Below are 55,816 nucleotides of genomic sequence, written 5' to 3'. Positions count from 1 at the left end.
TGCCGGGCGGGGGACTGCGTCATGCGCCGGATCTCGCTCTCTGCCTCGCCGCGCTGGTCATGACACCAGTATGACCGGTCAGGGTGCGGCGCCGGGGCCGTGCGCCTCCGGCGGTCCGCAGGGCGCCCTGCGCGCGCTCACGGTGCCCGTCCCGTGCACCCGGCCGCTCCGTGGGCCGTTCACCGTACTCGGACGGTGCCGCGCGGGGCGGCCACGCCGACCAGCGCGATGTCGTCGTGGGGGCGGTCGGCGAGCCACTCGGTGGTGCGCATCTCCACATGCTCGACCAGGGACTCCACCGGCATGCCGACGCAGTCGGCCACGGTCGTCTTCAGCCGCTCGGAGCCGAAGAACTCACGGCCTGTCACCCCGCCGCGGGCCTCGGTGACCCCGTCCGAGTACAGCAGGCAGCTCTCGCCGGGCTGCAGCACCGTGGTGAAGGTCGTGGCCCGCACGTCGGGCACCGCGCCGATCAGGGTGCCGGAGGTGCCGGCCTCCTCCACATCGCCGGAGACCCGCAGGATGAGCGGGGCCGGATGGCCGCCCGTGGTCAGCCGCAGCCGCACCTGACCGCGGCCGAGCGGGGTGACGCCCGCCAGCACCATGGTGGCGAAGCGCGTGTGGGCGGTGTCGAGGAGCGCGTGGTTGAGCAGTGTCAGCAGCCGCACGTGGTCGGTCTCGACCAATCGCAGGGCGCTGAGGGTGTTGCGGATCTTGCCGGTGAGGACGGCGGCCTCCAGGCCCTTGCCGCACACGTCCCCCAGCACCACGGTGCTCTCGCCGTCGGAGTCCTTCGCCGGGTAGGTGTCGTAGAAGTCCCCGCCGACGCGCAGCGTCTCACGGGACGGCCGGTAGGAACCCGCCACCTCGGTGCCCCTGATGGGCCCCAGCCGCGGCGGCAGCAGGTCCTCCTGGAGCACGGCGGCGCTGCGCGCCTGCTCGGTGTAGCGGACGGAGGCGGAGATCGCGGCGCCGGCGCGGGCGGCGAAGACCCGGGCGAAGGCCTCCTCCTCGACCGTGAACGGCCCACCGGGGCGGCGCAGCAGGACGAGTGCGCCCGCCGGGACCGCGTCGCCCGGCAGCGGGGTGACCAGCAGCGACACCGGGGTGCCGAAACCCTCCGGAAGCAGCCAGTCCGGGGCCCGCACGGGATCCGTCCGGCGGGACGGCGGCGGGGGGAACCCGGTCAGCGCCTCGGCCAGCCCCGGCACCTCGGCGGGGTCGGCGGCCAGGGCGGACTCCTCCACGCCGGGGCGGCCGGTGACGGCCCGGGTCAGCCGCAACCCCTCCCGGTCGGGCGGGGAGACGACCACCGCGGCGTCGGCGAGCCGTGAGGCGGCCAGCTCCGCCGTGGCGGTCGCACACGTGCGCGGGTCGAGCGAGGAGAGCAGCCCGGCGGACGCCTCGGCCAGGAACTCCGCGCGGCCGTGGGCCAGCCGTAGTTCGCGGTCGGTGCTGCGGGCGTCCGTCACGTCGGTGAGGTACCAGGCGTGGTGGCCGCCCGGGAGCTCGGCGCGGCGTGCCGTCACCTGCCGGCTCCCCATGCCTCCGTGGGCGGTGGCGGTGCCCGAGGCGTCCGCCGCCGTCAGCCAGGCGGGGGCGGTCTCGGCGAGCACGCGGCCGGCCACCAGCCGCGGCGCCCAGGAGGTGATCACGGCGTTGACGGCACGGATCACCCCGGCGCGGTCGCTGACCACGACGGCGGTCTCGGTCAGGGACTCGACGAGCGCGCGCAGCACCCGCTGCCCGATCCGAGCGGAGGTGGCTGACCCCTGCTCTCGGGCCACTGGCGAGCGCGGAGGCGGGAGAGACGTCACGATGCGGTGGGAGCAAGGCCGGGGCCCTGTGGGACCGTCGGGATCGCTCCGGTCCTCTCGTACCTGGACGAAGGTTGGCCGGGCAGACAGTTGCCCTTCGGCAAGAGTCTTCCCCATCCCCCGTCACCGGGCAAGCTCCTCCCAGCGGTTCACAACCAGTCCAGGCACATCACCAGCGCGTCGTCCTCGGCCTCCGGCAGCACGCGGTGACCCGGCAGTTCGCCCAGGATCGCCCGCGGGACGTCCGCGGCCGGGAGCAGCCGGGTGGCCAGGACCGCACGGGCCAGCGCCCGTTCGCCGTACGTCTCGCCGCCGGGTGAGGCGGTCGCGTAGACGCCGTCGCTGACGATCAGGAGCCGGTCCCCGGAGCGCACCTCGAAGGGCTGCGGGACGTAGGGGGTGTCCTCGAACATGCCCAGGGGGGACTGGGCCTCGAAGTCGATCCGGTCCACCGCCGAGCCGCGCAGCCGGTACACGCGCGGCGATCCGGCCTCGACCACCTCGGCCGCGCCGGTCGCCAGGTCGAAGCGCATCAGCAGGACCGACACGTACTGTTCGCCGCGGTACCGGGCGTAGACGGCCTGGTCCGCGAGCATCGCCTGGTCGGCGAGGGGGACGCCGGCGCGCCGGGCGTTGCGCAGCGCGTTCACGGTGAGGCTGGTCAGCAGGGCGGCCTCGATGCCCTGTCCCATGCCGTTGGTGACGGTCAGCGTGAGGTCCCGCGCGGCGGCCGACCAGTCGAAGTTGTCGCCGTGGATGTCGTAGGCGGGCTCCAGCTGGGCGCCGAGGGCGTACTCGGGGCGGGCGCAGGCCCGTCCGGGCAGCAGCCCCCACTGCACCTCGGCGGCGAGGGTGAGCCGGTTCCGGCGGCGGGCGCGCAGGTAGCGGTCGGTGTCCCGGTCGGCGACGAGGAGGTGGTGGCCGAGCATCTCCGCGATCTCGGTGAGGTCGCGCACCTCCTCGGGCGCGGGTTCGCCGGGCAGCGCGACGCTGAGCACGCCGATGCGGTCACCGCGCACGCTCACCGGAAGGTGGAGGCGCACGCCCTCGTCTCCGGCCGCCTCGGCGAACGGTTCCTGGGCGCCGAAGGCCCGGCCCTCGGGTGTTCCCGCGAGGGGCACGGCGGCCTCCGTGGGCTCGGGCGCGGAGACCGGCTGGAGCACCGCCAGGCCGTAGTCGGCGAGCAGGATCTCCACGGAGCGGGCCGCGCAGTGGGTGCGCAGGACGTCCGTCAGGGCGGCGGGCAGGGCGTGCGGGGGCGCGGCGCGCAGGGCGCGTTCGGCGGCGAGGGGGGCGTGTCGGTTCACCGGGGTGCGACGGTCCTTCTGGGTGCGGGGGCGGGTCGGTTAGCGTGGTGGCGCGTCGTTTGGCGCGCCCTGTCCTGTCTTCGTCTACCCGCTCGCCGGCGGTATCCCTCCGGCGGCACGCCGTGAGGAGGTCCCCTTGCCCGCCACCACCGGATCGCAGCGGGACGCCGCCGTGGCCGCGGCGTCGTCCGTGGTCGAGGCACTCGAGGTGCTGTGGGGCCGCGGCCGGGACGCGGGGGACCCGCCCGTGCCGCCCTCGCAGTTGCGCGTGCTGTTCGCGCTGGAGGGCAACGAGGGGATCAACCTGCGGACGCTGTGCGACGTCCTGGGCGCCGGGCCGCCCGCGGTGAGCCGGCTCTGCGACCGGCTGCAGGCGGTGGGCTACCTCACCCGGGACACCAGCCCCACCTCACGCCGCGAGGTGTGCCTGTGGCTCACGCCGCGCGGTACCGCCTTCCTCGCCCAGCTGCGGGAACGCAGGGAGGAGGAACTGGCGACGGTCGTGTCGGCGATGCCCGAACGCGCCCGCCGCGCCCTGCTGGAGGGGCTGACCGCGTTCCGCTCCGCCGCAGAGGCGACGGGGCTGGGCGCCGTACGGCCGCTGCCCGGAGGCCGCAGCCACACCGCGTAGTCGTCCGGTCCCGGTCCCCGGGTGCGCCCGGCCGTGCGCCCCGCGCCGGGGGGTGCCCACCGGCGGGCCGAACTGCGGGCGATCGTTGTGTTCGACTACTGTTGCCAAACGGCAATGATCGAAGATGATCGGCACTGACCCAAAGGGCATCCGGCCAGGGTGCCGTTCGCGTACGATCCCATCGCCCCACCTGGGGCACCACAGGGGTGGGGAGACGATGTGGAAGGCAACACGCTGACGCCCCCCGAGGGCGTCATCCCCAGACAGGGCGACGGCCGGCGCAGCCGGCTCTCCGTCCTCCTCGTCGAGGACGACGCGGGGGACGCGCTGCTCGTCGAGGAACTGGTCGCCGACAGCGGGGTGCCCGTCGAACTGCGCTGGGTACGCACGCTGGCCGAGGCCGGCACCGAACTGGCCGCCCGCCCCGCCGACTGCGTCCTGCTCGACCTGCACCTGCCCGACGGCCAGGGCCTCGACGCCCTCGGCCGGGCACTGTCGCTCACCGACCGTGCCGCCGTCGTCGTGCTCACCGGTCTCGCCGAGGAGCGGACCGGCCTGGCCGCGCTCTCCGCCGGCGCCCAGGACTACCTGGTCAAGGGGCGGGTCGAGGGCGAACTCCTGGGGCGCGCGCTGCGCTACGCGGTCGAACGCAAACAGGCCGAACGGGCGGCCCTCGCCCTGCGGGCCAGCCAGATGCGGGCCCAGGAGAACGCGCGCCTGGAGCGCGGACTGCTCCCGCTGCCCATGCTGCGCACCAAGGACGTCACCGTCACACCCCGCTACCGTCCGGGCCGGGCCGACTCCCTGCTCGGCGGTGACTTCTACGACGTCGTGGAGACCACCGAGGGCGTCGTCCACACCCTCATCGGGGACGTCTCCGGGCACGGGCCCGACGAGGCCGCGCTCGGCGTCGGACTGCGCATCGCCTGGCGCACCCTGGTGCTGACCGGCGTCGAGGGCGCCCGGCAACTCGCCCTGCTGGAGCAGGTGCTGGTGGCCGAACGCGCCGCCCCCGAGATCTTCGCCACGGCCACCATCCTCACCCTCGCGCCCGACCGCCGCACGGCCCGGGTCTGGCGGGCGGGCCACCACGGACTGCTCAACCTCACCCCGGACGGCACCGTCGAGTACACCGAGCCGCCCCGCGGGCCCGCCCTGGGCGTGGTGCCCGGCATGGGGGAGTGGCCCGAGGGCCGGCTCGAACTGCGGCCCGGCCAGTCGCTGATGCTCTTCACGGACGGGCTGTTCGAGGGCCGCACCGACGAGGGACGGCTCGGCGAGGACGGCCTGCTCGCCCTGGCCAGGCAGCACGCCACGCTGCCCGCCTCGGAGTTCGTCGACACCCTGATCGCGCGCGCCGAGGCACTGGCCGCCGACCACGGCGGCCTGGACGACGACCTGGCGGTGGTCCACCTCACCTGGAGCGCCTCGCCGTGACCGCCACCCCCGCGCGGCTGACCGTCCAGGGCTGGATCGTGCTGGTCCTCGCCGCCCTGGGGGTGTTCATGACCGTGGCCGCGGGCGTCGGCTTCACCCAGCTGCGGCGCACGGCCGAGGTCTCGGACCACCTGATCGCCCGGGTCTCGCCCGCGCGGGTCGAGGCCTACCGGCTGCAGACCGCCCTCGTCGACCAGGAGACCGGGGTCCGCGGCTACGCCATCACCGGCGACCCGGACTTTTTGGAGCCCTACACCCGCGGCCGGGCCGTCGAGGAGGACGCCGCCCGTCGCATGCGCGGCCTCGTGGACGGCCTCCCGGAACTCGTACGCGACCTGGACGCGCTGCGGCAGGCCGCCGCCGACTGGCGCCGGCGGTACGCGCAGCAGGTCGTCGACCGCACCAAGGCCCTCGGCCGCGGCACCCCCGACGCGGCCACCACCCGCCGGGGCAAGGAGGCCTTCGACCGGGTCCGCGCCCTGTCCGGGACCCAGGCCCGCCGGCTGGACGCGGAACGCGCCGCCGGCACGCGGCAGCTGGCGGACGCCCGCACCCTGCGCGACCGGGTCTTCGGGCTCATGGTCGTGGCCTTCTTCCTCACCGCCGTCGCGCTCGCCGTCCTGGTGCGGGTGATGGTCGTCCGGCCGCTGAACCGGCTCCGCGAGGCCGTGCAGAACGTGTCGGGCGGCGAATACGACCGCCGTATCCCGTCCCACGGCCCCGCCGACCTGCACGCCGTCGGCGCCGCCGTGGAAGCGATGCGGCGGCGCATCGTCACCGACCTGGGGGAGTCGCGGCGCAAGGAGGAGCAACTGCGCCACGAGGGCGAACTGCGCGAGGCGCAGGCCGAGGAACTGCGCCGCTCCAACGCGGAGCTGGAGCAGTTCGCCTACGTCGCCTCGCACGACCTGCAGGAACCGCTGCGCAAGGTCGCGTCCTTCTGCCAACTGCTGGAGAAGCGGTACGGCGAGAGCCTCGACGAACGCGGCACGCAGTACATCGCCTTCGCCGTCGACGGCGCCAAGCGCATGCAGGTGCTCATCAACGACCTGCTGACCTTCTCCCGGGTCGGACGGCTGGGCGACGCCAGCGTGCCGGTCGCCCTGGACGAGCCGCTGGACCGCGCGCTGGGCAACCTGTCCGTGGCGATAGAGGAGTCGGGTGCCGTGATCGAGCGCCCGCCCGCGCTGCCCGGCACCGTGGGCGACCCGACCCTGCTGGCCATGCTCTGGCAGAACCTGGTCGGCAACGCCGTCAAGTTCCGTGCGGAGGACCGGCCGCCCCGGGTGACCATCACCCTGGACGAGCCGGGAGCGCCGCAGGACTCCGGGAGTCCTGACGGGGACGGCATGCTCCACTTCTCCGTCACCGACAACGGCATCGGCGTTCCGGCGGAGTTCGCCGACAAGATCTTCGTCATCTTCCAGCGCCTGCACAGCCGGGACGGATACGGCGGTACGGGCATCGGGCTCGCGCTGTGCAAGAAGATCGTCGAGTACCACGGCGGCCGGATCCGGCTCGACCCCGGCCGTCCGGAGGGCACCCGCATCCGCTTCACCCTGCCGGCGGCCGCCGAGCGGGCACCCGCACCGGACGAGGAGTCCGCTTGAACCTGCAGGAACCGGAACCGATCATCGTGCTGCTCGTCGAGGACGACCCCGGCGACGAGCTGATGACCCGCGAGGCGTTCCAGGAGAACAAGGTCCGCAACGTCCTGCACGTCGTACGGGACGGCGAGGAGGCCCTCGACTTCCTCCACCGGCGCGGCGCCCACGCCGGCGCGCCGCGCCCCGGGCTGATCCTCCTCGACCTCAACCTGCCCCGCTTCGACGGCCGCCAGGTGCTCGCCGCGATCAAGGCCGACGCCGACCTGTGCACCATCCCGGTCGTCGTCCTCACCACCTCCGAGGCCGAGGAGGACATTCTGCGCAGCTACAAGCTGCACGCCAACGCCTATGTGACCAAGCCGGTGGACTTCGAACGCTTCATCGACGTGGTCCGGCAGATCGACGACTTCTTCGTGACGGTGGTGAAGCTCCCGGGCCGCTGAACCGGGCGCCCGGCGCCGCTCAGACCTGCCGCCAGCGGGCCATCGCCCAGGAGAACACCCCGAACAGGGCCAGCCCCGCGGCGATCACCGCCAGCAGCCACGGCCCGGCGGGGGTGTCCCGGAACGTGCGCAGGGTGTCGTCCAGCCCCTTCGCCCGATCCGGGTCGAAACGGACCGCCGCGACGACGACGAAGCAGCCCGCGGCGGCGAAGACCACGCCGCGGCTGCTCCCTCCGGCGACCCCGAGGAAGTCGACCACCCGGCGCACCCGCCGTGACATCGCGCCGGTCCGCAGGTGTTTGCGGAAGCGCCGCAGCAGCGCCCGTACCGCGATCCACACCCCGGCTCCCGCGAGGGCCAGCCCCGCCGCCCCCACCAGCCAGCGGCCCATGGGCCAGCCCAGGGCGTGCGCGGTGACGTCCTTGGAGGTCTTGTCGCTCGAACCGCCGGCGGAGGAGCCGTCCACCGCGAAGGTCACCACCGAGTACGTCACGAAGGCGTAGAACACCGCGCGGGCCGCGGACATGAGCCGCTTGCCGGCCTTGCCGCCGTCAGGACCCGCCGCGCCGAACGCGGCCTCCGACAACCGCCACAGCGTCATCCCGGCGAACCCCACCGCCAGGGCCCAGACCAGGTACCCCCCGAAGGGCTGCGCCGCGAGCCGGGCGACCGCGCCGCCCCGGTCGGCCTGCTCCGAGGACCCGTCGAAGGCGACCCGCAGCGCGAGCACCCCGAGCAGCGCGTAGACGACCCCGCGCGCCGCGAGGCCCGCCCGCGCCCCGGCGCGGATCGTCTTCCTCCCCCGCGTCCCGGGCCGTACCGCGCCCGCACCCACCGTCGTGTCCACACCGGCCTCCCTGCCCCGACTGCCTTCGGTCCACCGGGTGCCCCGTCGCGGCCGGAACACACCCGGCGACACGGCGGCGCGCGGCTGCGTGGAGTGTCCGGCCCGGGGTATCCGCGTGGTGCGAACACACTTCCGGCCAGGGGCCGGACAAGGTTGGGGTTGAGGTGGAGATGGAGATCTCGAGCATCATCAGTGCCATCGTGATCGGTCTGATCATCGGTGTGCTGGGGCGTCTGGTGGCGCCGGGGCGACAGCCGATCGGAGTGCTGTGGACGATCGTCGTCGGCATCGTGGCCGCCTTCATCGGCAGCGCGATCGCCCAGGGGTTCGGCGTCGCCGACACCGACGGCGTCGACTGGGTCGAGTGGTTGATACAGATCGGCCTCGCGGCCGTCGGAGTGAGCCTGCTGTCGCGCAGCAAGTCGCGGCGGTGAGCACTGCGGTCCGGCCGCCCCCGCCGCGGGTGGGGGCGGCCGGACCGCGTACGAGGACGGCGACCGGACCGGTCGCCGTCCTCGTCATGCCCGGGCCACGCCGCGCGCGCCACGGGCAGCCGATGGTAAGTCAGCTATGACGTGCACGACCGAGCAGTGGGAGGGTGCCATGTCCAGGGGCGACGCGGACGGCCGGACCGGCCCGAGGGACGGGCGTGACGAGACTGAGGACGAGCGCGCCGACCGGAAGTGGGGCGAGCTCATCCAGGAGGTGCGGGTCGCCCAGACGGGCGTGCAGATCCTCTTCGGCTTTCTGCTGACCGTCGTCTTCACCCCGCACTACCAGCGGCTCGGGACGACCGACCACACGATCTACATCGTCACGGTGGTGCTCGGCGCCTGCGCGACCGGGGCGCTGATCGGCCCGGTCTCCTTCCACCGGGTCGTCTCCGGCCGCCGCATCAAGCCGCAGGCCGTGCGCTGGGCCTCTCGGCTCACCTTCGTTGGGCTCGTGCTGCTGCTGGCCACGATGACCTCGGCGCTGCTGCTGGTGCTGCGCGCCGCCACCCACGACGCCTATGTGCCCTGGCTCGTCGCCGCGGTCCTGGTCTGGTACCTCGTCTGCTGGTACGGGCTGCCGATCTGGGCCCGGTACCGCCACACGGGCGACTGATCCACGGCCGGGCGCACATGGACGCGGTGGCCGGAAACCCCAGGGTTTTCCGGCCACCGCGTTCATGTCGTTCGAGGCGTACGGTCCTCAGACGCGCAGGACGCGGTCGACGAGGTCGCGGTAGCCCCGCAGGGCCAGGCGCAGCCTCTCGGTGTCGCCGTTCTCGCTCTCGTTCCGTCCGCCGGCCCGCCAGCCCGAGCGCAGTTCGTCGCGTCGGCTGCGCAGTTCCTCCACCAGCCGCTCGGTGGCCTCGCCGAGGACCTCGTCGGCCTCCTCCACGGCGTGGCGCGGCTCGTCGACGAAGCCGCCGACGGCGTGCTGCAGCCGCTGCTGCAGCTTGTCCACCGCGCCGTCCACGCGCGGCGGAGCGCCCGGGGCGGGCACCCGCTCCTCCTGCCGCGCCGGGCTGCCGCCGGGCTTCTCCGCCGCCGCGGGGCCGGGGCCGCCGGCGGTCGCGGGCTTCGCGCTGTGCTCGGGCTTCGGGCCGTGCTCGGGCTTCGCGCCGTGCTCGGGCTTCGCGCCGTCCTCGGGCCGCGACCATCCGGTGGGCCGGCGCGCGGCAGGAGGCTCGTCCTTCGTGTCCGCGCTCTCCGGCGCGGCGGAGAACGTCGGCTTGCCGGGGGTCTGCCCGGAGGGGGCCGTGCGCCCCTCGCGTCCGGTGCCGGTGCCGGTGCCGGTGCCGGACGTCGTGGCGGCCCGGTCGCTCTCGTCGGTTCCGTCGGTTCCTTCGGTGTCGTGGTGCTCGTGCGTGGGGTTCATCGATTGCTCCAGGACGGCAGGTGGAAGCGGTGGGAGCCGTTGCGGCCGGAGTCCGCGTCACCCGCGCCGTCCTCGCGCGAGGTGGTGCGGGGCTCCTTGTCCACCGCGATGAGGTCGTCGAACAGCGCCCGCGCGCCGAGCAGCCGCGCGCGCAGTTCCTCGGTGTCCGCCGTGGTGCGGTCACCGTCCTTCCGGGATTCCGCGGCGCCGCGCAGGTCGCGGTAGGCCTGGAGGTGCCGGGGGCGGTGGACCGACAGCGCGTCGATCTGCTCGCCCGAGGTGTGCTCCGGGAAGCCGCGTTCGTGCGCCAGCCGGTCCAGCAGCCCCGACGCCTCCCGCACCGCCTGCGCGGGGGAGTCGACGAACCGCTCCTGCAGGGCGGCCCACCGGGCGCGGTACTCCTCGGTCCGACGTGCGCTCAGCGGCTCAGGGGCCAGACCGCCGTGCCGGTCGACGCGCCCCTGCAGCTCGCGGTGCGCCGCGTCCGTGTCGCCTTCGTGCCGGGCGACCGTGCGTTCGTACTCCGGTCCGAAGCGTCGCCTGAGCTGCCCCGTGCCGCCGCCGCGCCGCGTCGTGACGACCGCGGCGAGGGCGATCAGGACAACGACGACGACCGCCCCGATGATGATGCCCGTGGTCATGGTGTGCCTCCCGGGGGCCGTCGTCCGGCCCCGACGTTCGAACTGGCCGTGGTGCGGGTCTCGTTGCACCAGAAGTGCGTGTTACCGCGATCCGTTCGTCCACACGTACGACGTCGGGGCAGGGGAGCGTCAGCGCGGCAGGTGCACGTGGATGACCTTGCCGCCCGCGCGCAGCAGCGTCACCCGGATGTCCCGGGCCAGCCGGCGCACCAGGCGCAGGCCGTAGCCGCCGGGCAGGAAGCGCTCGGAGGGCGGGGGCGGGGCCGGCAGCCGGTCGTTGTGGTCCTGGACGGACACGCGGATCGCGTCCGGTACCGCCACCACGTCGAGGCCCGCCAGCCCGCCGCCGTACCGGAAGGCGTTGGTGACCAGTTCGGAGACGACCAGCAGGCAGTCCTCGACCCGCTCCGGATCGACTCCTCGCAGCCGCGCACGGGCAAAGTCACGCGCCTCGCCGATGGTGGTGGGCAGCGGCCGGTCCGCCGGCACGGGCCGCACGATCCCCGCGCCTTCCGCGTCTAGGTCAATGCTGTACACGCACGATCACCCCGTAGGCATCCTCGGTCCCTCACTGGTCTGCCCGGACTGGCCGGTCCTACGCTGCCCTTGGCGCGATTCACGTCCATCCGGGAATGGTGGGAATGCTTCGTGGAGGAGCGGGTACCCGAGGGGCAACGTACGGGAACATGACGTAGAGGTGCAGAGGTGCGAGGAGGAGCCGTGATCGCCGACGTGAGCGGGACGAGCACCGGGGTCGAGAGCCCCGAGGTCGACGTACTGCCGCAGATCGCCGACCCGAGCAGCGTGGCTCCCACGAGCGCGCGCCGCCTGTCGAAGCTCTTCCTCGAGCGCCTGACGGTGCTCGAGGAGGGCACCCAGGAGTACCAGTACGCCCGCAACACCCTCATCGAGATGAACATGTCGCTCGTGCGGTTCGCGGCCAGGCGCTTCCGCGACCGCAGCGACGAGATGGAGGACATCGTCCAGGTCGGGACGATCGGTCTGATCAAGGCCATCGACCGGTTCGACATCTCGCGCGAGGTGGAGTTCACCACCTTCGCGGTGCCGTACATCGTCGGTGAGATCAAGCGGTTCTTCCGCGACACGACCTGGGCCGTGCACGTGCCGCGCCGCCTCCAGGAGCGCCGGGTGGAGCTGGCCCGCGCCCGGGACGAGCTGTCCTCCCGGATGGGCCGCGCCCCGAAGGTGAGCGAGCTCGCGGCCCTCATGGACATCTCCGAGGCCGAGGTCGTCGAGGCCCAGGTGGCCTCCAACGGCTACACGGCCTCCTCCCTGGACGCGGCCATGAACGGCGACGACGGCGACGACGGCGAGACGGTGCTCGCCGACTTCATCGGCGCGGTCGACCCCGCCATGGAACTCGTCGAGGACCTCGGCTCGCTCGCACCGCTCGTCGTGGAGCTCGGTGAACGCGATCGTCAGCTGCTCCATCTGCGGTACGTGGAGGAACTGACGCAGGCCCAGATCGGCGAGATCATGGGCTGCACGCAGATGCACGTCTCGCGGCTGCTCTCGCGCACCCTGGCCCGGCTGCGGGCCGGGCTCCTCCAGGACGGCTGCGCCTGACCTCCACCCCGTCCCCCGCCACGTGCCCGCGCCCGGTCCCTTCGGGCGCGGGCACGTGTGCACCGCCTACGATGCGCGGATGACCGATCACGATCAGGCGGCGCCGGACCGCCGCTTCCGCCCGCTGGTCCGGATGACGGCCCGGGACCCGCACGAGCCGCACCGGGTCGCCACGCCGCTGGAGCTGTTCTTCGACCTCTGTTTCGTGGTGGCGGTGGCCCAGGCCGGAGTGCGGCTGGTGCACGCGGTCGCGGAGGGCCACGCCGGGCAGGGTGTCCTCGGCTACTGCCTGGTCTTCTTCGCGATCTGGCTGGCGTGGCTGAACTTCACCTGGTTCGCCTCGGCCTTCGACACCGACGACGTGCCCTACCGCATCGCCACCTTCGTCCAGATCGCCGGCGTCCTGGTGCTGGCGGCCGGGGTTCCCCGCGCGTTCGACGCCAACGACTTCTCGATCGCCGTCGCCGGCTACGTCATCATGCGCGTCGCACTGGCCTTCCAGTGGCTGCGCGCGGCACGCAACGCGGCCGGACCGGCACGGACCACGGCGCTGAGCTACGCCGCGGGTCTGGTCGTCGTCCAGGTGGGATGGGTCGTCCTGCTGCTCCAGCCCGTCGGCGGGCTGTGGTACTGGGGCTTCCTGATCCTGGCGGTCGCGGAACTGGCGGTGCCCATCTGGGCCGAGCGGGCGCAGCGCACCACCTGGCATCCGCACCACATCTCCGAGCGCTACGGCCTCTTCACCATCATCGTGCTCGGTGAGTCGGTGGCCGCCGCGACGGTGGCCGTGCAGTCCGCCGTCGACGAGTTCTCCGCGCTCGGCGAGCTGCTGCCCGTCGGCCTGGGAGGACTGCTCATCGTGTTCTCCGCCTACTGGCTCTACTTCGCCATCCCCATCCACCAGCACCTCACCAGCGGCGCGCGGGCGTTCCTGTGGGGCTACGGGCACTACCTCGTCTTCGGCTCGGCCGCCGCCATCGGCGCGGGCCTGGAGGTCGTGGTCGAGCAGGCCGTGGGCAAGGCGCACATCTCGCAGACGGCCGCCGCGGCCGCCGTCACGCTGCCGACCGCCGTCTTCCTGCTGACGGTCTGGCTGATCCACTCCCGCAGCGCCAAGCGCGGGTTCGCCGAGCACGCGGTACTGCCCGGCTGCGCCCTGGCGGTCCTGGCGAGCACCTTCTGCGGGGACGCGGCGGTGCCGGTGGCGGGGCTCGCCATGGCGGCCGCGGTCGCCGTGGGCGAGGTGCTGCACTCCCGCCACTCCCGCCGCCGGCCGGCCGCCTGAGGACGGCGGACGGGGTGCCCCGCCGGAGGACGGGGCACCCCTGCTCTGAGCCGTCAGGGGAACGAGACCACCGTGGACGGCGTGGTCGAGGTGCCGGAGGTGGCGGCACCGGTGCCGTTGACGACGTGGTCGTACTGGCCCATGCCGCCCAGGGAGACCACCAGTACGTCGTGCATCTTGATCCCGGACTTCACCGGGACCTCGAAGCCGTGGTCCATGCGGATCGTCGGATCGGTGGTGAAGTTGCAGTAGCTGCCCAGGCCCCAGGCCTCGTGGGTGTTCACCGAGTCGTCCACCTTGTAGGCGGCCCAGCCCTTCGTGGCGCCGTTCTGGATGGCGGCCTGGTTGGGCGCGTCGTAGGCGATCTCGTTCTGGAAGAAGATCGTCCTGCCCCGCTCGCCGCTCCACTGGACGTCGTACTTCTTGAAGTGCTCGACGAACAGGCCGGTGGCCAGGACGTCGTCGCCGTTGACGCGCAGGCCGTAGTCGGCGGGGTTGGTGTCCCAGCCCACTCCGGCGCCGTGGTCGGCGCGCCAGATCCAGGTGTGGTCGATGACGGTGTCGTCGCTGTTGACCTCCATGCTGGTGGTCGCCCTGCCCGGTCCGGCGCCGCCGATGCGGATGAAGACGTCCTGCACGGTGGTCGGGTTGGCGGCGTGGTCGGCGGCCGAGCCCTGCGGGCCGACCTGGAGCAGCACCTGTGAGTTGACCGCGCCGGCGTCGATCAGGAACCCGGCCAGCTTCACGCCGTCGATGTCGGCGACCTTCATCGCCGTCACACCGTTGTCGGGGATGATCGTCGCGAGGCCGAGGCCGAGCACGACGGTGTTCGCCCGGTTGACGTTGATGGTCTGGTCGATGTGGTAGATGCCCGGGGTGAACAGCAGGTTGAGGCCCTGGGCGAGAGCGGCGTTGATGGTGGCGGCCGTCGCGCCCGGCTTGACGACGTAGAACTGGTTCAGCGGGATCGAGGAGCCCTGCGGCGCGCCGTTGCCCCAGCTGGTGCCGCGGGCGTTGGTGCGCTTGGCGGGGACGAAGACCTTGTAGTCGTTGCCGTCGAGGTAGAGGAAGGGCTTCTCGCGGGAGACGGGGGTGGTGTCGAGCGTGGTGTACGGCGGGTTGGGGAAGCTCTGCGCGGGGGCGCCCTGCACCCCGGAGAAGACCATGTTCCACACGCCGTTGGTCCAGCCGCCGACCGAGCTGTCGCGGGTGTACCACTGCTGCTGCGAGTACGGGCCCACGGTGCCGTCGATCTTGCTGTCGGCGATGTAGCCGCCGCTGGCCCAGCCGTAGCCGTTGGGGGCGAGGTTGAGGCCGCCCTTGACGTGCATGCGGCGGAAGGGCGCGGCCTGGGCGACGGCCCAGCGGTCGGTGCCGTTCACCGGGTTGAGGGCGAGGTTCTCCGCGGAGCGCCAGAAGTTCTGGGTGGCGTTGCCGTTGAACCAGCCGGCGTCCACGGTCACGTCGCCGTTGAAGGTGGTGTCGTCGGGGGAGAGGCCGAGCCCGGCGATCGAGGTGTAGAAGCCGATGTTGGCGTTGATGTTGTTGTAGGTGCCGGGCTTGAACAGCAGCGCGTAGCGCCCGGTGCCGAACTGCGCCGACTCCTGCTGCTGGAAGACCTGGTCCAGCCTGGCCTGGATGCCCGGGGTCGAGGGGTCGAAGACCAGGACGTTCGGGCCGAGGTCGCCGCCGCCGGGGATCACCGGGCCGGTGCCGCCGTCGGTGGTGTGCACGGCGAGCTCCCACAGCGAGTAGCCGTATGCGGTGGCGCGGGTGGTGCCGTACACGCGCAGGTAGCGGCCGGTGCCGCTGACGGCGCGGGTCTCGGTGCCGCCGGTGCCGGTGGTGGTGGAGGCGACCGTCGTCCAGTCGCTGCCGTTGGCGGAGAGCTGGATCTGGTAGGCCTTGGCGTAGGCGGCCTCCCAGCCGAGGACGACCTCGCAGACGGACTGGGAGCTGCCGAGGTCCACCTGGATCCACTGGGGGTCGCTGAACGCGCTGGACCAGCGGGTGCCGGTGTTGCCGTCGACGGCGTTGGCGGCGGAGAAGGAGCCGTTCTCGGTGGAGGAGGCGGTGGCGGTCCTGCCCTGGGCGGCGTTGGCGGTGCCGCAGGCGGCGGCGTGGGCACCGGTGAGGGGGCCGGCCGGGACGGCGAGCAGGGCGAGGAGTACGGCCAGCAGGGCGATCAGCCCCAGGGGTCTGCGGCGGGCGGCGTTGACTTCGGGTCTCATAGGAACTCCTGTGTCAGCCTCACGACTTAATTTAGGGCGTGAGTTAAGACGTGACAGAAGTCGCGGTCAAGACTCCTCGCACAAAGTGTTTCCGAGGAGTCAACAGTTCGATGAGCGGTTCACGTACTTGCGCCGCTGTGACCTGCGGGGAGTCGAATGAGTTCGGGACTTGAAGCCGATCGACCACATCCGGCCCCGCGAGGCGTTCCACGCCAATCCTGACGTGAAGTCTTGACGGCACCGGGCCCGCTCGGTTGACTGCCGCCGCAGCGGCCGCAACCGGCTCGGGTACCGGTTCCGGCCGCTGCCACCAGCATGCCCCAGTCCCCTCTCACCCCCTGTCCTCCGGCGTCCGGGCCCACGTCGATCGGAAAGGCCGACTCCACGGGTCCCACAGATGATCTTCACGGGTTAGACTCCGCGGGTGTCCGAACTCCGCACACTGGTCCTCGGATTCCGGCAGGCGATCGTCGACTGCCCCGACCCGGGCCTGGTCTCCCTGGAGCGCTTCCCGCGCGGCTCCTGCGGGGACGCCTCGATCCTCCTCGGTCAGTACCTGTACGAGAACGGGCAGGGGGTGTGGACGTACGTCAGCGGGTGGGAGGACCGCGCCACCCACGCGTGGATCGAGAAGAACGGCCTGCGCGTCGACATCACCGCCGACCAGTTCGACGGGGTCGACACCCCCGTGATCATCGCCTCGGGAGGCGGCTGGCACGACCGCTTCACGGTCGACCCCACCGCCTCCCACGGCGCCCTCATCGATCTGCGCCAGGACTTCGCCCGACGCGAACTGCGCACCGCCTACGAGCGGTTGACCGCGATCATCCGGCGGCATCGGCCGGGAGCGGAAGAGGCGCCACCAGCCTGCGCATGACCGCGGGCTCCAGCGCGGGGTTCGCCGCCGCCCGGTGCGCGAGCTCCCCGTCGTCGAGCAACTCCGCGAGCCGGCCCCGGGGGAGGTTCGGATGGCCCGCCGCGGCCGCCCGCACACCGGGATCGGGGTCGCGGGTCAGCCGGTCCACCGTCTCCGCCGCGGCGGCAGGGTCGCGGGCGGCCAGGGCGCGGACCGCGGGATCCTCGTCCCCGGCGTGGTGGGACAGCCCGGTGGTGGGGAAGCGCGGCTGGGTGAGCAGGTGTTCACGCTCCCGTCCGGTGTACTCCAGGAAGGCGCTCAGCAGCAGCTCGGCGGGCGCCTCCGGATGGTTCTGCGCGAGCAGTACCCGCACGCCGAGGTCGTCGTCCGCGGCCAGCCGCGCCACCAGGTCGGACGGCAGGCTGTGGTCGCCGGCGGCGCGCCGCCGCAGCGACGGATGGCCGGACAGCGCGTCCCGCCGCACCGCGGCGGGATCCCGGGGCGTCAGGCGCTGCAGCAGCGGTCCGAAAGTGCCGCCCACCGGCACCTCGTAGTCGATCGCCGCCCGTTCCGCCTCGCTCAGCGCGGGATGCACGGAGAGCGCGAGCCGCACCCGCGGATCGGTGTCCGCGGCGAGTGCCCGGCGCTCCTCCGGCCCGAGGTCGGAGCGGTGCGCGATCCGCTCCCGCACTTCGGGGTCGGCGTCGGCGGCCAGCAGGGCCACCACATCGGCGGGGAGGGTGGGGTTGCCCGCGATCATCCACCGGTCCCCCTCGCCCACCGGGGCGTTGAGCACGCCCTCCACGACGCCTCGGCTCAGGGCGTCGTTCGTCAGCATGCCGCTCCGCGCATGGCAGGGCCGGTCGGGCAGCTCCCGCTCCACCCAGGCCGGGTCCTCGTGCCGCAGGTGCCGCCGCACGATGTCCCGTACCTCGTCGTCAGGATCCGCCAGCAGGGCGTCGCGGGCTTCGTCCGGGACACCGTTCCAGGCGACGCCCATGCGCCGCACCTTGGGTTCCGGGTGGGTGCGCATCGTCTTCAGCAGCCCGGCGGAGGCCTGGCGGTAAAGGGTGCCGCCCAGGCTTTCGTTGTCGTAGGTCAGGATCATGTGGACGACGGCCCGGTCCGGGAGCGGCCTGGGACGCACGCCCCCCGGCATCCGGGGCGCGTCGGCCAGATGCGCCCGCACGAACCACTCGGGGTCGTCCAGCAGCCGTGCCCGCTGGACCGGGTCGACGTGCGGATTCCGGGCGAAGAAGCTGCGTGTGTACCTGTCGGGGTGGGCGACCGCGGCGTCGACGACGGCGTCCGGCAGCGTCCGGTCCCGGCACAGGACCATGCGTGCCGCGGGTGGGCCGTCGGCGAGCAGCCGCAGCAGGATGTCCTCGGGGGCCGCGGGATTGAGCGCCAGGCCGGCGAGCCGGCGCGCGGGCAGGCCCGCGGTCTCCCAGATCTCCTCGGGCGTGATCATGTACTGTGTGCTTCCTTTCCGTCGGGGCCGGTTGCCGTTTCCGCGCACACCGGCCGGGTACACGGGATCGAGGGAGGCAGACATGGACCTGGGTGACTGGTCGACCACGGCTCTCGTGATCGCCGCGGTGGCGGTCGTGGTGATGCTCGTGGTGGCCGTGGTGCTCGTGGTGAAGATGGCGCGCATCCGCACCCTGCTGCGCAGCGCGGACGTGCCGCGCTCGGGCAAGCTGGCGTTCTGGGCCGCGCTGGTCTACCTGGTCTGCCCGGTGGACCTGCTGCCCGATCCGATCCTCATCGACGACATCGGTGTGCTGCTGCTGGCCCTGCGCTCGCTGAAGAGCGCGGCCGACGGACAGCTGCCCGTCGGCCGCGACCGCTCCCGGACCCTTCCCACGTCCAAGAGTCCGGTGTCCTGACCCGCCTCGCGGAGCGGGGAAGGGCTCAGCCCGCTGCCCGCTCCGCGTCCCCCGGCTGCGTCTCGGGCTGCGCGACCGGCAGGCACACCGTGAAACGCGTGTCGCCGGGGGCGGACGCGACGCGGATGTCGCCGTGGTGCTTGTTGACCACGATGCGGTACGAGATGTCCAGGCCCAGCCCCGTGCCCTCTCCCACCGGCTTGGTGGTGAAGAACGGTTCGAAGATCCGCGGCCGGATCTCCGGGGAGATGCCGGGACCGGTGTCTCCCACCTCCACCACCAGACGGTCGGGGCCGTCCCAGGAGCTGCGCAGCGTCAGGGTGCCCGAACCGCCCATGGCGTCCAGGGCGTTGACGACGAGGTTGGTCCACACCTGGTTGAGCTCGGCGCCGTACGCCTGGATCTGCGGCAGGCTGCGGTCGTACTCCTTGACGACCCGCACCCCGCCGGGGATCTTCGCCTGGAGCATCGTGAGCGTCGCGTCGAGCAGCGCGTGGATGTCCACCGTCTGCTGCGGGGCGCGGTCGAGCTGCGAGTACTGCTTCGCGGCCCCCACCAGTCCGGAGATCCGGGTGACGGCGTCGTCGATCTCGCCCATGAGCAGTTCGGTGTCGAGGGTGTACGTGAGCCAGCGGATCGCCGCCTCCAGCCGCTCCTCGCCGACCGTGTCGACCACGGAGTCCAGCCACTCGGCGTCCACACCGCCCGCGACCAGCGTCGAGGCCAGTTCCCAGGAGCCGTTGACGCCGTGGTCGTCGAGCCAGTCCGTCAGCTCGTCCTCGGCGTCGGCCGCGTCGAGCGCCGACCGCTCGGGCGCCGACGCCATGCGCTTGATCGCGGCGTCCTGCAGCTCGACCAGCTCGTGCAGCTGCCTGGTGTCGAGCCGGCCGTCCGCGATCATCGCCAGCTTGTGCCGCATGCCGGTCACCCGGTCGCGCAGCGCCGAGGTGGCCCGCACCGCGGCCGCGGCCGGGTTGTTCAGCTCATGGGTGAGCCCGGCCGACAGCGAGCCCAGCGCCAGCAGCCGCTCGCGCTCCCCGATGATCGTGTTCTGCTTGCGGTAGCCGAAGAACGCCCCCTCCAGCAGGTGCACCGCCATCGGGAACCACCGGCGCATCGCCCCGGCGAACTCCTCGGCCGGGATCAGGAAGAACTCGCAGTCGGTCACCGCCTTCAGCGAGTTGGGGTACGTCTGCTCGACGCGGTCCCCGAGGTACGCCTGCGTCGCCCCGGCGTACACGCCGCGCTGGTCGGTGCGGTTGACCTCCACGACGTCGCCGTGGACGAGCCGGCCCAGCGACACCGTGCCGCTCAGCAGCACGTAGAAGCAGGTCGCCGGATCGCCCTCGGCGTAGACGGGACTGTTCGCCGGGATCCGCTCCACCCGGCCCTGTTCGCTCAGCCAGTCCAGTTCCTTCTCACCGAGCGACTCGAACAGGAACAGGGTCCGCAGCTGCTCGGGCCCGAGCCGGTCCGTCGTGGTCACTGCGCCTCCAGATAACGGTGCACCAGGGATACGGCCATCGCGCCCTCGCCGACCGCGGAGGCCACTCGCTTGACCGACTCCGCCCGCACGTCGCCGGCGGCGAAGACGCCCGGCACGCTGGCCTCCAGGTGGTACGGGTCGCGGGGGAGCGGCCAGCCCGCGGGCCGCCTGCCCCCGGCGATCAGGTCGGGGCCGGTGACCACGAAGCCGCGCCGGTCCCGCTCGATGACGCCCTCCAGCCAGTCCGTGCGCGGCTCGGCGCCGATGAAGACGAACAGGAAGGAGGCGTCCACGGTGGTCACCGTGCCGGTCTTCGCGTCGCGGAGCATCAGCTGTTCCAGGTGGTCGCCGCCCTTGCCGCCGACGACCTCGGTGCAGGGGCGGACCTCGATGTTGTCGATGGCGGCGATCTGGTCGATCAGGTACTGCGACATCGAACGCTGCAGGTCGGCGCCGCGGATCAGCAGATGTACCCGGCACGCGTTGCGGGAGAAGTAGACGGCCGCCTGCCCGGCCGAGTTGGCCCCGCCGACGATGTAGACCTCCTGGCCCGTGCAGTTCATGGCCTCGGTCATCGCCGAGCCGTAGAAGACCCCGGCACCGGTGAACTCCGCCAGCCCCGGCGCTTCCAGCCGGCGGTAGGACACCCCGGTCGCCAGCACCACCGTGTGCGCCGCGATGGACGTGCCGTCGCCGAAGGACAGCACCCTTCCGCTGCCCGCCGCCCGCAGCGCGACCACCTCCCGGGTGCTGAGGATCTCCGCGCCGAACTTCGTCGCCTGGCGGCGGGCCCGGTCGGTCAGCTGGGCGCCGGAGACGCCGTCCGGGAAGCCGAGGTAGTTCTCGATGCGGCTGCTCTGCCCGGCCTGGCCGCCGGTCGCCCGGCGCTCCACCAGGACCGTGCGCAGGCCCTCGGACGCCCCGTACACCGCCGCGCCCAGCCCCGCGGGGCCGCCGCCGACCACCACCAGGTCGTAGAAGTCGGAGGCCGGAACGGTGCTCAGCCCCACGTGGGCGGCGAGCTCGGCCTCCGTGGGCCGCAGCAGCGTCGTCCCGTCGCCGGTCACCACCAGCGGTACGTCGGCGGAGGTCAGCCCGGCCGCGTTCAGCAACTGCTCGGCCTCGGGCTCCTCCGCGGGGAGCCAGCGGTAGGGCACCAGGTTGCGGGTGAGGAAGTCGCGCACCTTGAACGAGGGCGCCGACCAGCGGTGGCCGACCACGCGGGTCTCGGACGCCGTCGGGTCGGGTGTGGCGATCCACGTGTCGAGCAGGGTGTCGATCACCGGGTAGAGGTTCTCCTCCGGCGGGCTCCACGGCTTGAGCAGGTAGTGGTCGAGGTCGACGATGTTGATCGCGTCGATGGCCGCGCTGGTGTCCGCGTACGCCGTGAGCAGCACTCGGCGGGCGAGCGGGAACAGGTCCATCGCCGCCTCGAGGAACTCCACCCCGTTCATCTGCGGCATGCGGTAGTCGGCGAGCATCACCGCGAGTTGCTCGCCTCGCAGTTTGATCTCCCGCAGCGCGCTCAGGGCCTCGTCCCCCGAGGTGGCGCGCACCACCCGGTAGCGGTCCCCGTATCTGCGGCGAATGTCCCGGGCCACGGCACGGGAGACTGCGGGATCGTCGTCGACGGTCAGGATCGTCGGATTCGCCATGTGACCATCATTGCTCCCCGGCGGCCGTCGTGCGCAGCAAACCGAACAGTCGTGCTTCAAGTGGGGCATGGGGCACCGGCACATGCCCCGGGCACGGTCGTGGACGTGGTGACGGACGGTGCGCCGACGCGCACCGTCCGGCCGGTCAGGCCTCCTCGACCGCGACCTCGGCCACGGTGTCGTAGAAGGAGAGGTGGCCGGTGATCTCCGGCACCGACGGGAGCGGCTCCTCGTAGTACCAGGCGACGTCGTTGTGGTCGCCGTACGACCAGTAGGAGGCGATGCCCTTGTAGGGGCAGGTGGTGTTGGTGTCGCTGCCGCGGAAGAGCGCGAGGTCCACGTCCTGCGGCGGGATGTAGTAGCGCACCGGCAGGCCGGTCTCGTGGACCAGCACCGGCCGCCGGGTCTCGGCCACCACCTTGCCGTCGATCCTGACCGTCACGTGCTGCGTGCCGGGTACCGCGTCGACGCGGTGACCGCGCCGGCTGTCCGTGGGGGGCATGGGCTTCCCTTCCTCGGGTCCGTCCGGATCCGTTGCAACGGCGGCGGTGCCGCCGCACATTCCCCGGGCGCCCCTCCGGTGACAACGGGGGTCCCCCGCATGCACGCATCTGCGTGACTCCGGCGGCGGTCCCCCGTTGGCCCTTCAAGATCACAGCGAAGGAGGACCGCCCGATGAGCACCCGCCGTCACCAGAAGGGCCGCAAGCACCGCACGGTCAATCGCACGCCGAGGCCCGTTGCCCCCGCCGGCACCGCCGTGACGGGCGCCACGGCCACCCCGCCGGCCTCGCCCGCCCCGGCCGTACCGTCCCGCACCGCGGCAACGGCTCCCGTCCCCGCTCCGGCCGCGCCCCCGGCGACGTCCCCGGTCCCGACGGTCCCGGCCCCGGCGCCCGCCCCGGCGCCCGCCACGGCCGCCGTGCCGCCTCCCGCCGGGCCCCGCCCCGATGCGTCCGGCCCGGAGGAGTCCGGCCTCGCCCGTACGGCGCTCAAGACCCTCCAGCAGCTTCGCGCGGCGGGCCGCGACGGGACGACCATCGACGCCCTCAGCGCCAGCGTCGGCTACCAGCCCGCCACCATCGTGCGGCACATCGACAGCCTCGCCGCGCACCACCTGGTCCACCAGCGCGACGGCCGCTGGTACGCCGTGACGACCTCATGACCCCGGGCGTGGCGGGCGTCCGGTGGCACGTTCCGCGCCCGCCGTCCGCCACGCCCGCACCGACCGCGCCGCCCTGCCCCGTCCCGGTGCCGGGCCGCGCAGCCGCCGTCAGCAGGTGCGGAAGACGTGGCCCGGCTCCCCGGCGGGCGCGACGTCGCGGTCGCGGAGCACGACCGCCAGGCGGGGACCCCAGTTGCGGCACGTCGCCGTGAAGTCGGCCGCGTCATAGGCCACGACGAGGACGCGGTCGTCGTACGCGGCGGCGTACGACCCGCACTCGTCGAACTCGCCGCACTCCTCGGCGACCGCGAAGTCGAAGCCGATGCCGGACCGTTGGGGGAGGAGGTCGGTGGTGTTCTTCTGCGCGACGGCCAGCCCCGCGGCGTGGGCGCGTGAGGCGAGCAGCCGGGCGAACGCGGCGTTGTCGGCGGGGGCGAGCAGGCCTTCGGAGCGCTCGAAGGAGTCGAGGTTGTCCGGCTCGACCGCCCGGAACCCGCGCTCCGCGCAGTCCTCGATCCACGCGCCGACGACCTCCGCGAGCGCCTCGCGCTTGGCGGCGGTGGAGGTGTCCAGCAGGGCCTCGTCCCACTCGTCGTCCACGACGAGTGCGCCGTCCCCGTCACGCAGCAGCAGGCCCGGATCCCGGGCGCGCCACCGGGACAGCTCGCCGGGCTGGGCCTGGAAGGCGTTGACGTAGCAGACGGAGTACACGCCCGGGGCGGGCCGGTCCGTGCGGTCGCGGGAGACCACGCGCACGCCGTCGGGCGGCGGGTAGCCGCCGCCGATCTGGTAGTCGAAGGAGGCCCCGGCCCGCGGCGGCACCACGCGCGGGGCGGCGGACGAGCCGTCGCCGGTGCCGCATCCCGCCGTGGGCGCCAGGGCCGCCACGACCGCGAGGAAGGCGGCTGCGGCACGTGGCACCGGTGCGGGGTCGGCGAGGGGCACAGACGCTCCTGGACGGCGGAGGCCGGACGGGGGACCATCATCCTCCCGTCCGGCCTCGTGGCGCCGTCGACCGGGTCCGCGCCGCGGGATCACATCATCCCGCCGCCGTCCCAGTGGGCGCCGGTGAGCCAGACGAGGGCGATGACGGTGTCGATCGCGCCCAGCACGACGGCGACCAGCGGGAGCACCGGCCTGGTGCCCCGGGGGGTGCGGCCCATCGCGAGCCGGCCGCACACGACGGCGGCCGGGCCGAGGACGATGCCGAGGACGAAGAATCCGGCGACCGCGCAGAGCAGGCCGACGGCGCCCAGGGTGCGGGGGCTCGCGCCGGTACGGGTACGGCTGTTGTGGGACATGGTTCCTTCCTCCATGGGCCGGTGCCCGTTCCGCGGCGCGGAACGGGCGGTGCTCGGCGATCCGGACACGGTTGTGCGGCGCGCCCGGTGGCCGTCCCCACACGGGACCGCCACGGGCCGCCGGGTCCATGAGGACGGGGCGGCCCGTGGCGGGAGCCGGGGTTCCGGCCGGCCGGTCAGCCGGTGAACAACTGCTTGAGCTTCAGGCCGAGTTCGTACACACCGTAGGCGAAGGGCGCGCCGACCCACAGCCAGGCGACGATCATCAGCGGCAGCCGGCCGTTCCCGGCGGTGGACTCGGTGGCCTCGGCGGGCGCGGGGTTCGAAGCGGTCATCGGACGGCTCCTTCCGACTCGGGTCCGACGGTGGCCTTCGTCTCGGCGGACGGTCCGTCATGGTGCCGCGGATGGACCGGGCGTACCAGTTCGTTGGCGACGAAGCCGATCACCAGCAGCACCATCATGATGACGAAGGACGTGGAGTACAGGTCGGGTCCCGTCCGGCCCGCCGACTTCTCGTGGTCGGCGATCGCGTTCACGATCAGCGGCCCGAGCACACCCGCCGTCGACCACGCGGTCAGCAGCCGTCCGTGGATGGCGCCCACCTCGTACGTCCCGAAGAGGTCCTTGAGGTAGGCGGGCACGGTGGCGAACCCGCCGCCGTAGAAGGACAGGATGACGGCGGCCGCGATGATGAACAGCGGCTTGGAGTCGTCGCCGACCAGGGCGATCAGCAGGTAGAGCAGCGCCCCGGCACCGAGGTAGAGGCGGTAGATGTTCTTCCGCCCGACCAGGTCGGAGGTGGAGGACCAGGTGATCCGGCCGAGCATGTTGCCGAGCGACAGCAGGCCGACGAAACCGGCCGCGGCCGTGGCCGTCACCGGGGTGGAGGTGTCGGCGAAGAAGTCGGTGATCATCGGCGCGGCCTTCTCCAGGATGCCGATGCCCGCCGTCACGTTCATGCAGAGCACCACCCACAGGCACCAGAACTGCGGCGTGCGCAGCGCGTTGCGCGCGGAGACCTGCGCGGTGGTGACGAGCGGGCGCGCGGCCGCGGCCGACGGTTTCCAGCCGGGGGGCCGCCAGTCGTCCGCGGGGACGCGGACCAGCAGTACCCCGACGGTCATGAAGACCGCGTAGACCAGGCCCATCACCAGGAAGGTCTGCCCGATGCCGGAGGAGTCGGCGCCGAAGGAGGAGAGCAGTTCCGTCGACCAGGGCGAGGCGATGAGCGCGCCGCCGCCGAAGCCCATGATGGCGATGCCGGTGGCGAGCCCCGGCCGGTCGGGGAACCACTTGATGAGCGTGGAGACCGGCGAGATGTAGCCGATGCCGAGGCCTATGCCGCCGACGAGGCCGTAGCCGAGGACGATCAGCCAGTACTGGCGCGTGGCGGCGCCGAGGGCCGAGATGAGGAAGCCGGAGGCGAAGCAGAGGGCCGAGACGCACATGGCCCACCGGGGGCCGTTGCGCTCGACGAGGGTGCCGCCGAACGCGGCCGACAGCCCGAGCATGACGATCGCGAGCTGGAACGGCAGCGCGGACTGGGTGCCGCTCAGCCCGAGCGAGGACTCCAGCGGGGGCTTGAACACGCTCCAGGCGTACGCCTGCCCGATGGCGAGGTGGATGGAGAGTGCGGCCGGCGGTACCAGCCAGCGGCTCCAGCCCGGCGGTGCGACGGTGCGGGCACGGGTGAGGACGTCGGGTACGCCCATTGACGCCATGGCGAGTACCTCCGTGAGGGGACATGATCCCGTGGACCGTACAACTTTCATCCATCCCTGGGTAGGGCGTTCGGCGATGAACTTGCCGGAGCGGAAGGCGTGTCCGGGATTCGTGAGGCATTCGCCCGCCTCTCGGCGGGGCGCTCGTCCGCGCGCGCGTCCCGGGAACGAGAGGGTGCGGGGCGTTTGCGGCGGGTTTGTCGGGATTCATCCATATTCATTGCCGATAGCGGCGATAACGAACTATCTGTTCGATTGGTGATGGTTGGGGTTATCGTGTCCGGTGTTAGCCGAGGGCGGCTATCACTGGAAACGCCGGACGTGGCCGGTCAGAGGTGACCCATGCAAGCGATAACGGACAGCTACGACTTCGTGGTCGTCGGCGGCGGCACCGCGGGCAGTGTGCTCGCCGCGCGCCTCTCCGAGCCGGACGGCGCACGCGTGCTCCTGCTGGAGGCGGGAGGCGACGGGCCGCCGACCGCGGCGGCGAACCCGCCCGCCTGGCCGACGCTGCTGGGGACGTCCGCGAACTGGGGCGACACCACCGTCCGGCAGTCGGCGACGGGCACCACCACGCCCCTCGCGCGCGGTCGCGGCCTGGGCGGCGGGTCGGCCATCAGCGCCATGACCTTCGTGCGGGGTCACCACTCCGGCTACGGCGCGTGGACCGCCGGCGGTGCCAAGGGCTGGGGCTACGACGACCTGCTCCCGTACTTCAAGCGCAGCGAGAACGCCCCCGGGCGGGACCCCGTGCTCCGCGGTGTCGGCGGCCCCCTGACCGTGGGGCCCGCCAGCCCGCCCCACCCCGTCGTGGCCGCGCTCCTCACGGCCGCGACCCAGACCGGCTACCGGCGGGCGGCCGACATCGCCGCCGGTCTGGAGGAGGGCTTCGGCTGGAGCGACCTCAACATCGTCGGCGGCCGGCGGCAGAGCGCCGCGGACGCCTACCTCACCCCCGCCAGGCGCCGCCGCAACCTCACCGTGGTGACCGGTGCCCTGGTCCACCGCCTGCTCCTGCGCGACGGACGGTGCGCCGGGGTGGAGTACGGGCACGCCGGCCGCACCGGCACCGTCGCGGTCGGCTGCCACGGCGAGGTCGTGCTCACCGCGGGCACCATCGGGACACCGCAACTGCTGATGCTCTCCGGCATCGGCCCCCGGGCGCACCTGCGGGACAAGGGCATCGACGTCGCCTTCGACCTGCCGGGCGTCGGGGCGAACCTGCAGGACCACCCGCTGGCCGCCGTCGTCCACCGCGCGGCCCGGCCCGTTCCCCCCGGGGCCAACAACCACGGCGAGGCCATCGGCCTGGTGCGCAGCCGGCTCGGCATCTGCGACCCCGACGTGCAGGTGCTCCTGGCCGACACCCCGGGGTGCCACACGCCCGTGGCCGACCCGCCGGACGGGCAGGGATACCGGATCGCGGTCTCCCCGATGCGCCCGCACAGCCGCGGCACCGTCAGGCTCGCGAGTGCCGAACCGGGCGCCCTGCCCCTGGTCGACCCCGACTACTACGGCGACGACCGCGACCTGGCCACGATGGTCGAAGCGCTCTTCCTGGCACGCGAGATCGGCCAGGCGCGCGCCCTCGACGGATGGCGCGCCCACGAGGTCCTGCCCGGCCCCGACGTGAAGGACGACGCCGGACTGCGGGCGTACGCGCGCGGCACCCTGGCCTCCTACATGCACCCCGTCGGCACGTGCCGGATCGGCATCGACGACCTGGCCGTCGTCGACACGGACCTGCGCCTCCACGGCGTCGACGGCCTGCGGGTCGCCGACGCCTCCGTGATGCCCGCCATCCCCTCGGGGGACATCGCCGCCACGGTCTACGCCATCGCCGAACGCGCGGCCGACCTCCTCAGGCGCTGACCCCTTCGGCCCGGTTCCGGCCCCCACCGGCCGGATCCGGGCCCCGCCACATCCCCGCAGCCCAGACGAAGGACCGACGCACATGGCATCACCCGCACCCATCGACCTGGCCGGCCTGCTCCAGCGGGCGGTGGGCGTGACCGGGGCGGCGCTGGGTTCCCCCCTCGCCCCCTCGGCGATCGGCCTGGCCCTGTGGAACACCGACCTGCGGTGCACGTGGGTCAGCGACTCACTTGAGGACTACGACGGCATCCCGCGGGAGCGCCGGCTGGGCCACCTCCCGGACGCGGCGCTGCCCGCCGGGGCCCGCGGGCTGGAGGCGGCGATGCGCCAGGTGCTGGCCACCGGCACGCCCGTCAGCGGCCGCGAGTACCTCGTGTCGGCGATGGACGGCGTCCGCCGCGACGAGGCGTACTCCGCCTCCTGCATCCGCCTGGAGGACGCCGAGGGCCGGCCGATGGGGGTGTGCCTGGTCGTCCTCCGGATCACGCGTGAGAGCCGCTCCGGCGACCGCCTGGCGCTGCTCGGCGAGGCCGGCGCGCGTATCGGCACCACGCTGGACGTCATGCGCACCGCGCAGGAACTGGCCGCGTTCAGCGTCTCCTGTCTCGCCGACTTCGTCACCGTCGACCTCGCCGACACCCTGCGCCTCGGTGAGGAGCCGCTGTCCCGGCTCGGCCCGGACGGCGACTACGTCCCGGTGTTCCGCCGGGCGGGACTGTCCTCCGTCCACGAGGGCGCCCCCGAGGCGGTCTCGCAGGTCGGCGACGTGGTGTACGTGCCGTCCTCCTCGCCCCTCAAACGCGTGCTGTCCTCCGGCCGCTCCCTGCTCGAGCCCGTGCTGGACACCGCCTCTCCGTGGCTCAACCGCGACCCGGCACGGGCCCGGAAGATCGACCGGTTCGGCCTGCACTCGCTGATGATCGTGCCGATCAGGGCCCGCGGCGTCGTGCTGGGCGTGGTGCTGCTCCTGCGCTCCGACGACCCGCGGCCGTTCGACGAGGAGGACCTGCTGTTCGCCGAGGAACTGGTGGCCAGGGCCGCGCTGAGCCTGGACAACGCGCGCCGCTACACGCACGAACGCGCCACCGCCCTCGCCCTGCAGCGGGGCCTGCTCCCGCGCCGGGTGTGCGGCGGCCCCTGCCTGGACGTGGTCTCCCGCTTCCTCCCGGCGGACCTCGAGGACGGGGTGGGGGGCGACTGGTACGACGTGATCCCGCTGCCGCGCGACCGGGTCGCCCTGGTCGTCGGCGACGTCGTCGGGCACGGCATCGACGCCGCGGCCACCATGGGACGGCTCCGCACGGCGGTGCGGACGCTCGCCGACCTCGACCTGCCGCCGGAACAGCTCCTCGCCCACCTCGACCAGACGATCATCCGCCTCGCCGAGGAGGAGGGCGACGGCCTCCACGTGGCCTCGGTGAGCGCCACCTGCCTGTACGCCGTCTACGACCCGGTCAGCCGACGCTGCACCATGGCCAGGGCCGGGCACCCGCCGCCCGCCGTCCGCGACCCCGGGGGCGGCGTCGCCTTCCTGGACCTGCCGAACGGCACACCGCTCGGCCTCGGGATGCCCCCGTACCAGGCCGCCGAGGTGGAGCTGCCCGAGGGCAGCCTCATCGCCCTCTACACCGACGGCCTCATCGAGGACCGCCGGCACGGCTTCGACATCGGGATGGAGCGCGTGCGCCGCGCGCTCGACCGGCCCGGGCTCCGCCTGGACGACCTGTGCTCGGCGGTGCTCGGCACCCTCCCGAGCGCGACACCGCCCGACGACGTCACCCTCCTCATCGCCCGCACCCGCGCCGCGTCCTCGGCGCCCTCGCGTGCGCGGTGCCCGGCACCGCGTCCCGGCAACCGATTCCCGAGGTAGCTCCCCATGACCGCGTTCCACGTCACCTCCGCAGGCGCCGAGGACATCGGCCGGCTCTCCGACTGGGCCGAGGACGAAGGATGGAACCCCGGCAGGTCCGACGGGCAGGCGTTCTTCCCCGCCGATCCGGCCGGCTTCCTGGTCGGGAGGCTCGACGGCGAGCCCGTCGCCTCGGTCTCCGCGGTGCGCTACGGCACGGACTTCGGCTTCGTCGGCCTCTACATCGCCCGGCCGCCGTTCCGCGGCCAGGGCTACGGGATCCGGGTCTGGCGCGCCGGGCTGGAGCACCTCGCCGGCCGCAACGTCGGCCTCGACGGGGTCGTCGCGCAGCAGGAGAACTACCGCAGGTCGGGTTTCAGCACGGCCTGGCGGAACATCCGGTACCAGGGGACGCCGACCGGCGGGGTGATGCCCGGCGGCGTCGCGCTGATCGACGCCAGGAGCGTCGGATTCGGCGAACTGGCCCGCTACGACCGGCGGTTCTTCCCCGCCGCGCGCGACGCCTTCCTCGCCTCCTGGATCACCCTGCCGGACCGTACCGCCCTCGCGGCCGTCGCCGACGGCCGGCTGCGGGGACTGGGGGTGCTGCGCGCCGCCCGCGGGCCGTCGCGGGTGGGGCCGCTGTACGCCTCGTCCGGGAAGGTCGCCCTCGCGCTCCTCATGGGGCTCGCACGGACCGCGCCGGGGGAGCCCCTCGTGATCGACGTGCCCGAGCCCAACGAGGCCGCCGTCCGCCTGGTGGAGCACCTGGGCCTGACGCCCTCGTTCGAGGCCGCGCGCATGTACACGGGCCCGGTCCCGGACGTCGACCTGGCGGGCATGTACGGCGTCACCAGCCTGGAACTGGGCTAGGCCCCGGATTTCGGCCCCGGCGCCGCTCCGGGCGGCCCCCCCGGTCAGGGAGGCCGCCCGGAGCGCCGTGCGCGGGGGCGCTACTGGTTGATGGTGTAACTGTCCCCGTAGACCTTCCACTTGAGCGGGGGGTTGAGGTCGAGGTTGCCGTTGTTGAGGAAGACGCGCTGCTCCGTGTCGACCCGGCTGGTGTCGCTGTGCGCCTCCTCGGTCTTCATCGCCGCCTTGCGCGCGTCGAGGAAGGCGTTGATGTACGCCGTCTCGTCGCCGCCCTGCGCGGGGCTCTTGGCCTTGGACAGGGCGGTCTTGCGGATGCCGCCGAAGCTGACCTTGTCCTCGCCGGGGCCGTGCATCACGATCGCGTCGTAGTACGCGAACTGGCCCAGCGCGCGCAGCCCGTCGGCCTTGGCCTGCTTGACCGAGGGGTCGAAGTAGACGCGGTCGCGCTCGTCGTTCTGCGCCTGCTGGAACGCCGTGTCGGCGGCGGCGCTGCGCCAGGCGCTCTCGAAGCCGGAGCCGAGGCCGCTGTGCGAGTCGGTGCCGTTGACCCGGCGCAGTGCGGGCAGGTAGCGGGCGAGGGGGTTGCCCGGCTTGCGGTCGGTGTACAGCTCGACGAGTTCGAGCATGTCACCGGTGCCGGAGCAGAAGCCGATGATGCCCGCGGTGTAGCCGCGGCCGTCGCCGATGTCCTCGATGTACTTGTACTGGGCCTTCCAGTCCAGTGAGGAGTTCTCGGCGCTGGACACCAGCTGCATGGCGATGTCCTTCTTGTGCGGGTCGTCGAGTCCGACGCCGGCCGCCGCGGCGGCCGGCTGCCCCGGCGCGGCCGAGGCCAGGGTGCCGGCGCCGGCGGCCAGGACGCCCGCGGTCAGCGCGGCGGTCGCGTAGAGGACGACGCGCCGGCGGGGGAGGGAGCGTGCATGACGGTGTGGGGGGATCTGCACGGGTGACTCCGTGGGTCAGAGGTTAGGAAACCTTCCTAACAGCGCCACATTGAAGCACCGGGCCAGTCGAACGCCAAGAGGTTCGAACAAAAACGCCGCATGCCATCTGCTCGAAGAATCAAGGGAGTTGGCGGCAACCGTCCGAGAGCCGGGTGCGTCCGCCCGAAGCCGCGGGCCCCCCGCATGCGCGGTCCGCCGCCCGGATGCAGGCTGGACGGGAAGAGGCTGAGGAGGTGGTACCCGTGCCGGACGGGCCCCCTCCCGCCCCGTCCCGCCCCGACGCCGGGCAGTGGACGGACGAGAGCCTGCTGGCACCGGCGCTGTTCGCGATGATGGACGGCGTGCGGGCGCACGCGGGCGGGATCTACCTCCTCGCGCCCGGCGAGCCGGTGCTTGAGATGGCCGTGATGGCCGGCCTGCCGCGCGCCTTCGCCGCGCCCTGGGAACGGGTGGGGCTGGGCGCCCCGATCCCCGTCGCGGAGGCACTGCGCGAACGCCGGCTGGTCTGGGTCGGCGGCGAGGAGGAGATGGCGCGCCGGTACCCGCGGATCGCCCTCGTTCTGCCGTACCCGTTCACCCTCGCTGCGCTGCCCGTCGCGACCACCGGCACCGCCTTCGGCTCGGTGTTCGTCACCTGGCCCGGCGCCCATCCGCCCGAACTGTCCGACTGGGAGCGCGAGCGTCTGCTCTCCGCCAGCGGGCGGCTCGCCCGCAGCCTGGAGCAGCGGACCGCCGAGGGCCGGCCGGTCCGGCGCGGACAGGACGTGGCGATCGGCGCCCCGGTCGCCGGGGTCTCCTCGGCGGTCGAGGCGGTGCGCATGGTGGGCCGGCTGCCGGACGGCCTGTGCTCCCTCGACCTCGACGGGCGGGTCACCTACGCCAACGGCGCGGCGTCCCGACTGCTGGGCGTGCCGGTGCGCAAGCTGCTCGGGCACCCGTTGTGGCGGACGCTGCCGTGGCTGGAGGACCCCGTGCACCAGGAGCGGCACCGCGCGGCGCTGATCAGCAGGCAGCCCACCTCGTTCACCGCGCTGCGCCCGCCCGGCGACTGGCTCACCTTCCGGCTCCACCCCAGCAGCAACGGCGTCAGCGTGTGCGTCTCACCTGCCCGCGGCCCGGCGGCCAGGGCTCCCGTAGCCGACGCCGTGCGCGCTGCGGCGCAGCCCGCGGTCGGGCTGGTGGCCATCTCCCACCTCGTGAACCTGTCCGGGGCGCTCACGGAGGCCGTCTGCGTCCAGGACGTGATCGACCTGGTCGCCGACGAGATCATGCCCGCGGTCGGCAGCCGGGTACTGGCCGTCGTCGCCCCGGAGGCGGGGCGGATGCGCGTGCTCGGCCACCGCGGCTACGCCGATCCGACGATCGTCGACCGGTACGACGGCATGCCGATGTCGTCGCCGACCCCCGCCGCGCAGGTGCTGGCCAGCGGCGCGCCCGCGTTCCTGGAGTCCGAGCAGGAGATGCGGGAGTGCTTCCCCGACCGCCCGCCGGTCTCCGACGGCATGGCGGCCTGGGCCTACCTCCCGCTGATCGCCTCCGGCCGCCCGGTCGGCACCTGCGTGCTCGGATACCCGCAACCGCACCGCTTCGGGGCCGACGAGCGGGCCCTGCTGACCAGCCTCGGCGGACTGATCGCGCAGGCCCTGGAGCGGGCGCGGCTCTACGACGCCAAGCACCGGCTGGCCCACGGCCTCCAGTCGGCACTGCTCCCGCGGACCCTGCCGGAGCTCCCCGGCCTGGAGGCGGCCGCGCGGTACCTCGCGGGCACCGAGGGCATGGACATCGGCGGCGACTTCTACGACCTGCTCCGCGTGGGGGACCGGCCGGCCGCCGTGATCGGCGACGTGCAGGGCCACAACGTCACCGCCGCAGGCCTGATGGGCCAGGTCCGCACGGCGGTACGGGCGTACTCCGCCGTCGGGCAGTCGCCCGGCCAGGTGATGGAGTGCACCAACCGGCTGCTGCTGGACCTGGACGTGGAACTGCTCGCCAGCTGCGTCTACCTGCACCTCGACCCGGCCGGGGAACGGGTGATGGCCGCGGGCGCCGGCCATCCGCAGCCCCTGCTGCGGGAGCCGGACGGCCACGTGCGGCCGCTCGACCTCGCCCAGGGCCCGCTGCTGGGCATCGACGCGGAGGCGGTCTACCGCACCGTCGAGTTCCCGTTCCCGCCCGGCTCGGTGCTCATGCTCTACACGGACGGCCTGGTCGAGTGCCCGGGAACGGACGTCGACGCCGAGCTGGCCGCCCTCTCCGACCACCTCGGCGCCGCCGGCGACCTGCCGCTCGACCGGGTCGCCGACGGCGTGCTCGCCCTCACCTCCGAACGCCGGCTGCGCACCGACGACATCGCGCTGCTCCTGCTGCGCTCCCTGCCCCGGTCCCGGTGACGGGTACGCGAAAGGGCGCCGCGCGCCGTCCTGCGACGGCGCGCGGCGCCCGTGGTGCTCAGCGGGTCAGCCCTGGCGGGCCTTGAAACGGGGGTCCCTCTTGTTGATCACGTAGACACGGCCGCGACGGCGGACGATCTGCGAGCCGGGAGCGTTCTTGAGGGAGCGCAGCGAGGCACGTACCTTCACCGGTCGCCTCCTTTCGGGCGGTTCTTGATCCGCCCATGCCAACGCGGGCAGGCCGCGGTTTCTTCCCGCCGTTGCCCGGTGCCGTTGCCCGGTGCCGTGGCCGCGGAGGGCCGGGGGCAGGATGAGGCCCATGAGTTCCCGCGCCGACGGCCCCGCCGTCCCCTCGCCGCCGCACCCGCTGGTCCGCTCCCCGCACGAGCGGGTCCTCTTCGCCCGCGGGAGGGGCGCCCAGGACCGGGTCGCGGACGCGATCACCGCCTTCTCCGGCTCGATGGCCTTCGTCTACGTGCACATCGTCTGGTTCGCGGCGTGGATCCTGCTGAACCAGGGGCTCGCGGGGCCCGGCGGGGTCTTCGACCCCTACCCCTTCGGACTGCTCACCATGATCGTCAGCCTGGAGGCGATCTTCCTCTCGACCTTCGTCATGGTCAGCCAGAACCGCCAGGCCGCACGCGACAACATCCGCGCCGACCTCGCCTTCGAGACGAACGTGCGCTCGGAGGTCTGGTCGGCGCACATAGGCCGGGCCCTGGGCCTCGACCCCGAGGAGGTCGAGCGGAACGTCCAGCAGCTCGTCGCCGAGAGCCGGGCCCGCATGGGGGTCACCTCCCCGGCGGTGCCACCGGCCGCGAAGCCGCCCGCCTCATGACTCCTCCTCGTCGTCCCGGTCCGCGTCGTGCGGCGGGCCGGGGCTGGTGAAGTCCGGGCCGGAGTACCCGGGGCCGCGGAAACCGGGCGATTTGAAACCGGGCGATTCGAAACCGGGCGATTCGAAACCGGGCGACTCGAAACCGGGTGACTCGAAGCCCGGCGACTCGAAACCGGGCTCCGCGATGTCCGCGACCTCCGGCTCCGGGACCTCGTACTCCGGGATCCGCGGGGGCGGCGGAACCGCCGCGCCGTCCCCGGCGCCCGGTTCCGGGCCGGCCCCGTCGACGGAGGTGGAGAACCCGGGACTGCTGAAGCCCGGGCGGTGCTTCGGCGCATCCTCGCGCGGGCTGTCCGGACGGTCCGTCATGGCCTTTCCCCTCCCCGGAGACCTCAGCGCCGTCGCCCGCGGTACCCCGACCAGCGGGCGCCCGCGCCCGAGCCGACCCCGCCGAGGTGCGCGGCGAGCAGCGTCAGCCCGACCAGCAGCAGGCTCGTCGGGGTGAACACGGCCTCCGTCGCCGTCCCGGTGGCGTTGATGATGAACGCGACCGCGAAGACGACGGCCGCAACGATGGCCAGCATCGTCCCTCCCAGTGGTCCGGGGGCGCGCCCTCGCGCCGCCCCTTCCCCCACCGTCTGCCCCGGGACCGGCCCCCCAGTCGGCCGGGACCGGTCAGGGACCCCCGGGCGGTGTCCGTGGGAGCGCTCGCAGCCTAGGATTCCGCGGTGACCGGACGATGAGCCAGTGCCGTCTCATCACCCCGCGCCCTCGTGCACCCGGAGTTCCCGCATGGCGTCGCCGCACGGCCCGCTCGACCACCGCTACCGCGGTGAGCACCCGATCCGCACCCTCGCCTACCTCTTCCGCCACGACCGCGGCCGACTCGCCCTGGCCGTGCTGGCGTTCATGGTCAAGCACACCCCGATCTGGCTGACCCCGCTGGTCACCGCACAGGTCATCGACGTCATCGTGCAGCACCGGCCGCTGTCGGGCATGCTGCTCGGCACCGCTGTCCTGCTGCTGATGCTGGTCCTCAACTACCCCTTCCACCTGCTGTACGTGCGCTGCTGGTACGGCAGCGCCCGCCGCACCGGCACCCGGCTGCGCTCCGCGCTGTGCCAGCGCATGCAGCAGCTCTCCATCGGCTACCACACGAAGGTCAACTCCGCCGTCCTGCAGACCAAGGTCATCCGGGATGTCGAGGCGATCGAGCAGGCGGTCCAGCAGACCGGCGACATGGGCCTGTCCGCGCTCGCCACGCTGCTGGGCGCGCTGGTGGTGATCGCCGTGCAGGCGCCGTCCTTCCTGCCGGTCTTCCTGGTCGTCGTGCCCGCGACGTCGGCGCTGGTGATGTGGCTGCGGGGACGGCTGCGCGAGTCCAACGAATCGTTCCGCCAGGAGGTGGAGCAACTCTCCTCCCGCGTCACCGAGATGACCACCCTCATCCCCATCACCCGCGCCCACGGCCTGGAGTCCACCGCGCTGCGCCGCGTCGACGGCACGCTCAGCCAGGTCCTCACCGCGGGGCTGCGCCTGGACCGGCTCAACGGGCGCTTCGGCTCCCTCGCCTGGATCGTCCTCAACGTCCTCGGCACCTGCTGCCTGCTCGGCTCCGCGCTCGCCGCGTACCACGGCTGGCTGGGCGTGACCCCCGGCGACGTCGTCATGCTGACCACCTACTTCTCCGCCCTCACCGCCGCCGTGACGACCCTGCTCAGCCTGACGCCCGTGGTCAGCAAGGGGCTGGAGTCGGTGCGCTCGGTCGGTGAGGTGCTGCAGGCGCCCGACCTCGAGCAGAACGCGGGGAAGACCGAGGTGGCCGCCGTCCGCGGACGGGTGGACTTCGAGGCCGTCGGCTTCGCCTACGACGACGCCGCCGACCACTCGGTGCGCGACTTCTCCCTCTCCGTCCGTCCGGGCGAGACCATCGCGCTGGTGGGCACCTCGGGGGCCGGCAAGTCGACGCTCCTCAACCTCGTCATCGGCTTCCTGCGCCCCACCGAGGGCCGGATCCTGCTGGACGGTGCGGACATGGAGAGCCTGGACCTGCGCAGCTACCGCCGCTTCGTGTCCGTCGTGCCCCAGGAGTCCATCCTCTTCGAGGGCACCATCCGGGAGAACGTCGGCTACGGCATGCCGGGCGTCCCCGAGGAGGCGGTCCGGGAGGCGCTGCGGGCCGCCAACGCCCTGGAGTTCGTGGAACGCCTGCCCGCCGGCCTCGCCACGGTCGTCGGCGAGCGGGGCGCGCGGCTGTCCGGTGGGCAGAAGCAGCGGCTGGCCATCGCCCGGGCGCTGATCCGCGACCCCCGTGTGCTGGTGCTGGACGAGGCCACCTCCGCCCTCGACTCCCGCTCCGAGGCCCTCGTCCAGCAGGCGCTGGAACGCCTGGTGCGCAACCGCACCGTCTTCGTGGTGGCCCACCGGCTGTCCACCATCCGCAACGCCGACCGCATCGTCGTCATGGACGGCGGAAGGATCACGGAGGTCGGCTCGCACGAGCAACTGCTGCGCGCCGGCGGCCCGTACGCCGCCCTGCGCAGCGCTCAGACCGCCTGAGCCACCCGCCCGCCCCCGCACGCGCCCGGGGGCGCCCTCCGCGTCTGCGGAGCGGCGCCCCCGGGGGCCGTGCGGATCGGGCCGCTGGGTCAGCGGCGGTGGTGGTTGACGACGTGGTGGTGGTGACGGTGCTGGCGGTGACCGTGCCAGCGGTGGTGGTGACGCTTGCCGTGGTGGCTGTGGTGGCCGCGGCCGTGGTCTCCGTGCGTGGCGTGCGTGCCGGGGGTGCGGACGGACTCCGGCGTGACGGCACCGGCACCCGCCGCACCGCCCAGGACGACGGCGACGGCCACACCGACCGCGGCCACGAAACGGGAAACGCGCATGGATCGACTCCTGTCTCCGCGGGTGCCGTGGACACCCGCTCGGGTGGAACACGAGAAGCGTCGGGCCTCGGCACGTCCGTTGAGGTGTGCCACGCCCGTATTGGCACACGATTTGCTGGAATATGACGTTTCATGGAACCGGTGGCTGTGGGCGATCCGGGGAGGTCCGTGCCGCTGTCGCGGCGGGCCGCGGGCCGGGGGCGGTGCGATGTTTCGGCCCCGGTGTCCGGGGCAGGTGCCCGGTCGTCCCGGCCCCGCGCCGGGGACGGCGCACCGACGGATGAGGGTGACGGTGGACGACACCGGCTTTGGCGCCCTGCTGAGCGGGCTCCTGCAGCGCTCGCACGAGGCCGCCCCGAAGGACTGGGGCGCGGCCCTCGCGCAGGCCGCGCACGAGGTGGGCCTGGACGACGTCACGGTCCTGCTCGCCGACGTCCGGCAGGCCAGGCTCGTCCCGCTGTCCGGCGACCCGGCCTCCCGCGCCCGTGGGGCCGTGGCCGTCGACGGCACGCCGGCGGGCGCCGCCTACCGGACGGTCTCCCTGCGCCTGAGCGAGCGCGACGACCGGATCACGATGTGGCTGCCGCTCGTCGACGGCGTGGAGCGGATCGGCGTCATGGAGGTCACCGCCCACCGGATCGACCCGGAACTCCTCGCCCGCTGCCGCGCGCTCGCCGACGTCACGACCTTGACGATCGCCTCCAAGGCCGGGTTCAGCGACGACCTGCTGAGGCTCGTCCGCAGCCGCCCGATGAGCGCCGCCGCGGAACTCGTGTGGGCCTTCCTGCCGCCGCGGACCCTCGGCACGACCGAGGTGACCTCCAGCGCGGTGCTGGAACCCGCGTACGAGATCGGCGGCGACGCCTTCGACCACAGCATCCAGGACGACCACCTGCACCTGACGGTGGTCGACGCGATGGGCCACGACCTCGCCTCGGGGCTCACGGCGGCCGTGGCGCTGGCCGGCTGCCGGGCCGCCCGGCGTGCCGGTGCCGACCTGGGCGAGATCGTCAAGACCGTGGACGAGACCCTCGCCGAGTGGATCCCGGACCGGCTCGCCACCGCGGTCTTCGCCGACCTCGACGTCCGCAGCGGCCAGTTCGCGTGGGCGAACTGCGGGCACCCCCCGCCCCGGCTGATCCGCGCCCGGCACGTCGTCCCCGGCGCCCTGGAGCGCGACGCGGACCTGCCCCTCGGCCTCGGTTCCGGCTACGGCGACCGGCCGCGCTCCGTCCACTCCACGCGCCTGGAGCCCGGTGACCGGGTCCTCATCCACACCGACGGCGTGACCGAGTCCCGTGCCGAGGGCGGCGGCGAGTTCGGCGAGCGGCGCCTCACCGAGTACGTCGTGCACGCCACCGCGTTCGGCGACCCGGCACCGGAAGTGCTGCGGCGGCTCGTCCACGCCCTCATGGCGCACCGGCACGGTCGCCTCGACGACGACGCCACCGTGCTGCTCGCGGAGTGGCACCCCACGCGCCGAACCCGGCCGACCGAGGTGGTTTCCGCCGCCACTCCCAGGGCAGCCGAAGCCTGACGGGTGGGCGACGCGGCCGTGCGGCGGCAGACACGGCCGGTGCCCGGAGCGGCGCGCAGTGCGACGGCCGCCGGGTGCCGGGCGGATACCCACGATAAACATGTCCTGATCTGGAATGGCTTGTCGTGTAAATCACGTTCGAATGGGTATGCGGTGTCGAGAAGACATGAGGAGGCGCCCAGCCGTGGACACACGCAACGGCCACCCGACCAGCACCCGCATCCCCCGAGATCAGCAGATACGCACGTGCAGGCCTGCTGTCGTGAAGGAGGGCCGGGGCAATCCGCCGCAGCGGGAGCCCGACAGCGGCAAGGAATGGAACATCGTCAGGGGAGAGGACTGAGGGACCCGTACCCCTGTGTGACCGAGCGGGACCACTGCCCGGCGCCGGTGGGAAGGCGTAAGCGGTCGTGCGGACCGTGGGCGCGCCCACCGGCGGGGTGGTGGTCCCGTTCACTTCCCGTCGTCAGCCCGTGGCGTCCGGTGTCCCCGCCGACCACATGATGAGCGGCGGCCGCACGGCGGCGCAGAGCGGGCCGCCCCGGGCATCGGTGAGACCCAGCCGTCCGAGGAGCGTCCCGGAGCGGGCGGCCGCGCGCAGCGTGCCGGGATCGACGCCGTCCAGCATGAGCTTGGCCCGGCGGAACATCGTGAAGTCGCCGGAATCCCCGACCGCGCCCCAGGACAGGTAGACGAAGCGGGCGCCGGGGCCGCCCTGGACACAGGGCCCCGTGACGTCGAGCCCGTCCGGGGTCTCACGGACCCGGCAGTCGAGGTCCCACGTCGCCGCCGCCGCGTCGCCGGGCCGGGGGTCGAGGAGTTCCGCGGAACGGGCGCGGCGCTGCACGGCGACGTGGACGCCACGGTGGTCGCCGAAGGTGCGGCCGGGCAGGTCGCTCCCCTCGATGCGGATCCGCACCGTCAGCCGCCCGCCGTGACGAGCCGGAACGCCAGGCACACCACGGGCGTCGCGTCCTCGACGGGAGTGCCCGCCCGTTCCCAGAAGCGACGGTGCCCGGCCCGCCACGCGTCGAGGGAGGCGTCGCCCTCTCCCTCGGCGGCCGCGTGCTCCCACCGCACGTCCGTGAAGGACGTCACCTCCACGCCCGTGATCTCGATGACGCCGACGCAGTGGCTCTCCCGGTCCAGCAGGGCCAGCCGCTCGCCGACGAACTCCAGTCCCTCGGTCTCCTCCACGTACTCGGACAGCAGTCCGGTCGTGGCGGTCTTCTTGCCCGCCAGGACCAGGGAGTTGAGCTCGTCCCGGAGCGCGTCGGGTGTGCCGAGCTCCATGGAGCGCATTCCGTCGACCCGCGGCCACATCGTCGTACCGTCCCTCGGTGCATGGGAGTGCCGTCCGCCGGATCATCACATGACGGGCGCCACCTCCGCCAGGAACGGCGGGTCCGCCCCCGCGCGCCCGCAGGTCAGAGCCGCGACCCGCGCGGCGAGCTCCAGTGCCCCGGCCACCGCCGGCGGCGGGGAGCCGCCGTCCGCGGTGCCGTGCAGCCGCCGGCGGGCCGCCGCCCCGCCGAGCAGTCCGGCGGAAAGGAGGCCGGAGAGCAGGCCCGCCATGAAGGCGTCACCGGCCCCGATCGTGTCGACGACGCGCACCGGGTGGGCGGGGACCCGGTGCCGTCCGCCGGGGGCCCAGTGGGCCTCGGCGCCCGCCGCGCCCCGCGTGAGGACGACCAGGCGCGGACCGCGGCGCGCCCAGTCGGCGGCCACGTCCCCCGGATCCCGTCCCGGGTGCAGCCAGCCGAGGTCCTCCTCGCTGGCCTTCACCACGTCGGCCAGCGCCACCAGCCGTTCGACGCGCGGGCGTTCGTCCCCGGGCGGGCCGAGCAGCGCGGGTCTGAGGTTCGGGTCGTACGAGACGGTGTGCCCCCGGCGCCGGACCGCCGCGACCAGGCTGAGGATCCGCCCCGCGCCCGGCTCCAGCGCGGTGGCGATCGAGCCGGTGTGCAGGTGACCCGGCACTTCGTGCGGATCGACCGGGGGCAGGTCCCAGGTGATGTCGAACCGGTACACGGCGCTGCCGTTCCCGTCGAGTTCCGCCCTGGCCGTGGACGTCGGGGCGTGGACGACCGACCCCGGCAGCAGCCGGACCCTCCCCTCCGCCAGCCGTTCGGCGAGCGCGTCGCCGTGCGCGTCCCGGCCGATGCGCGTGGCCAGGGTGACCGGGTGCCCGAGCCGGGCGAGACCGAGCGCGGTGTTGGCCGGGCTGCCGCCCGGGTGGGCCCGACGCGTCCCGTCGGGTGCGAGGACCACGTCGGTCAGCGCCTCGCCGGCGACCAGCGTGGCGGGCGTCGTCACGGCTGCACCAGGATCTTGCGGCCGATGCCCGCCCTGAAGCGCTCGATGGCGTGGGGGTAGTCGGTGAGCGGGAACCGGTCGCTGATGAACACCCCGGGGTCCAGCACCCCGGCGGCGAAGAGCTCGGCTGCCCGCTCGTAGCTGTGCAGGACCGCCATGGAGCCGGTGATGGTGATCTCCTGGTTGTAGATCCGGTACGGCTCGATGACCGCGCGGGCCGCGTAGTCGGCCACCCCGAACTGCAGGAAGGTGCCGCCCCTGCCGACCCGTCGCAGCCCGTCCTGGATGGCGTCGGCGTTTCCGGTGGCGTCCACGACGACCTCCCAGCCGCGCGGGCGACTGATCTCCTGCGCCGAGCCGGCCGTGCTGTCGCAGCCCAGCAGCCTTGCCGTGGCGAGCCGTTCGGGGTTGACGTCGACGACGTCCACGCTCGCCGCGCCGGTGCGCTTGGCGAGTTCCAGCATCATCAGGCCCATCGTTCCCGACCCGTAGATCAGCACATGGGCGCCGAGCCGGCCGCGCAGCACGTCGTAGCCCCGCACGGCGCACGACAGCGGCTCGATCAGCGCCGCGTCGGCGGTCGCCACGTGGTCGGGCAGGACGACGCAGTTGGCGACCGGCGCGACGGCGAACTCCGCGGCGCCGCCCGGCTCGGTGACCCCGATCGCGGCCCACCGCTCGCACAGGTTGCCGCGGCCCTGCCGGCAGTAGTGGCACTCGCCGCAGTGCAGCGAGGGGTCGACGGCGACCCGGGCGCCGACCGCCACCTCGGTGACGGCCGAGCCGACCGCGACCACCTCCCCGGCGAACTCGTGTCCCGGCACGATCGGCAGCGTCGGCGCGAACTCGCCCTGCAGGATGTGCAGATCGGTTCCGCACAGTCCGCAGGCGGCGACCGCGACCACCACGTCGCGCGGACCGGGCGCGGGGTCCTCGACGGTGGCGAGCTCGATCTTCCCGGGCTCGGCGATGACGACTGCCTTCACTTGACGGCTCCCAGTGACAGGCCCTGGACCAGGCGGTCCTGGGCGGCGAATCCGGCGACGAGGACGGGCAGGGACACCACGACGGCCGCGGCGCAGACCTTGGCGAGGAAGAGTCCCTGACTGGTGACGAAGGAGGTGAGGAAGACCGGCGCGGTCACCGAGCGGACACCGGTGAGCACCCGGGCGAAGAGCATCTCGTTCCAGCTGAAGATGAAGCAGATCAGCGAGGTGGCGGCGATGCCGGGGGCGGAGACCGGGATGACGATCCGGCGGAACACGGCCGGCAGCCCGGCTCCGTCGATCGCGGCGGCCTCGAGGATCGCCACCGGGATCTCGGCGAGGAAGGACCGCATCATCCAGACCGCGATCGGCAGGTTCATCGAGGTGTAGAGCAGGACCATCAGCCAGACGTTGTCCAGCAGTCCGAGGTTCTGCGCCACGAGGTAGACCGGCAGCAGCCCGGCGACCGCGGGCAGCATCTTCGTCGACAGGAAGAAGAACAGGACGTCGGACCACTTGCGCACGGGCCGGATCGACAGCGCGTACGCGGCCGGTATCGCGAGTGCCAGCACCAGCAGCGTGGAGACCAGGCTCGCCGTCAGCGAGTTGACCAGGGCGGGCCAGGGGCTCGCGCCCGTGGCGGCGCCGAAGAACTCCCGGTAGCCGTCCAGGGTGAGCCCGGCGCCGAGGGAGGGCGGGTTGGTGGCGGCGTCCGTCTCACTGTGCAGCGAGGTCAGCACCATCCAGGCGATCGGCAGGACGAACAGCAGGGCGGCGGCCCAGGCGACCAGCCCCCACAGGGAGGCGGAACGGCGCCCGCGGGCGCCCGGTACCGGTACAGCGCTCATGAGGACTCCTCCTTGAGCAGCGTCGACACCAGGCGCAGTGCGAGGGTGGCGACGACGATGGTCCCGGCGACGACGACCACGCCGGCCGCCGACGCCCGGCCGTAGTCGTGGGCCTTGTAGAAGGACTCGTAGATCGTGTAAGGCAGGTTGGCGGTGCCCAGGCCGCCGGAGGTGAGGGTGAAGACCGCGTCGAAGTTCTGCACGACGTAGACCGAGCCGAGCAGCGCGGCCAGTTCGAGGTAGCGCCGCAGGTGCGGCAGGGTCAGGAAGCGGAAGACCTGCCAGGCGTTGGCGCCGTCCACCCGGGCTGCCTCCACCGCCTCCGTGGAGCGGCTCTGCAGTCCGGCGAGCAGGATCAGCATCATGAACGGGGTCCACTGCCACACCAGCGAGGCCCCGATCGCCCCGAGCGGCATCGAGGTGATCCAGTCAGGCTGCGGCGGGCGCTCGCTGCCGAACAGTTGCCACAGCCAACTCAACGCGCCGTTGAACAGCCCGTACTCGGGGTTGTAGAGGGCGTGCTTCCACAGCAGCGCCGAGGCGACCGGGACGAGCAGGAAGGGCGCGATCAGCATGGTCCGCACCAGCCCGCGGCCCCGGAAGCGGCGGTCCAGCAGCAGCGCAAGGCCGAGTCCCAGCACCAGGCTGACCAGGACGACACCGGCCGTGAGCCAGACGGTGGTCAGGACGGACGCGCGCAGGCCGGCGTCGCCGAACACGTCGGCGTAGTTGGTCAGTCCGGTGAAGCCGCGCCGGTCGGGGTAGAGGGCGTTCCAGTCCGTGAAGGAGATCACCAGCGTGGCCACGAAGGGCAGCTGGGTGACGACCACCATGAACACCAGCGCCGGCATCAGGGGCCCACGGCGGGCCCAGGCGGCGGCTCGGCCCGGGCCCGCGGTCCGGGCGGGCACCGCCCGGACCGCTGCGCGGCCGCGCACCTTCTCGGTGACGGTGCTCGACGTACCGGTCATGGCCGAATCACCCGTTCCGGTACTGGGCGGCGACCTTCTCCGCGAGCTGCTGGGACTTGTCGAGCGCGGCGTCCACCGAGGTGCGCCCGGCGATGGCGGAGGCGATCTCCTGCGAGACCTTGGTGCCGAGGTCGGGGAACTCGGGGATGTCGACGAACTGGATGCCGAGCGTCGGCCGCGGCTGGACGCCTGGGTCGCGCGGGTCGGCCCCGGCGATGGCCTCCTCGGTGGCCTTGGCGAAGGGGCCCGCCACCTTCAGGTAGTCCGCGTTCTCGTACGTGGAGGTGCGCTTGCCCGCCGGGACGCGGGCCCAGCCGAGCTTCTCGCCGACGAGTTCCTCGTACCCCTTGCCGGACGCCCAGGCCACGAACTTCGCCGCGTCGTCCTGACGCTTGCTCGCCTTCTGGACGCCCCAGGCCCAGGTGTACAGCCAGCCGGAGTTGTCCGTCTTCACCACGGGCGCCGGGGCGTAGCCGACCTTGCCGGCGACGGGGGAGTCGGCGCTGTCGAGGATGCCCGCGGCCGAGGTGGCGTCGTACCACATGGCGGTCTTGCCCTGCTGGAAGGCGCCCAGGCACTCGGCGAAGCCGGCCTGCGGTGCGCCCGCCTCGCCGTGCTCGCGGACCAGGTCGACGTAGAACTTCGTCGCCTCCTTGAACGCGGGCGCGTTCACCTGGGCCTGCCAGTCCTTGGTGAACCAGGTGCCGCCGAAGGTGTTGACGACGGTGGTCAGCGGCGCCATCACCTCGCCCCAGCCGGGCAGTCCGCGCAGGCAGATGCCCTTCATGCCGGACTCGGCGCCGTCCGCCTTCGCCGCGAGGTCGGCGACCTGCTGCCAGGTGGGGCGCTCGGGCATGGTGAGGCCCTTCGCCTCGAACACGTCCTTGCGGTACATCAGGAACGACGACTCGCCGTAGAACGGTTCGGCGTACAGCCTGCCGTCGGCTCCGGTCAGGCTCTCCCGCATCGACGGGAGGATGTCCGCCTGGTCGAAGCCGGGGTCCTTGGCGACGGTGTCGTCCAGCGGGGCCAGCCAGCCGTTCTTGCCGTAGATGGGCGCCTCGTAGTTGCTGATGGAGGCGACGTCGTAGGTGCCGGCCTGGCTGGAGAACTCCTGGCTGATCTTGTCGCGGACGTCGTTCTCCGGCAGCACGGTGAAGTTGACCTTGATGCCGGTGTCCTTGGTGAAGTCCGACGCGGTCAGCTTCTGGAGGTCCAGCATCTGCGGGTTGTTGACCATCAGGACGTTCACGGAGGCGCCGCCGCCCCCGCCGTCCCCTCCGCTGCCGCCCGCACCGGCGCAGCTGGCGAGCAGGGCCGTACAGGCCCCGAGTGCGGTCAGCCGGACGGTGGAGCGGCGCCGTGGCGCCCTTCCTCGGTCGGTGTCGTTGCTGGCCATGGGGAGGCCTTCCTGTGAGGGGGATCCCGGCGGCGCGCCCGGGGTCCGGGGCGCTTCGGGGCGTGCCGGGGCGACCTGCGGCGGCTCGCGCGCAGGGTGGGGCGGGTGCGGTGGCTCAGACGCGGATGACGTTGGGGCCGAGCAGCGAGTAGCGGTGGGCCTCGGGGGCCGGCAGGCCCGTGTCGGTGACGATCGTCTCGAAGTCGCCGATCTCCGCGAACCGGCAGAAGCTCGAGGCGCCGAACTTGGTGTGGATGCCCACCAGGACGCGGCGCCGCGCGGAGCGCACCGCCTGCGCCTTGACGTCCGCGACGACCGGATCGGGGGTGGTCAGGCCGAAGTCGCGGGATATGCCGTTGGCCCCCATGATCGCCAGGTCGATGACGAAGGAGGACAGCATCTGGGTGGCCCAGGAGCCGACGGTGGCCAGGGTGCGGCCCCGTACCCGGCCCCCGAGCAGCAGCACGGTGGTCTCGGGGGACTGGGCGACCGCCGCCGCGGTGGGCAGCGAGGCGGTCACCACGGTCAGCGGACGGTCGGTGGGGAGCAGCGCCGCCAGCAACTGCTGGGTGTAGCCCTCGTCGACGAAGACGGTCTCCGCCTCGCCGAGCAGCTTCACCCCCGCCGCGGCGATCCGGCGCTTGCCCTCCACCTGGTGGGTCTCGCGGCGGGCCAGGTCCGTCTCGAAGCCGGCGCTCTCCACGGGGTAGGCCCCGCCGTGGGTACGGCGGACGAGTCCGCGCCGCTCCAGCTCGCTGAGGTCGCGGCGGATCGTCTCCGGTGCCACCTTGAACTCCGCGGCCAGGGCGGTGACCTCCACCCGTCCGGACTGCCGCACCAGGGCCAGGATCCTGTGCTGCCGTTCGTCGCCGCGCATGGCCGCACCTCCCTCGTCCCGGTCCCGTCATGGCCGTTCGGGCATCGGCCGCCCGTTTCCGCCCGTCCGAGATTTATACCGCCGGGGACAGCGGGGCGGTCAGCCCGTACAAGGGAAGAGTCCGCCCGTTTCTGCCCGTTTCCGGAAGGGCGGTGGCCCAGGTCAGCGATGGTCCGGTGGGATCACGCCAGTGAGTTTGCGGGTTTTTCTGCGTTTGGGTGATCATCGGTGACGTCCGGCCGGCGGACCGAGGGGAGCTGCGGAACGATGACCAGTTGGCGCAAGACGCTCGACCGGGCCGGCATCACCGACCCCGCACTCCGCGAGGCGTACACCGCGCAGCGCCGCCTGGTCGCGGGTTTCGACCGGGCCTCGTACGCCGCCGTGCGGCTGCTGCTGCCGGCGCCGGTCGTCCCCGACGCCCTCGCGGCCACCGCCTTCATGCACCACGGCGACAACCTCCTGGACCGCGGCCCGGACGGCCGCCGCGCCTTCGCCGAGTGGGAGGGCCAGGTCCGGGAGGCCCTCGCCGGCGACCCGGCGGACCCTCTGACGCGTGCCCTCGCGCACACCGTCACCCGGCGGCCGGTGCTGCGCGCGATCGTCGCGGACTACCTGGTCGCCGCCCCCGCCGACGCGCAGTGGCGCGGCTTCGCCACCGAGGCCGACTTCCAGGCCTACGTCGACGCGTACTCGCTGCCCGCCTTCCTCCTCGTCGCGGGACTGCTCGCGCCGCCCGCCGGCTTCGACGCCTACCGCGCCGCCTGCCGCACCTTCATCGAGGCCGCCCAGCGCCTGGACTTCCTGGAGGACATGGCCGAGGACCTCGCGGACGGGCGGCTGGGCGTCACCGAGGACGCCCTCGCCCGCCACGGCCTGAGCCGGGCGGCCCTGGAGCGGGACCCCGACCCGGCGTCGGTGGCCGCCCTCGTCCGCGACCAGGCGGGGCTGGTCCGTTCGGGTCTCGCCGGCGCGCGGGGACTGGTGGACCTCGTACCGGAGCCCAACCGGCCCATGGTCCGGGCCCTCATCACGCTCCAGGGGCACCGGTTGCGCAGCGCGGAACGCGCCGGCGCGACGCTGGCCCGGCGGGCCGCCCCGCGTCCGCTCGGTCCCGCCCTGCTCACCCTGCTCCGCGCGTACGCGGGCACCTTCCGCCATCGCGCCCGGCCCTGAACGGTCCGCGCCCGGTAAAGCGGACCAACGTCCGTATTCCAGTGGGGAGTTCGCGGGAATTCCCGGTCGACGGGAATTATCCGCGCGGGAGCGCGACGTTTCCGTTTTCGTGGTTGTGCGGCGCCGTGAAATCCTTAGTATAAGGTTCAAGCATCGGTCGTCGGGTGGGGTCCGGCAGGCAATCACTGCGGGGTCGTCCGGTGCCGCATTCGTCACGGCGCGCCGGCGAGGACAGCAGGCAAAGGTGCCGGCCCGATCCGCGCTCATCGTGCTCGCCGTCTGTGCCAGGTGGGGAGTTAATCCGTGGGGCACCAGCAGCATCTGTATTCGCACGCCTTCTATCCCCTGCTCGCCTACGTGATGGCGGCGGTGGGCTCGGGCCTCGGGCTCGCCTGCGCCGCCCGCTTCCACGCGCGGGGCCTCGCCAAGGGGTGGCCGTGGCTGGCCGCCGGGGCGCTGACCCTCGGGTCGGGCATCTGGGGCATGCACTTCATCGCCATGCTCGGCTTCTCGGTCGACCGTGTGCAGCTCCGCTACGACGTGCCGCTGACCGTGCTCAGCCTGCTCGTGGCGGTCGTCATCGCGGGCGCCGGCATGCTGGTGGCGGGTCTGCGGCGCACCTGGGGCGGGCTGCTCGTCGGCGGTGTCGGCGCGGGGATCGGCGTCGCCGCCATGCACTACCTGGGCATGGCCGCCCTGCGTTTCCCGGGCACCTTCGACTACACGACCTCGCTCGTGGTGCTCTCCCTGGTCATCGCCGTGGTGGCCGCCACCGCGGCGCTGTGGTTCACCCTGCGCGTGACGGGGGCCCGCGCGACGGTGGGCGCCTCGCTGGTGATGGCCATCGCCATCAGCGGGATGCACTACACGGGGATGTCGGCCGTCACGGTGCGCAGCGTGTCGGGGCTCGCGAGCGAGGAGGGCGTCACCGGACTCACCCTCGTCGCGCCGCTCATCATCGGCCTGGGCATCGAGGTGCTGCTGGTCCTCTTCGCCGTCCTGGTGAATCCCGTCGTCGTCGAAGGGAACGGAACGGCACCGCGGGAGGAATCCACCTCCCTCCCGTACGACAACCGCCCCGCCCGCGAGGCCGCGCAGCACGCGGCGCCGACGAGCTATCACGTACCCGCCCCCGCCTCGCGCTTCGAGGCATTCGGAGGCGATCAGGCCGACCCGTACCGCGATTCCCGCGAATACCGGGGCTGAAATCCCGGGAAACGAAGGCGAGAAGAGGGGCCGGGCTGCCGGGGACGTCAATTCCCGTCAGCCCCGCCCCCGCCCCCTTCCGCTTCCCTTTTCCCCTCGCCTTCCGATTCCTCTTCCGATTCCTCTTCCGCCCGAGCCTTTGCCGATCGCCTCGGCCACTTCCGTGAGCGCGGCGAAGCTGTGGCCGCTGACGAACTCGTCGCAATGGGGGAGCGCCGCCGCCATGCCGCCCGCGAGCGGAAGGTAACCCGGCGCCGCCTTGCGCGGGTTGACCCACACCACGCGGTGGGCCAGCCGCCGCAGCCGTGCCGCCTCACGTCCCACGGCCCCAGGGTCCTCGCCCTCCCACCCGTCGGAGAAGATCACCACGACGGCCCCGCGCGCCATGCCCCGGCGCCCGAAGCGGTCGTTGAACTCCGCCAGCGCGTGACCGATCCGGGTGCCGCCCGACCAGTCCGACGCGGCGGCCCCCACCCGGCGCAGCGCCGCGTCCACCCCGTACCGCCCGGAATGGCGCAGCACCGGGGTGAGACGGGTCAGGCGCGTGGCGAAGACGAAGACCTCCGCGGACACACCCACCGCCGCCGCGCGGGGGAAGAGCCTGAGGTAGGCACGGGCGTACGGTTCCATCGAACCGGAGACGTCGCAGAGCAGCACCAGCGGGCGGCGCCGCAGCCGGTGGCGCGACCGGGCCAGGCGCACGGGCTCCAGGCCCGTCGTGCGGATCGCGCGCAGCGTGCGCCGCGGGTCCACGCGGGGGCCGTGCGGGTCGGCGTCGCGGCGCCGGGTCCTGCGCAGCGGGGTGCGCAGCGCGATCAGCTCCATGAGCCGGTCCAGGGCGGCCAGTTCCGCCGCCTCCAGAGCGGAGAAGTCCTTGTGGGCGACGACCTCCGCGGTGCTGCCCAGCGTCGGCAACGTCCCCGCGGGGCCGTCCGCATCCTCCCCGGCGCGGGGCGCGGGCGCCCGTACCGGACCCGCACCGGCGGGGGCCCGGCCCGGCGCCGTGCGGGCTCCGGGGGCCGGGGCCCGCACCTGCTCCTCCTCGGCGCCCGGCGGTCCGGCGGTACGGTCGCCGCGCTCCGCGGGAACGCCCCCGAGACCGCCGAAGACGGCCTCGAAGACCCGCTCGAAGGGCGCGATCAGTTCCCGGTCGGTGACGAAGGCCAGCCGCGCGGTCCAGTACAGGGCCGCGCGGTCCACCGGGGGCGCCAACCGCAGCGACCGCAGGAAGCACACCGTCCGCTCGGGGGTGACCGGCAGACCGGAGCGGCGCAGCGCCTCGCCGAGCCGGCCGCCGAACTCGGCCGTGTCGAACAGCGGGAGCCGCGGCCCCGGTGGCGGCCCGGGCGCCGGCTCAGGCGTCACGGCCGCTGCCCACCAGCCACTCCAGGCCGCGTTCCCGCGCCAGTTCCTGGTCCTCCCGGTACTTCAGCAGTGCGCCCAGGGTCGCCCCGGCGGCCTCCGCGTCCAGCCGCCGTACACCGAGCAGGGCGAGCGCGGCGAGCCAGTCGATGCTCTCGGCGATCCCCGGGGCCTTCTGGATCTCCAGGGTGCGCAGCCGCCGCACCGCCGCCGAGATCGCCTCCGCGAGTTCCGCCGAGGTCCCGGGCACCCGGCGGCGGACGATGCGCACCAGGCGCTCGGGGTCCGGGTAGTCGATCCAGTGGTAGAGGCAGCGCCGCTTCAGGGCGTCGTGCAGATCACGGGTCCGGTTCGAGGTGAGCACCACGACCGGCGGCACCACGGCACGGATCGTGCCGACCTCCGGGATCGTCACCGCCGACTCGGCCAGCACCTCCAGCAGGAACGCCTCGAAGTCGTCGTCCGCCCGGTCGATCTCGTCGATCAGCAGCACCGCGGGCTCCGGGCCGGGATGGGTGAGCGCGGTCAGCACGGGGCGCCGCAGCAGGTACTCCTCCGTGAACAGGTCCGCCTCGGCGAGACGTTCGCCGCGCGACTCGGCGAGCCGGATGCCCAGCAGCTGACGCGCGTGGTTCCACTCGTACAGCGCCTCCGCCGCGTCGAGGCCGTCGTAGCACTGCAGCCGCACCAGCGGGCCGCCCAGCACGTCGGCCAGCGCCTTCGCCGCCTCCGTCTTGCCGACCCCGGCCTCGCCCTCCAGCAGCAGCGGCTGCGGCAGCCGCAGCGCCAGGAACAGCGCGGTGACCAGCCCGGGGTCGGCGAGGTAGCCGCGCTCGTCGAGCGCCCGGCGCAGACCGGCGGGGTCCGGGACGCGCTCCTGCGTGAACGTGCTCACCGCACCTCCGCGTAGCGGCCGGGGTCGGCCTCGAACGCCGTACGGCAGCCCTCGCAGCAGAACCAGCGGCGCGTGCCCCCGGCGTCGGAGTGCGGGGTGTCCGCTACGGCGGCCACCGTCATCCCGCAGACCGGGTCCAGCGCGGTGCGCGGGGCGGGCTCCGGTGCCGGGTCGTCCACGCCGATCCGGTCGCCCCGCACCGAGGCGACCACCTCCGCGAGGATGGACAGCGCGATCTCGCCCGGCGTGCGGGCGCCGATCCACAGGCCCGCGGGCGTCCGGACCGCGTCGCGCTGCTCCGCCGTCAGGTCCAGCCCGGCGACCACCGCGGCCCCGCGCCGCGGACTGGCCACCAGCCCGACGTACGGCACACCCGCGCGCACCGCCGCCGTCAGCGCGGCCTCCTCGTCCCGTCCGTGCGAGGCCACGACGACCGCGTGGACCCCGGACAGCGACTCCTCGGCGGACCCGCCGGCGGGCGGCCCGGCGACCTCGTAGCCGAGGGCGGGGCCCAAGCCCGCCAGCGCCCGGGCGATGGGCGTCTCGCCCAGCACCAGGACCCGCGGGACGGGACGCCGGGGCTCGAGGAAGATCTCCAGCTCCCCGCCCGACAGGCACGGGTTGCGCAGGCTCAGCGCCCCCTCGACCGCCTCCGTCTCCCCGGCGGCGCCCTCCTCGGCAGCCTCCGGGGAGATCCGCAGCAGCAGCGCCTCGCCGCTCGCCAGCGTCCGCAGCGCCTGCGCGCGGACCGTGGCCTCCGCGCAGACGCCGCCGACGAACCCCTCGATCCGCCCGTCCTCCAGCACCACCGCGGTGTCGCCGGGGCGCGCGCTCGCCGGCCGGCGAGCGCGCACCACGGTCGCGCGGACGAACGGGACATGGCGCGCGGTGAGTTCGGCGATCCGCGCGTCCGGCACCGTGGCCTGGCTCATTGCGGCGCCTCGACCTGGCCGTGCCGCATCGCCTGCCACACCCGGCCGGGCGTGAGCGGCATGTCGGCGTGGCGCACGCCGATCGCGTCCAGCACCGCGTTGACCACCGCCGGGGGCGAGCCGACGGTCGCGGACTCGCCGATGCCCTTGGCGCCGATCGGGTGGTGCGGCGACGGCGTGACAGTGTGCCCCAGCTCCCAGGCCGGCACCTCCAGCGCGGTCGGCAGCAGGTAGTCCATGAAGGAGCCGGACAGGCAGTTGCCGTCCTCGTCGAAGCCGATGAACTCCATCAGGGCCATGCCGACCCCGTCCGCGAGGCCGCCGTGCACCTGCCCCTCGATGATCATGGGGTTGATGCGCGTCCCGCAGTCGTCCACCGCGATGAAGCGCCGCACCTTCACCGCGCCCGTGCCCGGGTCGACGTCGACCACGCAGATGTACGCCCCGAACGGATAGGTCAGATTGGGCGGGTTGTATACCGTGGTGGCCTCCAGATGGCCCTCCACGCCCTCCGGCAGCTCCAGCGCGCCGTGCGCGGCCAGCGCGATCTCCTGGATCGTCCGGGTCATCGCCGGGTCGCCCTTGACCGACCACCGGCCCTTGGTCCACTCCAGGTCGTCCGGGGACACCTCCAGCATCGCCCCCGCGATGATCCGCGCCTTGTCCCGCACCTTGCGGGCCACCAGCGCGGCCGCCGCCCCCGACACCGGCGTCGACCGGGAACCGTACGTGCCGAGCCCGAAGGGCGTCTGGTCGGTGTCGCCGTGCACGACGTCGATGTCCTCGGGCGGGATGCCCAGTTCCTCGGCGACGATCTGTGCGAACGTCGTCTCGTGGCCCTGCCCCTGGGTCTGCACGCTGAGCCGCACCACGGCCTTGCCGGTCGGGTGGACGCGCAGCTCGCAGCCGTCGGCCATGCCCAGCCCCAGGATGTCCATGTGCTTGCGCGGGCCCGCGCCGACCGTCTCGGTGAAGAACGACAGCCCGATGCCCATGAGTTCACCGCGCTCGCGCTTCTCCGCCTGCTCGCGGCGCAGTTCCTCGTAGCCGGCCAGGTCCATGGCCTTGCGCAGGCACGCCGGATAGTCGCCGGAGTCGTACTCCCAGCCCGTCTTGTTCTGGTACGGGAACTGCTCGGGCTGCAGCAGGTTGCGCATCCGCAGGTCCGCCGGGTCGGCGCCGAGTTCGGCCGCGAGGCAGTCCACCATGCGCTCGATCAGGTAGACGGCCTCGGTGACGCGGAAGGAGCAGGCGTAGGCGACGCCGCCCGGCGCCTTGTTGGTGTAGACACCGGTGACCTCGCAGTGCGCGGCCTCGATGTCGTACGAGCCGGTGAAGATGTGGAAGAAGCCCGCCGGGTACTTCGTCGGCTGCGCCGTGGAGTTGAAGGCGCCGTGGTCGGCGAGGACCTTGACGCGCACACCGAGGATGCGGCCGTCGCGGGTCGCCGCGATCTGCCCGTTCATGTGGTAGTCGCGGGCGAAGGAGGTGCTCATCAGGTTCTCCGAGCGGTCCTCCACCCACTTGACCGGCTTCCCCGTGACGATCGAGCCGACGACCGCGCACACGTAACCGGGGTAGATGCCGACCTTGTTGCCGAAGCCGCCCCCGATGTCCGGGGAGATGACCCGGATCTTGTGCTCGGGCAGCCCCGCCACCATCGCGTAGAGCGTGCGGTGTGCGTGCGGCGCCTGGGTGGTCGTCCAGAGCGTCAGCTTGCCGTCGACGGGGTCCATGGAGGCCACCGCGCCGCAGGTCTCCAGCGGCGCGGGGTGCACGCGCGGGTAGAGCATCGTCTGCTCGACGACGACGTCGGCCCGGGAGAACACCTCCTCCGTGGCGGCCCGGTCGCCGGCCTCCCAGTCGAAGATGTGGTTGTCGGTACGCCCCTCCAGGTCGTCGCGGATGACCGGCGCGGCGGGGTCGAGGGCGCGGCGGGCGTCGACGACGGGGTCGAGCGGCTCGTAGTCCACGTCGATCAGCTCGATCGCGTCACGGGCCGCGTAGTGGTCCTCGGCGACGACGAAGGCCACCTCCTGGCCCTGGAAGCGCACCTTGTCGGTGGCGAGCACCGCCTGGGTGTCCATCGACAGCGTCGGCATCCACGCCAGGCCCAGCCCGGCCAGCGTCTCCCCGGTGATGACGGCCTTCACCTTGGGGTGCGCCTCGGCGGCGGAGGTGTCGATGGACACGATCCGGGCGTGCGCGAAGGGGCTGCGCAGCACCGCGCCGTGGAGCATGCCCGGCAGCTTGACGTCGTCCACGTAACGGCCCTTGCCGCGGACGAAGCGCGGGTCCTCCTTGCGCTTCATCCGGCCGAAGCCGATCGGCCGCTCCTCCGCGGCGGGGCCGGCGGGGCCGGCGGGTTCCTCGACGGTGGTCATGCCTGGCTCCCCGCTTCCTCACGGCCGGCGGACTCGTGGGCGGCGGCCCACCGGATCGCCTTGACGATGTTGAGGTAGCCCGTGCACCGGCACAGCTGCCCCGAGATGGCCTCGCGGACCTCGTCCTCGGACGGGTCGGGGTTGCGGTCCAGCAGCGCCCGGCCGCTGAGCATCATCCCCGGGGTGCAGAAGCCGCACTGCAGCCCGTGCTCCTCGATGAAGCCCTGCTGCACCGGGTCGAGCCGGTCGCCGTCCGCCAGCCCCTCGACGGTGCGGGTCTCGTGGCCCTCGGCCATGGCGGCCAGGACCGTGCAGCTCTTGACCGGCTCGCCGTCCATCAGCACCACGCAGGTGCCGCAGTTGCTGGTGTCGCAGCCCCAGTGCGTCCCGGTCAGCTCCAGGTCGTCGCGGAGGAACCGGACCAGCAGATGGCGGGCCTCCACCTCGCGGGTGTGGTCCTCGCCGTTGACGTTCACCGTGATCCGCACGTCCGTCATCCCTCCTTCACGGCCGCGGCTGGGGCGGCGGCCCGGGCGACAGCGCGCCGCAGGGCCCTCTTGGTCAGTTCTCCGGCCAGATGCCGCTTGTAGTCGGCCGGCCCGCGGCTGTCGGTGACGGGCGAACAGCTCGCCGACGCCACCCGCCCGGCCTCCTCGAAGAGTTCCGGCGACGGCTCACGGCCCTCCAGCAGCTCCTGCACCGCCTCCGCGTGCAGCCCGCCGGCGCCGACCGCCGCCAGACCCACACCGACGTGCGTCATGCGCCCGTCCTCCAGGCAGAGCGCCACCCCGGCCGCCGCCACCGCCCAGTCGCCGGCCTTGCGTTCCAGCTTCTCGTAGGCGCTGCCGGAGCCCGGACGGACGGGGAAGCGCACCTCGGTGAGCATCTCGCCGGCGCCGACCGCCGTCTCGTACGGGCCGCGGTGGAAGTCCGCCATGGCGACGCCGCGTTCGCCGTCCGCGCCGCGGATCACGGCCACCGCGTGCAGCGCCGCGCACACCGCCGACAGGTCCTCGGACGGATCGGCCTGGCACAGCGAGCCGCCGATGGTGCCCCGGTTGCGGACCGGCGGATCGGCGATCACCCGCTCGGCGTCGTGGATGATCGGGAAGTGCCGTCCGACCAGCGGCGACTCCAGCAGGGTGCGGTGCCGGGTGAGGGCCCCGACCCGCAGCTCGCCGCCGGTCTCGTCGATGTGGTCGAGTTCGGTGAGGTCGTTGATGTCGACGAGTACCTCCGGCCCGGCCAGACGCAGCTTCATCATGGGGAGCAGGCTGTGCCCTCCCGCGAGGACCCTGGCCTCCTCGCCGAAGCGCCCCAGCAGTTCCAGGGCCTCCTCCACGCTCTGCGCCCGCTGGTACTCGAACGAAGCGGGTACCTGCACGGCACCCTCCTTCCCTGCCCGGACGGTGGACGATATGGGTCGTTGCGGGGTGCATGTGGGGGGAACACTCGCGCCGTGGAGAGGACCGGTCAACGGCAACTGAAGAGAATGGTTAA

Annotated in this window: 56 protein-coding genes (1 of these 56 only partly in view); 21 read left to right on the top strand and 35 right to left on the bottom strand. The window is 73.3% G+C overall.

Going from position 1 to position 55,816, the window contains the following annotated elements:
- The 3 genes from CHF15_RS09775 to CHF15_RS09765 form a co-directional block, all read right to left on the bottom strand.
- Positions 1-23: the 5' end (the start) of a MerR family transcriptional regulator gene (locus CHF15_RS09775; protein WP_089223275.1), read on the bottom strand. It extends 754 nt beyond the left edge of the window; the window shows 23 of its 777 coding nt (coding positions 1-23); its start codon is at positions 21-23; its stop codon lies off the left edge, out of view.
- A gap of 156 nt (positions 24-179) precedes the next feature.
- Positions 180-1,739 carry a PP2C family protein-serine/threonine phosphatase gene (locus CHF15_RS09770; protein ID WP_089223274.1) on the bottom strand — a complete coding sequence of 520 codons (1,560 nt, stop codon included), beginning with the start codon at positions 1,737-1,739 and terminating at the stop codon, positions 180-182.
- A 227-nt stretch (positions 1,740-1,966) separates the two neighbouring features.
- Entirely contained in the window at positions 1,967-3,124 is a 1,158-nt protein-coding gene (locus CHF15_RS09765; protein ID WP_089223273.1) for a PP2C family protein-serine/threonine phosphatase, read from the bottom strand.
- Between the two features lie 136 nt (positions 3,125-3,260).
- On the opposite strand from CHF15_RS09765, the gene CHF15_RS09760 reads away from it, so the two are divergent.
- From CHF15_RS09760 to CHF15_RS09745, 4 genes are all read left to right on the top strand, one after another.
- Positions 3,261-3,755, top strand: a complete 495-nt coding sequence (locus CHF15_RS09760; RefSeq protein ID WP_179279719.1) for a MarR family winged helix-turn-helix transcriptional regulator — start codon at positions 3,261-3,263, stop codon at positions 3,753-3,755.
- 219 nt (positions 3,756-3,974) lie between these two features.
- The gene (locus CHF15_RS09755; RefSeq protein ID WP_089223272.1) at positions 3,975-5,192 is read left to right on the top strand and encodes a PP2C family protein-serine/threonine phosphatase; all 1,218 of its coding nucleotides are present in this window, start codon (positions 3,975-3,977) and stop codon (positions 5,190-5,192) included.
- Positions 5,189-6,802: a sensor histidine kinase gene (locus tag CHF15_RS09750; protein ID WP_245938751.1), complete on the top strand. Its 1,614-nt coding sequence runs from the start codon at positions 5,189-5,191 to the stop codon at positions 6,800-6,802. The genes CHF15_RS09755 and CHF15_RS09750 overlap by 4 nt, the downstream gene beginning before the upstream one ends.
- Before the next feature lie 2 nt (positions 6,803-6,804).
- On the top strand, positions 6,805-7,242 hold the full coding sequence (locus tag CHF15_RS09745) for a response regulator (RefSeq protein WP_089223561.1): 438 nt from the start codon (positions 6,805-6,807) through the stop codon (positions 7,240-7,242).
- Between the two features lie 19 nt (positions 7,243-7,261).
- Here CHF15_RS09745 and CHF15_RS09740 read toward each other — a convergent pair whose 3' ends face one another.
- The gene (locus tag CHF15_RS09740) at positions 7,262-8,089 is read right to left on the bottom strand and encodes a DUF1206 domain-containing protein (RefSeq protein ID WP_089223271.1); all 828 of its coding nucleotides are present in this window, start codon (positions 8,087-8,089) and stop codon (positions 7,262-7,264) included.
- 170 nt (positions 8,090-8,259) lie between these two features.
- Here CHF15_RS09740 and CHF15_RS09735 point away from each other — a divergent pair, with 170 nt between their 5' ends.
- Positions 8,260-8,523, top strand: a complete 264-nt coding sequence (locus tag CHF15_RS09735; RefSeq protein WP_089223560.1) for a GlsB/YeaQ/YmgE family stress response membrane protein — start codon at positions 8,260-8,262, stop codon at positions 8,521-8,523.
- Between the two features lie 169 nt (positions 8,524-8,692).
- Positions 8,693-9,196: a DUF6328 family protein gene (locus CHF15_RS09730; RefSeq protein ID WP_089223559.1), complete on the top strand. Its 504-nt coding sequence runs from the start codon at positions 8,693-8,695 to the stop codon at positions 9,194-9,196.
- A gap of 87 nt (positions 9,197-9,283) precedes the next feature.
- Here the strand turns inward: CHF15_RS09730 and CHF15_RS09725 are convergent, their stop codons facing one another.
- The 3 genes from CHF15_RS09725 to CHF15_RS09715 form a co-directional block, all read right to left on the bottom strand.
- Positions 9,284-9,955, bottom strand: a complete 672-nt coding sequence (locus CHF15_RS09725) for a hypothetical protein (protein WP_089223270.1) — start codon at positions 9,953-9,955, stop codon at positions 9,284-9,286.
- Complete coding sequence (locus tag CHF15_RS09720) at positions 9,952-10,596, bottom strand: hypothetical protein (RefSeq protein ID WP_089223269.1); 645 nt, start codon at positions 10,594-10,596, stop codon at positions 9,952-9,954. Before CHF15_RS09720 ends, CHF15_RS09725 begins: the two co-directional genes overlap by 4 nt.
- A gap of 129 nt (positions 10,597-10,725) precedes the next feature.
- Positions 10,726-11,133, bottom strand: coding sequence for an ATP-binding protein (locus CHF15_RS09715; protein WP_089223268.1), 408 nt, complete (start codon positions 11,131-11,133; stop codon positions 10,726-10,728).
- Positions 11,134-11,316: 183 nt separating this feature from the next.
- Here CHF15_RS09715 and CHF15_RS09710 point away from each other — a divergent pair, with 183 nt between their 5' ends.
- Entirely contained in the window at positions 11,317-12,183 is an 867-nt protein-coding gene (locus tag CHF15_RS09710) for a SigB/SigF/SigG family RNA polymerase sigma factor (RefSeq protein ID WP_089223267.1), read from the top strand.
- Between the two features lie 79 nt (positions 12,184-12,262).
- Positions 12,263-13,468, top strand: a complete 1,206-nt coding sequence (locus tag CHF15_RS09705) for a low temperature requirement protein A (RefSeq protein WP_245938750.1) — start codon at positions 12,263-12,265, stop codon at positions 13,466-13,468.
- Positions 13,469-13,521: 53 nt separating this feature from the next.
- Here the strand turns inward: CHF15_RS09705 and CHF15_RS09700 are convergent, their stop codons facing one another.
- Positions 13,522-15,699, bottom strand: a complete 2,178-nt coding sequence (locus CHF15_RS09700; protein WP_089223265.1) for a discoidin domain-containing protein — start codon at positions 15,697-15,699, stop codon at positions 13,522-13,524.
- Positions 15,700-16,123: 424 nt separating this feature from the next.
- Here CHF15_RS09700 and CHF15_RS09695 point away from each other — a divergent pair, with 424 nt between their 5' ends.
- Positions 16,124-16,576, top strand: coding sequence for a hypothetical protein (locus tag CHF15_RS09695; RefSeq protein WP_089223264.1), 453 nt, complete (start codon positions 16,124-16,126; stop codon positions 16,574-16,576).
- Here the strand turns inward: CHF15_RS09695 and CHF15_RS09690 are convergent.
- Positions 16,524-18,026, bottom strand: a complete 1,503-nt coding sequence (locus tag CHF15_RS09690; RefSeq protein ID WP_089223263.1) for a hypothetical protein — start codon at positions 18,024-18,026, stop codon at positions 16,524-16,526. The genes CHF15_RS09695 and CHF15_RS09690 overlap by 53 nt on opposite strands.
- Positions 18,027-18,108: 82 nt before the next feature.
- On the opposite strand from CHF15_RS09690, the gene CHF15_RS09685 reads away from it, so the two are divergent.
- Positions 18,109-18,444 (top strand): YkvA family protein, encoded by a 336-nt coding sequence (locus CHF15_RS09685; protein ID WP_089223262.1) that lies wholly within the window; start codon positions 18,109-18,111, stop codon positions 18,442-18,444.
- Between the two features lie 25 nt (positions 18,445-18,469).
- Here the strand turns inward: CHF15_RS09685 and CHF15_RS09680 are convergent, their stop codons facing one another.
- The 3 genes from CHF15_RS09680 to CHF15_RS09670 all read right to left on the bottom strand — a co-directional run bounded on the left by CHF15_RS09680 (position 18,470) and on the right by CHF15_RS09670 (position 22,087).
- The gene (locus CHF15_RS09680) at positions 18,470-19,930 is read right to left on the bottom strand and encodes an ATP-binding protein (protein WP_089223261.1); all 1,461 of its coding nucleotides are present in this window, start codon (positions 19,928-19,930) and stop codon (positions 18,470-18,472) included.
- Positions 19,927-21,585, bottom strand: coding sequence for an NAD(P)/FAD-dependent oxidoreductase (locus CHF15_RS09675; RefSeq protein WP_089223260.1), 1,659 nt, complete (start codon positions 21,583-21,585; stop codon positions 19,927-19,929). Before CHF15_RS09675 ends, CHF15_RS09680 begins: the two co-directional genes overlap by 4 nt.
- Before the next feature lie 145 nt (positions 21,586-21,730).
- Positions 21,731-22,087, bottom strand: coding sequence for a DUF427 domain-containing protein (locus tag CHF15_RS09670; protein WP_089223259.1), 357 nt, complete (start codon positions 22,085-22,087; stop codon positions 21,731-21,733).
- A 173-nt stretch (positions 22,088-22,260) separates the two neighbouring features.
- Between CHF15_RS09670 and CHF15_RS44800 the strand changes: the two genes are divergently transcribed.
- Positions 22,261-22,749, top strand: coding sequence for a helix-turn-helix transcriptional regulator (locus CHF15_RS44800; protein ID WP_089223258.1), 489 nt, complete (start codon positions 22,261-22,263; stop codon positions 22,747-22,749).
- 108 nt (positions 22,750-22,857) lie between these two features.
- Here the strand turns inward: CHF15_RS44800 and CHF15_RS09660 are convergent, their stop codons facing one another.
- The 4 genes from CHF15_RS09660 to CHF15_RS09650 form a co-directional block, all read right to left on the bottom strand.
- Positions 22,858-23,694, bottom strand: a complete 837-nt coding sequence (locus tag CHF15_RS09660) for an endo alpha-1,4 polygalactosaminidase (RefSeq protein ID WP_089223257.1) — start codon at positions 23,692-23,694, stop codon at positions 22,858-22,860.
- 89 nt (positions 23,695-23,783) lie between these two features.
- The gene (locus tag CHF15_RS09655; protein ID WP_089223256.1) at positions 23,784-24,050 is read right to left on the bottom strand and encodes a hypothetical protein; all 267 of its coding nucleotides are present in this window, start codon (positions 24,048-24,050) and stop codon (positions 23,784-23,786) included.
- A gap of 176 nt (positions 24,051-24,226) precedes the next feature.
- Entirely contained in the window at positions 24,227-24,385 is a 159-nt protein-coding gene (locus CHF15_RS44795; RefSeq protein WP_179279718.1) for an MFS transporter small subunit, read from the bottom strand.
- Entirely contained in the window at positions 24,382-25,773 is a 1,392-nt protein-coding gene (locus tag CHF15_RS09650; protein ID WP_089223255.1) for an L-lactate MFS transporter, read from the bottom strand. The genes CHF15_RS44795 and CHF15_RS09650 overlap by 4 nt, the downstream gene beginning before the upstream one ends.
- Positions 25,774-26,115: 342 nt before the next feature.
- Between CHF15_RS09650 and CHF15_RS09645 the strand changes: the two genes are divergently transcribed.
- The 3 genes from CHF15_RS09645 to CHF15_RS09635 all read left to right on the top strand — a co-directional run bounded on the left by CHF15_RS09645 (position 26,116) and on the right by CHF15_RS09635 (position 30,370).
- Positions 26,116-27,645, top strand: a complete 1,530-nt coding sequence (locus CHF15_RS09645) for a GMC family oxidoreductase (RefSeq protein WP_089223254.1) — start codon at positions 26,116-26,118, stop codon at positions 27,643-27,645.
- Between the two features lie 82 nt (positions 27,646-27,727).
- Positions 27,728-29,518: a SpoIIE family protein phosphatase gene (locus tag CHF15_RS09640; RefSeq protein WP_265737394.1), complete on the top strand. Its 1,791-nt coding sequence runs from the start codon at positions 27,728-27,730 to the stop codon at positions 29,516-29,518.
- A 6-nt stretch (positions 29,519-29,524) separates the two neighbouring features.
- Positions 29,525-30,370: a GNAT family N-acetyltransferase gene (locus CHF15_RS09635; RefSeq protein WP_089223253.1), complete on the top strand. Its 846-nt coding sequence runs from the start codon at positions 29,525-29,527 to the stop codon at positions 30,368-30,370.
- Between the two features lie 80 nt (positions 30,371-30,450).
- Here the strand turns inward: CHF15_RS09635 and CHF15_RS09630 are convergent, their stop codons facing one another.
- A complete protein-coding gene (locus CHF15_RS09630; protein ID WP_089223252.1) occupies positions 30,451-31,314 on the bottom strand; it encodes a chitosanase in 864 nt (287 codons plus the stop codon).
- A gap of 203 nt (positions 31,315-31,517) precedes the next feature.
- Between CHF15_RS09630 and CHF15_RS09625 the strand changes: the two genes are divergently transcribed.
- Positions 31,518-33,704, top strand: coding sequence for a SpoIIE family protein phosphatase (locus CHF15_RS09625; protein WP_410169626.1), 2,187 nt, complete (start codon positions 31,518-31,520; stop codon positions 33,702-33,704).
- Positions 33,705-33,770: 66 nt separating this feature from the next.
- On the opposite strand, the gene ykgO is transcribed toward CHF15_RS09625, so the two are convergent.
- A complete protein-coding gene (gene ykgO / locus CHF15_RS09620) occupies positions 33,771-33,893 on the bottom strand; it encodes a type B 50S ribosomal protein L36 (RefSeq protein WP_018562490.1) in 123 nt (40 codons plus the stop codon).
- Positions 33,894-34,023: 130 nt separating this feature from the next.
- On the opposite strand from ykgO, the gene CHF15_RS09615 reads away from it, so the two are divergent.
- Entirely contained in the window at positions 34,024-34,542 is a 519-nt protein-coding gene (locus CHF15_RS09615) for a DUF1003 domain-containing protein (RefSeq protein ID WP_089223250.1), read from the top strand.
- Here the strand turns inward: CHF15_RS09615 and CHF15_RS44790 are convergent.
- The gene (locus CHF15_RS44790) at positions 34,537-34,911 is read right to left on the bottom strand and encodes a hypothetical protein (RefSeq protein WP_179279717.1); all 375 of its coding nucleotides are present in this window, start codon (positions 34,909-34,911) and stop codon (positions 34,537-34,539) included. The genes CHF15_RS09615 and CHF15_RS44790 overlap by 6 nt on opposite strands.
- Before the next feature lie 23 nt (positions 34,912-34,934).
- Positions 34,935-35,126, bottom strand: coding sequence for a hypothetical protein (locus CHF15_RS09610; protein WP_089223249.1), 192 nt, complete (start codon positions 35,124-35,126; stop codon positions 34,935-34,937).
- 208 nt (positions 35,127-35,334) lie between these two features.
- On the opposite strand from CHF15_RS09610, the gene CHF15_RS09605 reads away from it, so the two are divergent.
- Positions 35,335-37,101: an ABC transporter ATP-binding protein gene (locus CHF15_RS09605; protein ID WP_089223248.1), complete on the top strand. Its 1,767-nt coding sequence runs from the start codon at positions 35,335-35,337 to the stop codon at positions 37,099-37,101.
- 89 nt (positions 37,102-37,190) lie between these two features.
- Here CHF15_RS09605 and CHF15_RS44785 read toward each other — a convergent pair whose 3' ends face one another.
- Positions 37,191-37,427, bottom strand: a complete 237-nt coding sequence (locus tag CHF15_RS44785) for a hypothetical protein (RefSeq protein ID WP_089223247.1) — start codon at positions 37,425-37,427, stop codon at positions 37,191-37,193.
- Between the two features lie 292 nt (positions 37,428-37,719).
- Here CHF15_RS44785 and CHF15_RS09595 point away from each other — a divergent pair, with 292 nt between their 5' ends.
- The gene (locus CHF15_RS09595) at positions 37,720-38,964 is read left to right on the top strand and encodes a PP2C family protein-serine/threonine phosphatase (RefSeq protein WP_245938749.1); all 1,245 of its coding nucleotides are present in this window, start codon (positions 37,720-37,722) and stop codon (positions 38,962-38,964) included.
- A gap of 184 nt (positions 38,965-39,148) precedes the next feature.
- Complete coding sequence (locus CHF15_RS44780) at positions 39,149-39,307, top strand: hypothetical protein (protein ID WP_179279708.1); 159 nt, start codon at positions 39,149-39,151, stop codon at positions 39,305-39,307.
- A 123-nt stretch (positions 39,308-39,430) separates the two neighbouring features.
- Here CHF15_RS44780 and CHF15_RS45660 read toward each other — a convergent pair whose 3' ends face one another.
- From CHF15_RS45660 to CHF15_RS09555, 8 genes are all read right to left on the bottom strand, one after another.
- Positions 39,431-39,883, bottom strand: a complete 453-nt coding sequence (locus CHF15_RS45660) for a DUF5990 family protein (RefSeq protein ID WP_089223245.1) — start codon at positions 39,881-39,883, stop codon at positions 39,431-39,433.
- 2 nt (positions 39,884-39,885) lie between these two features.
- On the bottom strand, positions 39,886-40,257 hold the full coding sequence (locus CHF15_RS45655; RefSeq protein ID WP_245938748.1) for an ASCH domain-containing protein: 372 nt from the start codon (positions 40,255-40,257) through the stop codon (positions 39,886-39,888).
- 75 nt (positions 40,258-40,332) lie between these two features.
- On the bottom strand, positions 40,333-41,280 hold the full coding sequence (locus tag CHF15_RS09580) for a carbohydrate kinase family protein (protein WP_089223243.1): 948 nt from the start codon (positions 41,278-41,280) through the stop codon (positions 40,333-40,335).
- Complete coding sequence (locus CHF15_RS09575; protein WP_089223242.1) at positions 41,277-42,266, bottom strand: zinc-dependent alcohol dehydrogenase family protein; 990 nt, start codon at positions 42,264-42,266, stop codon at positions 41,277-41,279. Before CHF15_RS09575 ends, CHF15_RS09580 begins: the two co-directional genes overlap by 4 nt.
- Complete coding sequence (locus CHF15_RS09570; protein ID WP_089223241.1) at positions 42,263-43,114, bottom strand: carbohydrate ABC transporter permease; 852 nt, start codon at positions 43,112-43,114, stop codon at positions 42,263-42,265. The genes CHF15_RS09575 and CHF15_RS09570 overlap by 4 nt, the downstream gene beginning before the upstream one ends.
- Positions 43,111-44,085 carry a carbohydrate ABC transporter permease gene (locus CHF15_RS09565; protein WP_089223240.1) on the bottom strand — a complete coding sequence of 325 codons (975 nt, stop codon included), beginning with the start codon at positions 44,083-44,085 and terminating at the stop codon, positions 43,111-43,113. Before CHF15_RS09565 ends, CHF15_RS09570 begins: the two co-directional genes overlap by 4 nt.
- Before the next feature lie 7 nt (positions 44,086-44,092).
- A complete protein-coding gene (locus tag CHF15_RS09560) occupies positions 44,093-45,484 on the bottom strand; it encodes an ABC transporter substrate-binding protein (protein WP_089223239.1) in 1,392 nt (463 codons plus the stop codon).
- 115 nt (positions 45,485-45,599) lie between these two features.
- Positions 45,600-46,361 (bottom strand): DeoR/GlpR family DNA-binding transcription regulator, encoded by a 762-nt coding sequence (locus tag CHF15_RS09555; protein ID WP_089223238.1) that lies wholly within the window; start codon positions 46,359-46,361, stop codon positions 45,600-45,602.
- Positions 46,362-46,628: 267 nt separating this feature from the next.
- On the opposite strand from CHF15_RS09555, the gene CHF15_RS09550 reads away from it, so the two are divergent.
- Complete coding sequence (locus tag CHF15_RS09550) at positions 46,629-47,537, top strand: squalene/phytoene synthase family protein (RefSeq protein ID WP_089223237.1); 909 nt, start codon at positions 46,629-46,631, stop codon at positions 47,535-47,537.
- Positions 47,538-47,840: 303 nt separating this feature from the next.
- Entirely contained in the window at positions 47,841-48,743 is a 903-nt protein-coding gene (locus CHF15_RS09545) for an MHYT domain-containing protein (RefSeq protein ID WP_089223236.1), read from the top strand.
- A gap of 57 nt (positions 48,744-48,800) precedes the next feature.
- Here CHF15_RS09545 and CHF15_RS09540 read toward each other — a convergent pair whose 3' ends face one another.
- The 6 genes from CHF15_RS09540 to CHF15_RS09515 are packed head-to-tail and all read right to left on the bottom strand — an operon-like array spanning position 48,801 to position 55,700.
- Entirely contained in the window at positions 48,801-50,108 is a 1,308-nt protein-coding gene (locus tag CHF15_RS09540; protein ID WP_245938747.1) for a vWA domain-containing protein, read from the bottom strand.
- Positions 50,098-51,000 carry an AAA family ATPase gene (locus CHF15_RS09535; RefSeq protein ID WP_179279716.1) on the bottom strand — a complete coding sequence of 301 codons (903 nt, stop codon included), beginning with the start codon at positions 50,998-51,000 and terminating at the stop codon, positions 50,098-50,100. The genes CHF15_RS09540 and CHF15_RS09535 overlap by 11 nt, the downstream gene beginning before the upstream one ends.
- Positions 50,997-51,932 (bottom strand): XdhC family protein, encoded by a 936-nt coding sequence (locus CHF15_RS09530; protein ID WP_089223235.1) that lies wholly within the window; start codon positions 51,930-51,932, stop codon positions 50,997-50,999. The genes CHF15_RS09535 and CHF15_RS09530 overlap by 4 nt, the downstream gene beginning before the upstream one ends.
- On the bottom strand, positions 51,929-54,316 hold the full coding sequence (locus CHF15_RS09525) for an aerobic carbon-monoxide dehydrogenase large subunit (protein WP_089223234.1): 2,388 nt from the start codon (positions 54,314-54,316) through the stop codon (positions 51,929-51,931). The genes CHF15_RS09530 and CHF15_RS09525 overlap by 4 nt, the downstream gene beginning before the upstream one ends.
- Positions 54,313-54,813, bottom strand: coding sequence for a (2Fe-2S)-binding protein (locus CHF15_RS09520; RefSeq protein ID WP_179279715.1), 501 nt, complete (start codon positions 54,811-54,813; stop codon positions 54,313-54,315). Before CHF15_RS09520 ends, CHF15_RS09525 begins: the two co-directional genes overlap by 4 nt.
- On the bottom strand, positions 54,810-55,700 hold the full coding sequence (locus CHF15_RS09515) for an FAD binding domain-containing protein (protein ID WP_089223233.1): 891 nt from the start codon (positions 55,698-55,700) through the stop codon (positions 54,810-54,812). The genes CHF15_RS09520 and CHF15_RS09515 overlap by 4 nt, the downstream gene beginning before the upstream one ends.
- Between the last annotated feature and the right edge of the window lie 116 nt (positions 55,701-55,816).

The organism is Actinacidiphila glaucinigra, assembly GCF_900188405.1.
GTDB lineage: Bacteria > Actinomycetota > Actinomycetes > Streptomycetales > Streptomycetaceae > Actinacidiphila > Actinacidiphila glaucinigra.
Note: the sequence above shows the minus strand (reverse complement) of the source record. Positions and strands in the feature narration are given on the sequence as shown.

Bases quoted from the DNA above. Each gene is read 5' to 3' on its own strand.
- CHF15_RS44795 (WP_179279718.1), bottom strand. From the start codon at position 24,385: ATGACCGCTTCGAACCCCGCGCCCGCCGAGGCCACCGAGTCCACCGCC.
- CHF15_RS09705 (WP_245938750.1), top strand. From the start codon at position 12,263: ATGACCGATCACGATCAGGCGGCGCCGGACCGCCGCTTCCGCCCGCTG.
- CHF15_RS44785 (WP_089223247.1), bottom strand. From the start codon at position 37,427: ATGCGCGTTTCCCGTTTCGTGGCCGCGGTCGGTGTGGCCGTCGCCGTC.
- CHF15_RS09570 (WP_089223241.1), bottom strand. From the start codon at position 43,114: ATGAGCGCTGTACCGGTACCGGGCGCCCGCGGGCGCCGTTCCGCCTCC.
- CHF15_RS09640 (WP_265737394.1), top strand. From the start codon at position 27,728: ATGGCATCACCCGCACCCATCGACCTGGCCGGCCTGCTCCAGCGGGCG.
- CHF15_RS09735 (WP_089223560.1), top strand. From the start codon at position 8,260: ATGGAGATCTCGAGCATCATCAGTGCCATCGTGATCGGTCTGATCATC.
- CHF15_RS09655 (WP_089223256.1), bottom strand. From the start codon at position 24,050: ATGTCCCACAACAGCCGTACCCGTACCGGCGCGAGCCCCCGCACCCTG.
- CHF15_RS09565 (WP_089223240.1), bottom strand. From the start codon at position 44,085: ATGACCGGTACGTCGAGCACCGTCACCGAGAAGGTGCGCGGCCGCGCA.
- CHF15_RS09550 (WP_089223237.1), top strand. From the start codon at position 46,629: ATGACCAGTTGGCGCAAGACGCTCGACCGGGCCGGCATCACCGACCCC.
- CHF15_RS09730 (WP_089223559.1), top strand. From the start codon at position 8,693: ATGTCCAGGGGCGACGCGGACGGCCGGACCGGCCCGAGGGACGGGCGT.
- CHF15_RS09720 (WP_089223269.1), bottom strand. From the start codon at position 10,596: ATGACCACGGGCATCATCATCGGGGCGGTCGTCGTCGTTGTCCTGATC.
- CHF15_RS09625 (WP_410169626.1), top strand. From the start codon at position 31,518: ATGCAGGCTGGACGGGAAGAGGCTGAGGAGGTGGTACCCGTGCCGGAC.
- CHF15_RS09615 (WP_089223250.1), top strand. From the start codon at position 34,024: ATGAGTTCCCGCGCCGACGGCCCCGCCGTCCCCTCGCCGCCGCACCCG.
- CHF15_RS09650 (WP_089223255.1), bottom strand. From the start codon at position 25,773: ATGGCGTCAATGGGCGTACCCGACGTCCTCACCCGTGCCCGCACCGTC.
- CHF15_RS09670 (WP_089223259.1), bottom strand. From the start codon at position 22,087: ATGCCCCCCACGGACAGCCGGCGCGGTCACCGCGTCGACGCGGTACCC.
- CHF15_RS09525 (WP_089223234.1), bottom strand. From the start codon at position 54,316: ATGACCACCGTCGAGGAACCCGCCGGCCCCGCCGGCCCCGCCGCGGAG.
- CHF15_RS09530 (WP_089223235.1), bottom strand. From the start codon at position 51,932: ATGAGCCAGGCCACGGTGCCGGACGCGCGGATCGCCGAACTCACCGCG.
- CHF15_RS45655 (WP_245938748.1), bottom strand. From the start codon at position 40,257: ATGGAGCTCGGCACACCCGACGCGCTCCGGGACGAGCTCAACTCCCTG.
- CHF15_RS09700 (WP_089223265.1), bottom strand. From the start codon at position 15,699: ATGAGACCCGAAGTCAACGCCGCCCGCCGCAGACCCCTGGGGCTGATC.
- CHF15_RS09555 (WP_089223238.1), bottom strand. From the start codon at position 46,361: ATGCGCGGCGACGAACGGCAGCACAGGATCCTGGCCCTGGTGCGGCAG.
- CHF15_RS09520 (WP_179279715.1), bottom strand. From the start codon at position 54,813: ATGACGGACGTGCGGATCACGGTGAACGTCAACGGCGAGGACCACACC.
- CHF15_RS44800 (WP_089223258.1), top strand. From the start codon at position 22,261: ATGAGCACCCGCCGTCACCAGAAGGGCCGCAAGCACCGCACGGTCAAT.
- CHF15_RS09725 (WP_089223270.1), bottom strand. From the start codon at position 9,955: ATGAACCCCACGCACGAGCACCACGACACCGAAGGAACCGACGGAACC.
- CHF15_RS09675 (WP_089223260.1), bottom strand. From the start codon at position 21,585: ATGGCGAATCCGACGATCCTGACCGTCGACGACGATCCCGCAGTCTCC.
- CHF15_RS09645 (WP_089223254.1), top strand. From the start codon at position 26,116: ATGCAAGCGATAACGGACAGCTACGACTTCGTGGTCGTCGGCGGCGGC.
- CHF15_RS09560 (WP_089223239.1), bottom strand. From the start codon at position 45,484: ATGGCCAGCAACGACACCGACCGAGGAAGGGCGCCACGGCGCCGCTCC.
- CHF15_RS09605 (WP_089223248.1), top strand. From the start codon at position 35,335: ATGGCGTCGCCGCACGGCCCGCTCGACCACCGCTACCGCGGTGAGCAC.
- CHF15_RS09610 (WP_089223249.1), bottom strand. From the start codon at position 35,126: ATGCTGGCCATCGTTGCGGCCGTCGTCTTCGCGGTCGCGTTCATCATC.
- CHF15_RS09685 (WP_089223262.1), top strand. From the start codon at position 18,109: ATGGACCTGGGTGACTGGTCGACCACGGCTCTCGTGATCGCCGCGGTG.
- CHF15_RS09690 (WP_089223263.1), bottom strand. From the start codon at position 18,026: ATGATCACGCCCGAGGAGATCTGGGAGACCGCGGGCCTGCCCGCGCGC.
- CHF15_RS09635 (WP_089223253.1), top strand. From the start codon at position 29,525: ATGACCGCGTTCCACGTCACCTCCGCAGGCGCCGAGGACATCGGCCGG.
- CHF15_RS44790 (WP_179279717.1), bottom strand. From the start codon at position 34,911: ATGACGGACCGTCCGGACAGCCCGCGCGAGGATGCGCCGAAGCACCGC.